Below are 57,671 nucleotides of genomic sequence, written 5' to 3'. Positions count from 1 at the left end.
GTTTTTTTCTAGCTGATTTGATAAAATAAATTGATATGTTATTAACTCACAAATTATGGTGATTAAATGAAACAAAATAAAACTCCCATTTATCAAGCTCTTATAGAATATGACAGGAAATCTCCTGTTTCCCTACACGTACCTGGACATAAAAACGGGGTAGTGTTCCCTAAAGAAAAACATCCTTATTTTGACGAAATTCTAAGGTTAGATGCTACAGAAATTACGGGTTTAGATGATTTACACGAACCGGAAAATATCATATTGGAAGCTGAGCAATTATTAGCTGATTTATATAAAGTTAAGGACAGTTTTCTTCTTATCAATGGGTCAACAGTAGGGAATCTAGCCATGATTTTAGCTACTATAAAAGAAGATGAAACTGTCCTTGTTCAGAGGAATTGTCATAAATCCATCTTGAATGGGATTCATTTAGCTAAAGCCAATCCTGTTTTCTTAGGACCCAATTTAGAAAGTGATTGGGGTGTTGCAGGAGGGATATCGTTAGAAACGGTTCAAAAAGCTTTAGAATTACATCCAAATAGTAAAGCAATCATACTCACTTATCCAAATTATTATGGAATGGTCTACGAATTAGAAGAGATTATAAAACATGCGCATAGCTACCAAATTCCCGTTTTGGTTGATGAAGCACACGGTGCTCACTTTATAGTGGGGACTCCATTCCCAAAATCAGCTGTACAGCTAGGGGCAGATGTTGTTGTGCAGTCTGCACATAAAACACTACCCGCCATGACTATGGGATCTTTTCTTCATGTTAATAGCGAAATAATATGTACTGATGCCATTAAGGAATACTTGAGTATTTTACAATCGAGTAGCCCTTCATATACAATTATGGCTTCATTAGATATCTCTAGAAGCTATCTAGGGACTTACACAAACAAAGACTTAAACTATCTCATGTATGAGGTTACGTCTTTTAGAGAGCAGTTAAAATCAATTTCAGAAATTAAAGTAATGAATTTTAAAAATGGACAAGGAGATCCATTAAAAATAACCATACAATCCACTATGGGATTATCAGGATATGAGTTACAACAAGTATTAGAAGAATACGGTATCTATACTGAACTAGCTGATCCCTATAATGTTTTATTTGTTCTTCCTTTATTAAAAGAAGGAATATCTTTTCCATTTAAAGAAATTGTTTATAAGGTTAAACAAGCTGTTAAGAAAACCAATTCAACAAAACAGAAATCAAGCTTGCAATTTTATTTTAATAAATCATTAATTTCAACTTTATCTTTGTCCCTAAGAGAGAGAGAAAAGTGTAATGTAGAAATTAAACTTTTAAAAGAATCGCTCGGATTTGTATGTGCTGAGAGCATTATTCCATATCCTCCTGGCATTCCAATTTTATTGCCTGGTGAGAGGATTTCTAATGATGAGATAGAAAGCTTATCCACATATATGGAACTAGGTGCAAAAATTCAGGGAGGAAAGTATTTAAATCAAGGTAAGATTAAAGTATATACTGACACATTTGTAAGTCCGCTGGAGGTTTAATGATGAATAAGGGAATGTTTATTACAATAGAGGGTCCTGAAGGGGCTGGAAAGTCAACCATACTTGATATGCTTACAGAAAAGTTGAAATCTGAGGGGTTTAAGGTTATTCAAACTAGGGAACCGGGTGGTATTGAGATTGCTGAACAGATAAGAAAGGTAATCTTAGATAAACAAAACACAGCTATGGACTCCCGTACAGAAGCTCTTTTATATGCTGCCGCAAGAAGACAGCACCTTGTAGAAAAAGTAAAACCAGCCCTTGATGAAGGTTATATCATACTGTGTGATAGGTTTGTAGATAGTTCTTTGGCCTATCAAGGGTATGCAAGGGGTTTAGGAATAGATGAAGTGTATAGTATTAATCAATTTGCCATTGAAGGAATGATGCCTAGTTTAACCTTATACTTTGATATAGAGCCTAAGGTTGGACTAGAGAGAATTAATAAAAACAAAAGCAGAGAAGTGAACCGACTTGATTTGGAAAACTTACATTTCCATGAAAAGGTTCGAGAAGGATATCATATCCTGTTAAATCAGTTTTCAAATCGAATATATAAAATTGATGCTAATCACCCAATCAATATTGTCTTTAATGAAGCAGAGAAAAAAATAAAAGAGATTCTAAAGAACAGATCAAATTAACCCTATATTGAAAATGTCTTAAGAAAGTATTTTTAAGACATTTTTATATTTATGGATTATAAAGTTAGTTTAATTTGAAAAGAATTGCTGAAAAGTGTCGCTTATTAGTGTTGTAATACAACAAACAATTATAAAATACCAAATCATTTATTGTTATAATATAGATAAGCTCTTTACTAAATCTTCATGTCTCTTAACATGTATAAATCTATCTATAAAAGCGGAAATAGGCTATAGATAGATAAATATATCCGATGTGATCTACAAAAATAATTTAATAGGGGTTGTTATAGAATGAAACTAATCATTGCTGTTGTGCAAGACCAAGATAGTAACCGTCTTTCTAAAGCTCTTGTAGAAAATAACTTTAGAGCAACTAAGCTTGCAACTACAGGAGGATTTCTTCGATCAGGAAATACAACCTTTATGATTGGAACAGAAGATATTCGTGTAGATAGAGCTATGCAAATTATAAAAGAAAACTGCCAATCTCGGGACCAAATGGTGGCACCTGTTTCACCAATGGGCGGGAATGCAGATTCGTATGTCCCTTACCCTGTTGAAGTAGCTGTTGGTGGTGCGACAGTCTTTGTATTACCAATTGAACAGTTTCACCAATTTTAATTTGTATATTTGTACTAATAAACTTTAAGTGAGTGATTCATTTTGGTTAAGACGTGGGAACAGCTAGATGAAGTTCAGCCAAATGTAATGAAATTATTAAAGAATAGTTTAATAAAAGAACGCTTAGCCCACGCTTACCTTTTTGAAGGAATGCGGGGTACTGGCAAAAGAGAAGTTAGCCTGATTTTAGCTAAAAGTTTATTCTGTGAAAGACCGGTGGAAGGCTATCGACCTTGTGAAGTTTGTAATAATTGTAAGAGGGTTAATAGTGGAAATCACCCAGATATCCATGTGCTTGAACCAGACGGTTTGTCCATTAAGAAACATCAGATCCAGGCTTTACAAGGTGAGTTTGCAAAAACAGGTGTAGAATCTAAGAAAAAACTTTATACGATTGTTCATGCTGATAGAATGACAGTGAATGCTGCTAACAGTCTATTAAAATTTCTAGAAGAGCCTAATTCTGAGACTACAGCTATTTTACTCACAGAACAATCACAGCAAATTCTTCCTACCATTTTATCTCGTTGCCAGATTGTTTCATTTAAACCTTTATCATCTGTTAATCTAATTAAAAAGTTAACCGAATTAGGTGTCGAACCATACAAGGCCCCTATTATTGCACAACTTACCAATAATTTGGATGAAGCTTTAAGCCTAAGTTCAGACGATTGGTTTGCACAAGCTCAAAAAATAGTGGTAAAATTATATGAAGTGCTAAAGAAAAATCCATTAGAAGCTTTAGTTTCTCTTCAAGAGGATTGGTTTTTACACTTTAAAGAAAAAGAACAGTTTGATCAAGGTTTAAACTTACTTCTTCTTATATTTAAGGATTTATTATATATACAGCTTGGAAAACCTGAACAAGTTGTTTATCTTAGCGAAAAAGTTCGCTTAGAGCAATTTGCATTACAAACATCCGGACGGCGGCTTACTGAACAAATGACAGCCATATTTGATGCGAAAAGAAAATTGCATTCAAATATGAATCCACAGCTGCTAATGGAGCAGCTTGTGTTAAAATTGCAGGAGGGATCTTCATTTGTATGATGTAGTAGGAGTACGCTTTAAAAAAGCGGGTAAAATATATTATTTTGATCCCGGAGATCTCTTTGTTCAAAAGGACGAGTTTGTTATAGTCGAGACAGTTCGTGGCGTTGAGTACGGAAAAGTTGTCATCGCACCGAAGAAGGTAGAAGAACAAGATGTTGTTTTGCCGTTAAAAAAGGTTTTGCGAATTGCAGATCAAAAGGATCGACTAATCGTTGAGGAAAATAGACAGGCTGCCAAAGAAGCTTATGAAGTTTGCTGTGAAAAAGTAAGTACTCATCAACTAGATATGAAATTAGTAGATGTAGAGTATACTTTTGACCGTAATAAAGTGATTTTTTACTTTACCGCTGATGGACGAGTGGACTTTAGAGAATTAGTAAAGGATTTAGCTGCTATTTTTCGAACGAGAATTGAATTACGTCAAATTGGCGTAAGAGATGAGGCTAAGATGCTAGGTGGGATTGGTCCTTGTGGGCGAATGCTCTGCTGTTCCAGTTTCTTAGGTGATTTTGAGCCAGTTTCAATTAAAATGGCTAAGGATCAAAATCTTTCTCTTAATCCAACAAAAATCTCCGGTTTATGCGGAAGACTTATGTGTTGCTTGAAATATGAGAATGACGAGTATGAAGAAGCTAAAGAAATGCTTCCTGACCTTGGCGAATGGGTTGAAACGCCTCAAGGAAAAGGGAAGGTTGTTGGCTTAAATATATTAGAACGCATTCTTCAAGTTGAGATAGCGGACCAAGAGCGTGTATTAGAATATACGCTAGAAGATTTAACTAAGGAAGGCGCTGTTTCGGTACAATCCACAGATTAATGAGGTGGAAAGCGTGAACAATAAAGAAATTTTTGACTCAGTAAGCAATATGGAAGCACAAATTGGCCAATTATATAAACAGCTTGGTGAGTTAAAAGAGCATTTAGCAGAGATACTTGAGGAAAATAACTCATTAAAATTAGAAAATAACCATTTAAGACGTCGTCTGGATCAAACAACCGGTAATGAGCCACAAAAAGTTAAGAAAGATAAAAAGGGTAGAAAGCAAAATGATCTTCCTGATGAGAAGGTAATGGATATTGGTGAAGGATATGATAACTTAGCTAGACTGTATCAGGAAGGTTTTCATATATGTAATCTTCACTTTGGAAGTCCGCGTAAAGAAGGAGATTGTTTATTCTGCTTATCCTTTCTTAATAAAAAATAATCATTTCAACGTTTATTGTATTCATATAAAATATTATATGAATACAAAGATTTTAGAAATAGAAGTTTTGGCCTTCCTTACGATAGGGAAGGCTATTTTTATATTTATATTACGGAGGATCCCTCATGATCAATCTAAAAGAAGACGAACGGTTAGATTATTTATTAGCTGAAGAAAATTTAAGAATTATTCAAAGTCCATCTGTTTTCTCTTTTTCACTTGATGCAGTCCTGCTTGCAAAATTTGTATATGTTCCTATACAAAAAGGAGAAATTATCGATCTTTGCAGTGGAAATGGAGTTATTCCTTTATTTTTGAGTACGCGTACAAGAGGAAAAATAACAGGAATAGAAATTCAAGAGCGCCTTTATGATATGGCCATTCGCAGTGTTGAATACAATCAGCTACATAATCAAATTAACATGATTCATGGAGATATCAAGGATGCACCTAATAAACTAGGCTTTGGAAAATACGATACGGTAACGTGTAATCCACCTTATTTTAAAACTCCTTCTAATGAGGAAATCAATGAGAATGAGCATTTGGCTATTGCTAGGCATGAGATACTATGTACGTTAGAAGATGCTATTAAAGCTTCTAGCCAACTAGTGAAGCAGGGAGGTAAGGTGGCTTTTGTCCATCGACCAGGAAGGTTATTAGACATAGTTACATTAATGAGACAATATCGTCTTGAGCCTAAGCGAATCCAATTTGTATATCCGAAGCTAGGGAGAGAAGCAAATACATTATTAATAGAAGCAATAAAAGATGGCAGTCCTGACTTAAAAATTCTCCCTCCACTAATAGTGTATAATGATGATAATGAGTATACACCGGAGCTAAAAGCGATTTTATATGGTCAAGGGGAGTAAAGAATTACGAGCTTTGTTATGTTATGAATGGGGTGGTATAGATGTGGCAGCAAAAAAGCTTTGAAAATGAAAATGATAAGGGAATTTTATATCTTGTACCGACTCCTATTGGTAACTTAGAAGATATGAGTTACCGTGCAATTAGAATGCTGAAGGAAGCAGCCTACATTGCAGCCGAGGACACAAGGAATACGAAAAAACTTTGTAACTATTTTGAAATTCAGACCCCTTTAATTAGTTATCATGAACATAATAAGGAAGTTAGTGGGGCTAAAATTATTGAGAAACTAAAAGAGGGAGAAAAAATTGCCCTTGTTAGTGATGCTGGAATGCCTACTATTTCCGATCCAGGTTATGAGTTAGTGCAAGCTGCTATTCAACAGAAAATAACAGTTGTTCCATTACCAGGTGCAAATGCTGCACTTACAGCCTTAATCGCTTCAGGTTTGCCAACTCAGCCATTTTACTTTTATGGGTTTCTTTCAAGAAATAAAAAGGATAAAAAGAAGGAATTAGAAGTGTTATCCAAGCTAACAAGCACTCTTATCTTTTATGAGTCCCCTCACAGGTTAAAAGAAACCTTAGAACTGTTATATGAGTATTTCGGTGATAGAGGAATCTCTTTGTGTAGAGAACTAACAAAAAAGTATGAGGAATTTATAAGAGGCACTTTGAAAGAAAGCATTGAATGGGCAAATGAAGATGAAATTAGAGGAGAATTTTGCTTAATAATAGAAGGAAACAGTAATCCTCAAGAAGAAGAAACAAACTGGTGGGAGTCTTTATCTATAGAAGAGCATGTAAACTATTATGTAAATTCTAAAGGCATTCATTCAAAAGAAGCCATTAAAATGACAGCTAAAGATCGAAACTTAAATAAAAGAGATGTCTATCAAGCTTATCATATAGAAGAATAGGTAAAATTAAAAAAGCTTCTCTTCATGAGAAGCTTTTAAGTTTATTATTTTGCCACTTCAAAGTTATCTTGAATTTCTTTTAATAATTGCTCAGCACCATCACGACTTAAGATTAATTTTCCACCAGCTAAAGAGATGTTACCATCAGAAACTTCTCCTGTTACTTGGCAAGTCATATTTGGTTTATATTTTTTTAAGATGATTCTTTCGTCATCAACATAAATTTCTAACGCATCTTTCTCTGCAATCCCTAATGTACGTCTTAATTCGATAGGAATAACCACACGTCCAAGCTCATCAACTTTACGAACAATACCTGTAGATTTCATAACAAAATCTCCTCCCACAATTCAAGAATATGTATTTTTAATTTTTATAGTTTCGTCATTATTCGACAATTTTCTTGTTGAATTAATAATACCAGCCATTCCCAAAAACGTCAATAACTTTATAATCAATAAAATTAGAAATTTTTGGGTTATATGAAAACCTATATGTATCAATGGTTTACATTAATTTTTCACAAATTGACTTAAAAAGTTATTTTTAAATTTAAAAGAATAATATTATTCGCGTATACTTCATTCGACAAATATCTACAAGCGTTTTTCGACATATCCATATGTTCTCGACATAAGAAGGTATTTACCCTGTATCTCATTTTGTTAAACCTTCTTGGGCACAATTAAAGGGGTTCTAAATCAGTGGGATTATAGATATGGTCTAATGCTTAATGAAACGTTGATAATCTTGCACATTTTCTATTTTTTAGGTATATTTTGATGATATAAGAGGTAAAGATGACGAGTGTAAACTATAAGCTATTTTTCTATAGGCTCATTTAAGCTATAGTGTTGATTTCCGCTTCTGGCACTTGCTTTCCACGGGGAAGAATCAACGAAGCACCATCCGCTCCAATCAACACTGAAATAGACTATTATTGAATATACGTTTTCTTTGCGATTTAACTGTTAGTCAATTTATGTAAGGAGGGAATATAGAATGGAAGAAAAATTGAAGACCTTTTATCTTACAACCCCTATTTATTACCCTAGTGGAAATTTACATATAGGTCATGCCTATACAACGGTGGCCGGGGATGCAATGGCTAGGTATAAGCGCTTGCGTGGCTTTGATGTTATGTACTTAACGGGAACCGATGAGCATGGACAAAAGATTCAGGAGAAAGCGGAAGAAAAGGGGATAACTCCTCAACAATACGTTGATGAAATTGTAGAAGGCATTCAAGAGCTTTGGAAGAAGCTTGATATTTCTTACAACGATTTTATTCGTACAACGGAGGACCGCCATAAGCAGGTTGTTGAAAAAATCTTTGCTCAATTATTAGAACAAGGTGATATCTACTTAGACGAGTATGAAGGAATGTATTGCACTCCTTGTGAATCATACTTTACCGAGAGACAATTAGTGGATGGAAATTGCCCTGATTGTGGTAGAGGTGTACAGAAAGTTAAAGAAGAATCCTATTTTTTTAAAGTAAGTAAATACGCGGATCGATTACTTCAGTATTATGAAGAGAATCCTGGATTTATCCAACCAGAATCTCGTAAAAATGAGATGATTAATAATTTTATTAAGCCTGGTCTTGAGGATTTAGCTGTTTCTAGAACGAGCTTTGATTGGGGAATAAAGGTTCCTGGAAATCCCAAGCATGTCATATACGTTTGGATTGACGCACTATCAAACTATATAACCGCTCTAGGCTACGGGACAGAAGATGACTCAAAATACTTAAACTACTGGCCAGCAGATGTGCACCTAGTAGGGAAAGAAATTGTTCGCTTCCATACTATTTACTGGCCAATTATGCTGATGGCACTTGATCTTCCATTGCCTAAAAAGGTATTTGCCCATGGATGGTTATTGATGAAAGATGGAAAGATGTCTAAATCTAAGGGGAATGTAGTTGATCCTGTTACATTAATAGACAGATATGGTCTGGACTCATTACGTTACTACTTATTAAGAGAAGTTCCTTTTGGATCTGATGGTGTATTTACTCCAGAAGGATTTGTTGAAAGAATCAATTTTGATTTAGCCAATGATTTAGGAAATCTTCTAAACAGAACGGTAGCGATGATAGATAAATACTTTGATGGTGTTATCCCAGCTTATAAAGGCTCTTTTAGTGAGTTTGATAAGCAGTTACTTGAAATGAATCAAGAAACCGTAAAAAAATATGAAGAGTCCATGGAAAATATGGAGTTCTCTGTAGCACTATCTTCTTTATGGCAACTAATTAGCCGCACAAATAAATACATCGATGAAACGCAACCATGGGCTTTAGCAAAAGCTGAAGAGAAGAAGGAAGAACTAGCTAATGTAATGGCACATCTAGCTGAGTCTTTACGAAGAACGGCCGTATTATTACAACCTTTCTTAACACGTACACCTAAAGAAATCTTTACACAGCTAAATGTTGAAGATGAATATCTAATGTCTTGGGACAGTTTAGAACCATTTGGGTCCATAAAAGAAGGTACAAAGGTTGTAAAAGGTAATCCAATTTTCCCTAGATTAGAAATTCAAGATGAAGTAGCTTATATTAAAGAAAAGATGCAAGGATCTGCTCCTGCTCCTACTGCTGAAGAAAAGCAAGAAGAGGTTCCTGAAACAGAAGAAATACTTATTGATGACTTTATGAAAATTGATTTAAGGGTAGCTCAGGTTATTGCAGCTGAGCCTGTGAAAAAAGCTGATAAACTGTTAAAGCTACAATTAGATCTTGGATATGAAAAACGCCAAGTGGTTTCTGGGATCGCTAAATTCTATTCACCAGAAGAAATGGTAGGAAGAAGAGTCATTTGTGTAACAAATTTAAAACCTGTAAAATTACGTGGAGAATTATCTCAAGGTATGATTTTAGCAGGGGAGAAAGATGGAGTTTTATCACTTGCAACCGTGGATGAAACATTACCAATAGGTGCTAAAGTTAAATAATTCTTGCATTATATTAAGAACATAAAAGAACATAAAAATGTGTCACGTGATTTATAAAGCGAACATTTTTATGTTCTTCTTTATATGTCTTAGTAAGTAGGTTTTATAATAGATACTCTGTATAGAGAGTCATAAATAAAGATAAGTATTTACCAAATATTTGGATTTAAATGATTTATTGAAATAATAATGGTGTTTTTCTTAGAAGTCTTTGTGAGTATAAATATGACCAGGCCAAAAGTAGATGAGTTTAGAAAAAGTGCCATTATAAAAAATATTGTTTGTAACAATAATGAAAAATAAGAAAATAAAAAATAATGTTTGTAAAAAAAGGAGATTTAAACATGTTATTCGACACACATGCCCACTTAAATGCAGAACAGTTTGAAGCAGATCTACAAGAAGTGATTAAGAGAGCACAAGGGGAAGGTGTCTCGAATATTGTAGTAGTTGGTTTTGATAGACCTACAATTAAAAGAGCAATGGAATTAGCAGAGAGCTATGAATTCATCTATGCATGTGTAGGTTGGCATCCTGTTGATGCCATTGATATGACAGATGAAGATTTAAACTGGATTGAAGAATTAGCAAGTCACCCTAAAGTAGTTGCCATAGGAGAGATGGGATTAGATTACTACTGGGACAAGTCTCCTAAAGAAATTCAAAAGGAAGTCTTTCGAAAACAAATCCAATTAGCTAAAAAGGTAAAGCTACCAATAGTGATACATAATCGAGAAGCAACGGCTGATATCGTTGAAATTTTAAAAGAGGAGAACGCTAGTGAGGTAGGGGGAATTATGCATTGTTTTAGTGGAAGTGTCGAAGTAGCAAAAGAATGTGTTGATATGAACTTTTACATTTCTTTAGGCGGGCCTGTTACATTCAAAAATGCTAAAAAGCCTAAAGAAGTAGCAAAAGAAATCCCACTGCATAAATTGCTAATAGAAACAGATTGTCCATATCTTGCTCCACATCCACATCGGGGAACACGTAATGAACCTAGTCTAGTAAAGCTAGTTGCAGAACAGATTGCTGAATTAAAAGAAATAACTTATGAGGAAGTAGCTAAGGCAACAACAGATAATGCGAAAAAGTTATTCGGCATAAATTGATAAAGAATGTTGTCGATTTATAAGTAGGGTTGTCCTAAAATATTCTGATTCTAAAAAGTTCTACATGTCTCCTTTTCTACATAGGATAACCATGTCGATAAGTCTCTCTTTCTTTTCTCTTATTCTTTATGCATAATAGGTTATACGTTCAAGGAAAGGAAAATTGTAAGGGTTGACAGCCGGCAAGATAGTCTATATAATCACTCCGAGAGAAAAGGAGGCGTTTTTCATCGTAATCCAAAACATGAAAAACCTGTTATCCAAGTCTTTGAGTAAGAAAAAGATGGCCATTATTTCTGCTAGTTTCGTAGTTTTTGCAACTGCTTTTGGGTTTCTAATTTATGAAACTACGAAAAATACCGTAGCTCTTAATTTAGACGGTAAAGAGAAGGTCGTCAAAACACATGCTGCAACAATAGAGGAACTATTCGACGAACTAAGCATTTCAACTCGCTCAGAAGACTATTTGTTTCCAGCAGGGAGCACGAAGGTAAAGAACAACCTAGAAGTTGTTTGGGAACCGGCTAAACAGGTTCAAATTGTACATGGCAACGAGGAGAAAAAAGTCTGGACAACAGCGGATACTGTTGAAGAGTTCTTAAAAGAACAACAGATTTCTTTGAACGAGCACGATAAAGTGCAGCCAAAATTAGAAGAAGCCATTAAGAACGACCTAAATATCCAAGTAGAAAAAGCTTTTGAAGTAAAGATTGTTAACGGTGGAAAAAAACAACGTGTTTGGTCCACTTCGACTACGGTCGCTGACTTTTTATCACAGCAAGGTATTACACTAAATGAATTAGACCGTGTTGAACCAAAATTGGAAGAGACAATCAACGAAAAAACCGTTGTAAGCGTCATTCGAGTTGAAAAAGTCACCGATGTAGTGGAAGAACCAATTAGATTTGCCGTAGTGACTAAGAAAGATAATACTCTCTCTAAAGGAACTGAGAAAACGGTAACAACTGGTAAAGAAGGACTTATTTCAAAAAAATACGAAGTAATCCTTGAAAATGGAAAAGAGAAGTCAAGAAAGTTACTTAAAGAAAAAGTAGTGAAAGAAAAACAGGATAAGGTTGTTGCTGTAGGAACAAAAGTAAGTACACAGACTGTTTCACGTGGAACACAAAATGTTAGCAACGAATTCATGGTTACAGCTACTGCATATACCCCTTATTGTAACGGCTGTTCAGGTCGTTCTGCAGCGGGCATAAACTTACGCTCTGACCCTAATCTTAAACTAATTGCTGTCGATCCAAGCGTAATTCCTTTAGGAACGAAGGTGTACGTCGAAGGCTATGGCTATGCAATCGCTGGAGATACCGGTGGTTCTATTAAAGGTAACAAAATTGATGTTCTTTTCCAGACAAAAGCAGAAGCTTATCGTTGGGGAAGAAAAACCGTTAAAATTAAAATTTTAAAATAGACTACCTTTGCAGAGGGTTTCTCCTCTGCTTTTTTTGTGTTTTTACCTATTTTTATTTACAATAGATAAACAAACATAGAGATAATTAATAAATCTCTTCACTATATATAGACGAACAACATTACAAAAATGTTTCAATTTCTTTTCAAATTTTTTGAACATTTTTAAAAAAAGTCTAAACTGAAATAATTAAGTTTATTCGGAGGAAACATGAAAATTAAAGAAATCATAGTAGTTGAAGGAAGAGATGATACTACAGCTATTAAAAGGGCTGTAAATGCGGATACAATTGAAACCAATGGTTCTGCTCTAAGTTCCGAGACAATAGAAAAAATTAAGCTTGCACAAAAGACTAGAGGGGTTATTGTCTTCACAGATCCAGACTTTCCAGGCCAAAAAATTAGGCAAGAAATAACGAATCATGTGCCAGAATGTAAACATGCTTTTATTCCTAAGGAAGATGCTTTACATAAGCGAGGGAAAGGTGTAGGGGTCGAACACGCCACCCCAGAAACCATTAGAAAAGCGTTAAGTCACGCTCTACCTATGTCCCAAGAGATTGTCGAGGAAATCACTCAAGAAGATCTAATATTAGCTGGCTTGATTGGTGGCCCGGGCTCAAAAGAAAGACGTGAAAAACTAGGGAGACTTTTAAAAATAGGCTACACTAATGGGAAGCAACTACATAAGAGACTTATGATGTTTAATATTAGCAAAGAAGATTTCTCAAATGCGATTAGAATCGTTCGTCAGGAGGAACAAGATGCATAAAGATATAGCTACACCGATAAGAACTAAGTCAATTTTAGAGAAGTACGGATTTTCATTTAAAAAGAGTTTAGGTCAAAACTTCCTTATTGATACGAATATACTTAATCGAATTGTTGACCATGCAGAGTTAACAGAAGATTCCGGTGCCATAGAGATAGGGCCAGGGATAGGTGCTCTTACGGAACAGCTTGCTCGTAGAAGTAAAAAGGTTGTAGCCTTTGAGATTGACCAAAGATTATTACCGATTCTAGAAGAAACATTAAGCCCTTACCCGAATTCAAAGGTCATACACCAAGATGTCTTAAAGGCGGATGTTGGCCAAGTCATTGAAACAGAATTTGCTGGGATAGACGATGTTATGGTAGTAGCAAATTTACCTTACTATGTAACAACACCGATTATCATGAACCTTCTAGAAAAGAAATTACCTATTAGAGGTTTTGTCGTTATGCTTCAAAAGGAAGTTGCGGATCGAATTTCTGCTAAACCAGGGACGAAAGATTACGGCTCCCTTTCCATTGCTGTTCAATACTATACGGAAGCGGAGACCGTCATGATTGTCCCTAAAACGGTTTTTGTCCCTCAGCCTAATGTAGAATCAGCTGTTATTCGATTAACCGTCAGAAAAGAGCCTCCGGTAGCCTTAAAAGATGAGGGGTTCTTCTTTCAGATAACTAGAGCAAGTTTTGCTCAAAGACGAAAAACCATTTTAAATAACCTTACGAGCCAATTACCAGATGGTAAAGCTAAAAAGGAGCAAATTCTTGAAGCTCTTCAAAAAGCAGAAATTGAACCAACTAGAAGAGGAGAGACGTTGACCATTGAAGAGTTTGCAAAATTAAGTGACGAGTTATATAAAGACTTTAAATAAAGGCCCTGTGGTACTGCACCCCAAAAATTAGAGTGAAATCTAACTTTTGGGGTGTTTTTTGTATTAGGAAGTATTTAAGCTAGCCTTTCACAAGTATTTAGGTGATTGCATACTTTATGAAAGATACATCTATAGGCTAGAGTAGCTTAAGAAAAGGCTAGGGTGGAGTGACGCCAGTGAATATAAATAAAATGGATGTCGTCGGAAGAGTGTCTTATAACTGTGATATCATGTTCCGTGTAATAGATATAAGAGAAGAAAACGGAAAGAAACTAGCCATTTTATATGGAGAAGATTTTAGACTGGTTGCGGATGCGCCTTACGAAGACTTAATTATTATGGATCAAACAGAAAGAATGAGAGTGTCCAAGGAATTCAGGTCTCTAGAAGAACAGTCCTATCAATTATTTCGGCAAGACATTGACTTGTTAAATCAGAAGCAAGAGTATAATGCCACAGGTGGATACAAAATCCCTTTTAATTACTTTCAAATCCCAGGTAGGGTCCTTCATTTAGATGGTGATCCAAACTATTTGAAAAAATGTATTAGTCTCTATGAAAAAATAGGAGTACCTGTAACAGGCATTCATTGTAATGAAAAAGAAATGCCCCAAAGAATTGGCCCTCTCATTGATTATTATCGACCTGATATCATTGTAGTCACAGGTCATGACGCTTATTCTAAGTCAAAAGGAAAAATGACCGATATAAATGCTTATAGACATTCCAAGCATTTTGTTCAAACAGTTCTAGAAGCAAGAAAGAAGATTCCTCACTTAGATCAATTAGTGATTTTTGCAGGAGCTTGTCAATCACACTTTGAATCCCTTATTCACGCGGGGGCTAATTTTGCTAGCTCTCCTTCTAGAGTAAATATTCATGCCCTAGATCCAGTATATATAGTAGCTAAAATCAGTTTTACCCCGTTTATGGAGAGAATTAATGTATGGGATGTATTACGAAATACATTAACGGGTGAAAAGGGGCTAGGTGGGATCGAAACGAAGGGAGTACTTCGAACAGGAATGCCCTTCAATTCGAATCAACAAGAATAAACTATGTATCAAAGCCGTTTTTATAAACGGTTTATTTTTTTACTTATAAAAAAGCAAGTTTCAAGGTGTACTTGAACAGTTCTTTATTTTTAAATCAGTTGACTTGTTATTCATCAACAGAGCTGCAAATGACGAATGAATCAAATAAACATTAACCTTTTTATTCGTAAAATAGCTTTTTAAAAATAAATTACATAATCCTTGACATTTAAGGTAAACATAAAATTGTTGAAAAATAGAAAAACTTGTGGACCGAAATGTATTGACAACCATTTTTAAACACTGTTATAATTTATATTTTTTTGACTTTTGTTTCTAAATGTGTTATACTTTTTTTAGTGAGGTGGACCGAATGGGAAAAACGTTAAATGATATTAAAAAAGCTCTTGATACGAACTTAGGTAAGAGGTTACTGCTTAAGGCTAACGGTGGTCGAAGAAAGACTATTGAACGCTCTGGTGTTCTTGCAGAAACATATCCGTCAGTGTTTGTGATTGAGTTAGATCAGGATGAAAACTCGTTTGAACGTGTATCGTACAGTTATGCAGATGTTTTAACAGAAACGGTTCAGATTACCTTCTACGAAGAGACAACAGGACAAATAGCTTTAAGCTAATTGCTGCATATATGCTTTAAGCCGTAAAGTAGTAAACATTGTTTACTGCTTTTTTATTTTTCTTATTTTGTTTTCTGTGAATAAAATTATTCATCTTTTTTATTTAGTTTTTTTCGTTATTAATACTTAATTTAGGGAGAATTTTTTATCTAGATTCATCGTTGCTAGTAGGTACCCTTTATTATCTACATAATAGACTCACATGAAAAATGAGGCCTCTTTCCATACTATAAATACCATGGTGAGAAAGGGGATGTTTGTTTTGGGTAGACGTAGAGGATTTATGTCAGAGAGTTTTAAAGAGGAACTGGCTAAAGAGCTTGGTTTCTATGATGTTGTTCAAAAAGAAGGTTGGGGCGGCATAAGAGCAAAGGATGCAGGGAATATGGTTAAAAGAGCGATTGAAATTGCTCAGCAACAACTGAAGAACCAGTAAAACTTCTGAATCATATTTATTCGAGGTCAGTCATAAACAACATAAGTTCATCGTGGTAAGGTCCGGGGCAAACTGCTTCGGACCTTTTATTTTTATTTATATAGTGATAAACATGAAATTTTCAATAAACTTTCGGCTAAACTGATTATATTTATCTTTATAACTAAAGTGTACTGTTGACCTGTTACATGAATAAGATTCTTTTTAAAACCACAATCATTGCAAAATCGCCTTGAAAAAAGTGTTTATATATAGATGTAATTTGATTTATTTTAATAAATTGTGAACTTTGTCAAATCGTGACGTCTTACTTTCTTTATTTTGTGGTAAAATAGGACAAAAAATGGAGAACGAGTGAAATCGTTAAAGTAGGTGGAATTTTTGAAACTTTTAATCAAGGCACCGGCGAAAATCAATTTATCGTTAGATGTTTTATATAAACGAGAAGATGGTTACCATGAAGTTGAAATGGTTATGACAACCATTGATTTAGCGGATCGAATTGAACTGACGTTGTTGTCAGAGGATGTAATAAAAATTAGTTCTCAAAATCGTTTTGTACCAGATGACCAAAGAAATTTAGCTTTTCAGGCTGCTAAATTACTAAAAGATCGTTATCAAGTGAAAATGGGTGTACAAATAGGGATTGAAAAGACCATTCCTGTAGCGGCAGGTTTAGCAGGAGGAAGTAGTGACGCAGCTGCTACTTTGCGCGGGTTAAATAAATTATGGAACTTGCAATTATCTCTAGACGAGTTGGCGGAAATTGGTTCTGAGATTGGTTCAGATGTGTCCTTTTGTGTGTACGGTGGAACTGCTCTTGCCAAAGGAAGAGGAGAGAAGATTACTGAGCTGCCTCCACCTCCAACCTGTTGGATCATTTTGGCTAAACCGTTTATTGGTGTATCTACGGCTGATGTTTATCGTCGGTTAGATTTAAGTAATGTTAGCCATCCAAATACGGCGGAAATGATTCAATCCATTAACAAGGGCGACTTTAAGGGCGTATGTGAAAATATAGGGAATGTTCTTGAAGATGTAACATTAAATCTTCACCCAGAAGTTGCTCAAATTAAGGATCAAATGATTCGTTTTGGAGCAGACGCTGTTTTGATGAGTGGTAGTGGTCCTACGGTCTTTGCACTTGTTCAACATGATTCAAGGATGAATCGAATCTATAATGGCTTAAGAGGTTTCTGTGACCAAGTTTTTGCGGTTAGAATGTTAGGAGAAAGACATTCCCTTGATTAAATCCGTATGATGGTGGTATATTAACTTTAAAATATTCGGATTTTTGGAGGGGTTCATTATGAAGTTTCGTCGTAGTGAGAGATTGATTGATATGACGAATTATTTACTAGAGCACCCGAGACAACTAGTATCTTTATCTTTTTTCGCCGATAGGTATGGATCCGCTAAGTCTTCTATTAGTGAGGACTTAGCCATCATAAAAGAGACATTTGAGCAAAGAGGAATAGGGACTTTACAAACCGTTCCTGGTGCAGCTGGTGGAGTGAAATTTTTCGTAAGGGTTTCAAAGGAAGAAGCAACACCGATTGTTGAAGACTTATGTGCCCTTATGGCAAACCCAGAAAGGCTACTTCCAGGCGGTTATTTGTACATGACAGATATCCTTGGTGACCCTTCCGTTGTTCAAAAGGCAGGGCGCTTATTAGCTTCTGCTTATGCAGATACAAAAATAGATGTCGTTATGACAGTGGCTACAAAAGGTATTCCTTTAGCTTATGCGGTAGCTAGTCAATTAAATGTTCCTGTTGTAATTGTTAGAAGAGATACCAAGGTCACAGAAGGATCGACGGTAAGTATAAATTATGTATCAGGTTCTACGAAGCGGATTCAAACAATGGTCCTTTCAAAGAGAAGTTTAGAAGAAGGATCAAACGTTCTTATAGTGGATGATTTCATGAAAGCCGGAGGAACGGTAAACGGCATGATCAGTATGTTAGAGGAATTTAGAGCCACTGTAGCAGGGATAGCTGTACTAGTAGAAGCGCAGCAACAAGAAGACCGTTTGATAGATGATTATTTATCATTAGTTCAATTATCAGATGTCGACTTAAAAGAAAAGACGATTAAAGTTACAGCGGGTAATTATTTTGATAGGCTCTATAATTAAAGTATTATAACAAAGTTTTAATTATGATTAGGGGGAGAAATAATGAAAGTTATTACAACAACCGAAGCACCAGCGGCTATTGGTCCATATTCACAGGGGATTGTAGTGAACAATATGTTCTATAGCTCTGGGCAAATTTCTTTAACACCAGCAGGAGAAATGTTAAATGGTGATGTAAAAGAGCAGACCCACCAAGTATTTAGTAACCTTAAAGCAGTTCTAAAGGAAGCAGGTGCTTCTCTAGATACAGTGGTAAAAGCTACAGTCTTTATTAAAGACATGAATGATTTTGCTGTTATTAACGAAGTGTATGGGGAGTATTTCTCTACTCATAAGCCAGCTCGTTCTTGTGTAGAGGTTGCTAGATTACCGAAAGACGCATTAGTGGAAATAGAAGTGATTGCACTCGTTAAGTAATTAACGAGTTTTTTTATGCCTAAAAAATAATTTTTAGTGTAATTTGAATATGAAAAAAATGACGTTTTTACCTAGATTTTAGGTAAATTTATCCTAATTTGGATATTTGTTCACCACTTTGACCTAATTTTTAGAAAAAATTTTCTTTTCAAAGAAGGAGTTCTGAAAATTTTGTTGAATTTAATAACTAGATTTTTATTGATAAGGTAAAGGTGGTGAACAAAATGGAAGTAACTGACGTTAGACTACGCCGCGTAAATACTGATGGACGTATGAGAGCTATTGCATCAATCACTTTAGACAACGAGTTTGTTGTTCACGATATTCGTGTAATTGATGGCAATAATGGTTTATTTGTAGCTATGCCAAGCAAACGTACTCCTGATGGTGAGTTCCGTGATATCGCTCATCCAATCAATTCAGGTACACGCGGTAAGATCCAAGAAGCTGTTTTGGCTGAGTACCACCGTTTAGGTGAATTAGAAGTTGAATTTGAAGAAGCCGGAGCTTCCTAGGATATAGAACAACAAGGGCCTACTTCATAGTAAGGCTCTTTTTTATGTACATAATCACAATTGGTGTAGTTTCATTACATGTCTACTGGTTACAATTACTTCCACTTTTTCTTACCCCTATTTATAAATGGCTAAACCTCAAAGTAAAAAATTCTTTTCCAATAAAACTTTTATGATGCGAGAAGAGTAGGTGAAAAGTTTATATTTTAATAGTTTAGCGCCAGTGACAATATATTGTACTTTATTATCATTCCTTGAAATAAATATGGTTTTAAGATATATTCTATATGGATTAGTCAATTTCATAGAGGCTGTTTTTTATTGAAAAACGAATAATACTACATAAGAGAAGGATCTTTATACGTAAAATACAGGGACTTTCCTGAGTATATATTATTCTTTTTCGTTTTAATTGAAAGCTTATGAAATTTTTCTCATAAAAAGGGTGAATTGGAGGCCTGTCAATGTCTAATCGTTATGCGGTCATTTTAGCCGCAGGTCAAGGGACTAGGATGAAATCAAAGCTTTATAAAGTTCTCCACCCTGTTTGTGGTAAACCTATGGTTGAACATGTCGTAGACCAAGTTTCTCAACTTAACATAGATCACATTGTAACTGTAATTGGACATGGAGCAGAGTTAGTGAAAGCACAATTGGGTGAAAAAAGTAGCTATGTCCTGCAAAGTGAACAATTGGGTACAGCACATGCTGTTATGCAAGCAAAAGAGTCGTTAGAAAACAGAGAAGGCGTAACCATTGTTGTTTGTGGAGATACACCTCTAATTAGAGTTGAAACAATGGAGGCGCTTTTTAAACACCATGAAGAAAAGTCAGCCAAAGCTACAATCTTAACTGCATATTCAGATGATCCAACAGGCTATGGAAGAGTAATTAGAAATAGTAATGGGTTTGTGGAGAAGATTGTGGAACATAAAGATGCTTCGGATGAAGAGAGGACAATTAAAGAAATCAATACGGGTACTTACTGTTTTGATAATAAGGCTCTTTTTGAAGCATTAAGTAAAGTTTCAAATGAGAACGTTCAAGGGGAGTATTACCTTCCTGATGTAATTGAAATTTTAAAAGCTGCAGGGGAAACCGTTACTGCATTCCAAACCAATCATTTCGATGAAACCCTCGGGGTTAATGACCGAGTAGCTCTATCGGAAGCCGAAAGAATAATGAAGAAGAGAATTAATGAATATCATATGCGTAATGGAGTTACTATTATTGATCCAATGAATACATACATCGGAGTAGATGTTAAAATTGGTCAAGATACGATTATTTATCCTGGGACTTCTATTTCCGGTAGTACAGCTATAGGTGAAAACTGTGAAATCGGACCAAATACTGAAGTGAAGGATTGTTCGATTGGAGATCATACCATCATCCGTCAGTCAGTAGCACATAATAGTAGTATTGGTAACGAAGTAAATATTGGGCCATTTGCCCATATTCGACCACAGTCCGAAATACATGACCAGGTAAAGATAGGGAACTTCGTTGAAATAAAGAAATCTATTTTTGGTCAGGGGAGTAAGGCTTCACATTTAAGCTATATTGGGGACGCTGAAGTAGGATCCGATGTAAACTTAGGTTGTGGTTCTATTACCGTTAACTATGATGGAAAAAATAAATATTTAACAAAGATTGAAGATGGTGTATTTGTCGGCTGTAATTCAAATCTAGTCGCTCCAGTTCATATTGGAAAGGGAGCATATATTGCGGCTGGATCAACGATTACAGATGATGTTCCTGGGGAAGCATTATCGATAGCACGTGCTCGCCAAGTGAATAAAGAAAATTACGTAGCAAAAATTAATAATAAGAACTAAAGCAACCGGAGGTCCATAATGTCGAACCAGTATTTAGATCCAAATTTAAAAGTCTTCACGTTAAATTCTAATCCAGAGCTTGCTAGTGAAATTGCTAAAGTAATAGGTGTAGAGCTAGGTAAATGTTCGGTTACACGTTTCAGTGATGGTGAGATTCAAATCAATATCGAAGAAAGTATCCGTGGTTGTGATGTATTCGTCATCCAATCAACTAGCTCACCGGTAAATGAACATTTAATGGAATTATTAATTATGATTGATGCTCTAAAACGTGCTTCTGCTAAAACCATTAATATTGTTATGCCTTATTATGGTTATGCTCGTCAGGATCGTAAAGCTAGAGCGCGTGAACCAATTACAGCTAAATTAGCAGCTAACCTATTAGAAACGGCTGGAGCAACACGTGTAATCACTCTTGATTTACATGCTCCGCAAATCCAAGGATTCTTTGATATTCCAATTGATCACTTAATGGGTGTGCCTATTCTAGCTCAGCATTTTGGTGAAAAAGGATTAAACGGTGATATCGTTATTGTATCTCCAGACCATGGTGGAGTAACACGTGCTCGTAAAATGGCAGAGCGTCTAAAAGCTCCGATTGCTATTATTGATAAACGTAGACCAAAACCAAATGTTGCTGAGGTAATGAACATCGTTGGTAACATTGAAGGGAAAATTGCTATTTTAATCGACGACATTATTGATACAGCAGGTACAATCACTCTAGCTGCTAATGCATTAGTTGAAAACGGTGCAGCAGAGGTTTACGCTTGTTGTACACATCCGGTACTTTCAGGACCAGCTATTGAGAGAATTGAAAACTCAAAAATTAAAGAGCTAGTTGTAACAAACTCTATTCGTTTACCAGAAGAAAAGAAATCAAAGAAAATACTTGAGCTATCCGTTGCTCCTTTAATCGGTGAAGCTATCATCCGTGTCCACGAAGAGCAATCTGTAAGTACTTTATTTGATTAATAAAATCAATAATAAATAATTAGGCTTGCTCCAGTAGCAAGCCTTATGCTCATTTCAGCTACCTTAGAGCGGAAAATCAACGGGCAATACTCAGATCACCAAAAAACTTGTCCAAGTAATAAATACTTTTATGTTTAGACCTTCTTGTTTTGGGGCATTTTTTTATTAGACAGACTTTGACCTAAAATCAGGAAGGGGACAACAAACATTGAGTACTGTATTACAAGCAAAACAAAGAACAGAATTTAAAAATTCAAATTTAACTAGTTTACGCCGACAAGGTAATATACCTGCTGTTGTATATGGGACAAAACTTGAAAGTAAATCCGTATACATTAGTAACGCAGATTTTACAAAAACCATGCGTGAAGTTGGAAGAAACGGAGTTATTTCTTTAGATTTAGATGGTCAAAAGCATAATGTTATCTTAAGTGACTTTCAAGTGGATCCTATTAAACATGAAGTTCTTCATGTAGATTTATTGGCAGTTGATATGTCACAAGAAATCAATGCTAATGTTCGAGTGGTTTTAGTAGGAGAGTCTGCAGGGGTTAAAGATGGTGGAGTGGCTCAGCAGCCTTTACATGAGCTTTCTATTACGGCAAAACCAGGAGATATCCCTCCAGCAATTGAAGTCGACATAACGAATTTACAAGTGGGAGAGACCATCTCAATAGGAGATATTAAAGGACAATATGGTGTTCATATCAATCATGATGAAGAAGAAACCATTGTTTCTATTTTACCTCCTAAGCAAGAGGAAGAAATTAATTCAGGTGAAGAGCAAGAGCCTGGTACTCCAGACAATGAAGAAGGAAGAGAAACAGAACCTTCTGAAGGATAAGCTAAACTTAGTTCAGTAGTGAATCATAAATGAAACTTAGGGACTGGCCAAGAATATGATTGGCCAGCCCCTTTTGTAGTTTGTATATAAAATGTATAGTAAAGGCACCTAACTTTAGAACAAGATAAGTGCTAGTGCTTTTTTAAAGGGATGGGAATATGAAATTAATTGTAGGCTTAGGTAATCCGGGAAAACAATATGACCAAACTAGACATAATATTGGCTTTGAGGTTATTGATAAATTGTCAGATAGGCTTAATATTCCACTTGATCAATCAAAGTTTAAAGGAGTCTATGGAGTGGGATATGTAAATGGAGAGAGGGTCTTTTTACTAAAGCCGCTTACCTATATGAACTTATCTGGAGAATCAATAAGAGCGGTTATGGACTACTTTGATATTGATGTTGAGGATTTAGTCGTTATTTATGATGATTTGGATTTGCCTGTAGGTAAAATACGCTTACGTCAAAAAGGAAGTGCTGGAGGCCATAATGGGATTAAATCTACTATCGCACATGTTGGAACCCAGAACTTTAACAGGATAAGAATTGGTATCGATCGCCCGACAAACGGGATGAAGGTTAGTGATTACGTTCTAGGTAGGTTTACTAAAGAAGAACAAGATGTACTTGAAGGAGTTATTACAACATGTGCTAAAGCATGTGAAGATTGGTTTAAGGACTCTTTTTTAAAAGTAATGAATGAATACAATCAATGATTCTTCATGAATGGAAATCTGAAGCATATCAATTAGTTATACATATTTGAAGCTTTAATATTTTTATCCTTATCAATACGGTTGTGTAAATATGAATAAAGTACCTCCACATCGGTTATTACTAACAATATAATATTGTTATGGAGGGACTGGCATGGCCATAAATTACCAATGCCGCCATTGTGGGGTAAACATGGGGACAATCGATCATTTATCGGTTCACTCTCATCAGTTAGGAATTAATATGTTGACCGACGAAGAACGGTTAGATATGGTTGATTATGATCAATCAGGAAATATAAAAGTTAAATCTATATGTGAAGATTGTCAGGAATCATATCAGAGAAATCCAGATTTACATCAATACGATTACCTTATTCATTAGTTAATAAAAGCTTTGGACTAGTACTCCAAAGCGTTTTTCCGTTATCAGATAAAATGATTGAAATATAAAACTTGTTAATTAGCAAGAGAGGAGGGACTACATTGTTAGCCTTAAAAAAGTCTTTTGGTCAAATGGAAGATATTCGCTCGGTACTATCGGGAATTGAAATGGGAATTAAGGAACAGCTTATAGCGGGTCTGTCAGGGTCAGCAAGAACAGTCTTCCTAGCTACCATGTATGAAGAAACGAAAAAGCCGATGTTAATTGTCACACATAATCTACTTCAGGCACAAAAATTATACGATGATATTTCTCAATTGGTTGGAGAAGAGGAAGTGTATCTTTATCCGGCAAATGAATTAATCGCTGCAGAAATGAGTATAGCCAGCCCAGAGTTAAAGGCTCAACGAATTGAAGTGCTAAACCATTGGAGTTCAAAAACAAATGGGATGGTGATTGTTCCTATTTCAGGACTAAGAAAAATCCTACCGCCCGTGGATTTTTGGAGAAGTCAACAGCTCACCATTAAAATGGGTGATGACATTAATGTGGAAGAACAACTATTAAAATTTGTTGAGATGGGATATACACGAACAGGAATGGTAGCTTCACCAGGTGAATTTAGTGTTCGAGGTGGGATCATTGATATTTACCCACTTACAGAATCGGATCCTTTAAGGATTGAATTATTTGATACAGAAGTAGATTCCATCCGTTCGTTCTCGTTAGAAGACCAACGATCGAAAGAAAAACGATCAGAAGTGTTAATTGGTCCTGCTACAGAGGCACCCTTTCATGAAGAGCACTATGATAAGGTAAAAGACAAACTTGAACTAGCCTTAGCAAAAAGCTTGAAAAAAATGAAGGATGAGAAGGCAAAGACTCAGTTAACACAAAATATTGGTTACGAGCTTGAACAACTAAAAAATCATCAAAAACCAGAACAACTATTTAAATATCTTTCATTCGCATACGAAAACTCTAATAGTCTAGTAGACTATCTTCCAAAACAAGGATTCATTTTTATAGATGAAATTAGTAGGGTTCAGGAAATGAATGATTCCTTAGATAAAGAGGAAGCAGAATGGTACACAAGCCTTCTCGGTGAAGGAAAAATGGTACATGATGTAGTGGTCTCACATCAGTTGCAGGGAATGGTACAAAAAGCTGGGCGCCCAACCATCTATATGTCTTTATTTTTAAGACATGTACCGAATACAAACCCACAAAATATTATTAATATTTCGTGTAAACAAATGCAGAATTTCCATGGACAAATGCATGTGTTAAAAAGTGAAGTGGATCGATGGAAAAAAGGGAAATTTTCTGTTTTATTTTTAGGTGCAGATGATGAACGTGTCCAAAAGCTCATTAATGTTCTAGAGGACTACGGAATTGATTCGGTACAAGTCCAGGAGAAACAAGATATCCTCCAAGGAAAAGTACAAGTGATGAAAGGGAGTCTTCATACAGGCTTTGAGCTACCAATACAAAAGATAGCTATAATCACTGAGGAAGAGCTCTTTAATAAGAGAGTAAAGAAGAGTCCTAGAAGGCAAAAGTTATCTAATGCTGAACGGATAAAAAGTTATTCAGAACTAAAAGTTGGAGATTATGTGGTTCATGTTAATCACGGAATCGGAAAATACTTAGGGATTGAAACACTATTAATTAATGGTGTTCATAAAGACTATCTTCATATTAGATATTCAGGTGATGACAAGCTTTATGTTCCAGTTGAACAAATAGACCTTGTTCAAAAGTATGTTGGTTCTGAGGGAAAAGAGCCAAAAATATATAAACTTGGTGGAAGTGACTGGAAGAAAGTTAAGAAGAAAGTACAGTCTTCTGTTCAAGATATTGCAGATGACTTAATCAAGCTATATGCTGAAAGGGAAGCTGCAAAAGGGTATGCCTTCAATCCTGATGGGGATATGCAAAGAGAGTTTGAAACCGCATTCCCTTATCAAGAAACGGAAGACCAACTAAGGTCCATTCATGAGATTAAGAAAGATATGGAACGTGAACGCCCAATGGATAGACTTCTTTGTGGTGATGTTGGTTATGGTAAGACGGAGGTAGCTATACGTGCAGTCTTTAAAGCAGTTGCAGATGGTAAACAAGTTGCCTTTCTTGTTCCAACAACTATACTTGCCCAACAACATTTTGAAACGATGAGAGAAAGATTTCAAGACTATCCAATCAATATAGGCTTATTAAGTCGCTTTAGAAATAGGAAGCAACAGACAGAGACGATTGCAGGCTTGAAAAATGGTACTGTAGACGTTGTAGTAGGTACACATCGTTTATTATCAAAAGATATTACCTACCGAGATCTAGGTTTGTTAATCATCGATGAGGAACAGCGCTTTGGTGTTACACATAAAGAAAAGATTAAGCACTTGAAAACAAACATTGACGTCTTAACGTTGACAGCGACTCCAATTCCGAGAACTTTACATATGTCCATGTTAGGAGTAAGAGACCTTTCTGTAATCGAAACTCCTCCAGAAAACCGCTTCCCAGTACAAACCTACGTGATGGAATATAACGGTGGGTTAGTAAGAGAGGCAATAGAGAGAGAGTTAGCTAGAGATGGTCAAGTTTACTTTTTATATAACAGGGTTGAAGATATTGAACGGAAAGCAGAAGAAATTTCAATGCTTGTCCCAGATGCTCGTGTAACTTATGCTCATGGTCAAATGACTGAAAATGAACTTGAATCTGTCATGCTTGCTTTTTTAGAAGGTGAATTCGATGTCCTTGTTAGTACGACTATTATTGAAACAGGTGTGGATATCCCTAACGTGAATACACTTATCGTCTTTGATGCGGATAAAATGGGTCTTTCTCAACTTTATCAGCTAAGAGGTCGAGTGGGTCGTTCCAATAGAGTAGCCTACGCTTATTTTACTTACCGTAAAGATAAAGTACTAACAGAGGTAGCTGAAAAGAGATTACAGGCTATCAAAGAATTTACAGAGTTAGGTTCAGGATTCAAAATTGCTATGAGGGACTTGTCCATAAGAGGTGCTGGTAATATCCTTGGAGCTCAGCAGCATGGATTTATTGATTCTGTTGGTTTTGATCTCTACTCACAAATGCTCAAAGAAGCGATTGAAGAAAGAAAAGGTAATATGGATCAAATCAAGAAGTCTATGATCGAAATTGATTTAGAAGTAGATGCATATCTTCCAGATTCCTATATTTCCGACGGGCATCAAAAGATAGAGATGTACAAAAGGTTCAGAGGATTATCTACGATTGAGGAGTTAGAGGAACTGCAAGATGAAATCATTGATCGATTCGGAGAATATCCAGATGAAGTTTCATATCTTTTCCAGATTTCTGAAATGAAGGTTCTTGGCTCTTTAGTGGGTGTAGGAATGATTAAACAAAGAAAAGATGAAGTGAGTATCTTATTATCTGAAGAAATAAGCAAGCATATAGATGGACAGAAAATTTTTGAAGTTAGCAATCAATTCGGGAGAATGGTTGGCTTAGGTATGGAAGGGAATAGTTTAAAAATTGTACTCCATATTAAAGGTGTAGAAGTAAAGAAATGGCTACAAGTTGCCGCTAAAATGATTTCAGGTCTACAAAAGGCAGTGAAACCTGAAGGTAAGACCGTTTCTAAATAAAAGACCAGCTGTTTAGGTGTTAATACTTGACCAAACAGTGATCGTGTCAAGTGAGTCATTAGAAAATTTTACAACTTATGGTTTTAAAATGTAAAGACAAGGGTATTGGATTACATACAGATGAGTGGATTAATTCATAATTGAGGTTTAATTTCCTGGTCAGTCTTATGAAAAGGTTTAACTGGTATGAGTATCCTCCTTTGGAATCCTTAACATTTAGAGAAAAAATATTTGTAAGTGTATAGAACTTTCCATATGAAAGATACTAAGTTCAAACATGACAATGATTTCACATTAAAAGAAATGATTGTCAATGAATAAATCATCAGATGAAAGTGAGGCAACGTTGGATGAAAGCAACTGGTATTGTTCGTCGAATCGATGATTTGGGTCGTGTGGTTATTCCGAAAGAAATTCGGAGAACTCTTCGTATTCGTGAAGGTGACCCTCTAGAAATTTTCGTAGATCGTGATGGAGAGGTGATTTTAAAGAAATATTCTCCTATCAGTGAATTAAGTGATTTTGCAAAAGAATATGCTGAAGCATTATTTGACAGCTTAGGAAATCCTGTTCTTATATGTGATCGCGATACTTACATTGCAATAGCTGGGGGTTCTAAAAAGGACTACCTAAATAAAAATATTAGTGATTTAGTTGAGAGAACGATGGAAGATCGAACTTCCGTATTAATTAATCAACAAGGTGAAATTGCATTAGTGGATGGCAATGAAGAGTCCATTTCAGCCTACACAGTTGGGCCAATTATTGCTAACGGTGATCCAATTGGGGCAGTTATAATTTTCTCAAAGGAAGACTCCTTAGGGGAAGTAGAGAAAAAGGCAGTAGAAACAGCTGCAGGATTTTTAGCAAGACAAATGGAATCATAATAAATACAGGTCAGAGGGGGTTCATATATACCCCTCTGATTTTTTTTTGCTCACTACTATAATCTGCTTTCACTTTTAAAGGCCATTACTCCTTTAAAGCCTATAAAAATGGATTGTGCTATAATATCAACAACCAGATTTGGAAGGAGATGGGCGTTTGAAGCCCGGAAATCAACATAAAGACATTTTTAAAGGAGCTCTAATACTAACCATTGCAGCTCTTATTACCAAAATTTTAAGTGCAATCTATCGAGTTCCATTTCAGAATATTGTAGGGGACGTAGGATTTTATATATATCAACAAGTATATCCTTTTTACGGAATAGCCTTAGTGCTCTCAACATACGGGTTTCCGGTGGTCATATCAAAGCTCTATGCAGAACGTGAGAGCGCAGGGGATACAAATGGAAAGCAGCAAGTCATAATAGTAGGAACTCTCTTTTTATTAGTTGTTGGTATCCTTTCATTCTTCACGTTGTATATTGGAGCCGAATGGTTAGCAAATCAAATGAATGATAAGGGACTAGCCATTTTATTAAAAGTAATCTCTATTTGTTTTTTAATCTTTCCTCTTCTCTCCGTATTGAGGGGATATTTTCAGGGGAAAGGTGATATGGCCCCTACTGCCTTTTCTCAGATTGGTGAACAGTTTGTACGAGTAGGGACTATTTTAATTGCAGCCACATTTATGATGTATAAAGGAAAGGACTTATATTCAATTGGAGCCGGTGCCGTTTTTGGTTCAGTTATGGGTGGCCTTTGTGCATTTATCATATTAATTCTTATATTTTCAAGAAGAAAGAAAAGCAGGTTGAATGTTCATCGGTTAATAAAAAGTTTAAAGATAACCAAAAGTGCAAAAATAGTTAAGGTTTTATTAGTCCAGGGCTTTGCTATATGTATTAGCAGTATGTTGTTAATTTTCATGCAGCTTGCTGATTCTTTAAATTTGTATTCCTTACTCATATTAACAGGGATTAATGGAGAAGATGCTAAAGAATTAAAAGGGGTTTATGACCGGGGTCAACCTTTAATTCAGATTGGGATGGTTGTTGCTACTTCTATGTCGTTAGCGCTAGTTCCATTGATTGCGAGTGAAAAGGTGAAAAAGCAAACTGGACCGTTAATTGAAAAAGTTCGTATAGCCATACTCATTAGCGTAGTGATTGGTGTGGGTGCGACAGTAGGGTTAGCAGCCATTATTGAACCTACGAATATAATGTTGTTTCAAGACAAAAGTGGTTCAGAGGTATTAGCACTTTTAAGTGTGTTAATTTTATTAAGTTCAGTGATTATTACGATTACTGCCATACTCCAAGGCTTAGGCCACTCGCTTTTCCCAGCCATTATGATACTAATTGGGTTCTTACTAAAATTTTGGTTAAACATACAACTTGTACCTAGTTTCGGAACAACAGGCGCAGCTTTAGCCTCTATCTTGGCATTAGTTATGATTTTACTCGTGCTTAGCATGAAACTAAAACAAAAGGTAAGGGAGAAGTTCATACTTCTCAAAAATATATGGATCATTCTTTTAGCAGTTACAAGTATGATTTTATTTTTACAAGGTTATAAACATGTAACGAATGTATTCTATTACTTTGGACACGAGCGAATGGTAGCTAGTCTTCAGGCAATAAGTGCCGTATTAATGGGTGGATTTATTTATTTGTTTATTATCATTAGAGGAAATCTCTTTAGCCAAGAAGAACTCTCCATGCTTCCGTTTGGAAGTAAGTTAATTGTGTTAAAAGGGAGAAGAAAATAATACATAAAGAGTTTTTAAAAGGAGTTGGAAGACAATTTGAACAGTATCCATGTTTTGGGACTAGGAGCGGGAGATATTAATCAGCTTCCATTTGGAATATATAAATTATTGAAAAATACGAGTGAAATATATTTAAGAACAGAATCTCATCCAGTTGTAAAAGATTTAAAGGGCGAAGGGATTCATTTTCGCTCATTTGATTCCGTGTATGAAAAATATGATTCCTTTGAAGAGGTATATGAGGAGATAACGGAAACTTTGCTAAAATTAGCTGAGAAAGCAACAGTAATCTATGCAGTTCCTGGACATCCTCTAGTAGCTGAACGGACAGTCCAACTACTACTTGAGAGAGGACCTCAAAGAAAAGTTGAGATCAAAATAGGTGGAGGACAAAGCTTTTTAGATGCTATGTTCCAAGCTTTAAAAATTGACCCCATTGAAGGTTTTCAATTATTAGATGCAACAGCTTTAAAAAGAGATGAAATACATTTAAAGCAGCATATGATTATCGGACAAGTCTATGATACATACACCGCATCGGATGTAAAACTTACTTTAATGGAGAAGCTTCCATATGACTATGAAGTTTATATCGTTACAGCAGCGGGAAGTAGTGAGGAAGAGGTTAGAAAGGTAGAATTATATGAATTAGATAGAGAAGTGAATTTGAATAATTTAACCTCTGTTTATGTTCCACCAGTTAAGGATGATACGATCTTATACAAGGAGTTTTCTAAGTTTCGTGAAATCATTGCTGAGCTTAGGGGGCCGAATGGGTGTCCTTGGGATAAAGAGCAAACTCATAAATCTTTAAAGAAATATCTAATTGAAGAGGCTTACGAGTTAATAGAAGCCATTGATAAAGAAGATATTGATCACATGATTGAAGAGCTAGGGGATGTTCTTCTTCAAATTGTACTACATGCACAAATCGGTGAGGATGAAGGTTATTTTACAATCGATGAAGTGATTCAGAATGTATCTGAAAAAATGGTTAGAAGACATCCTCATGTCTTTGGACAAGTACACGCTGAGACGGCAGAAGATGTAACGAGGAACTGGGAAGAGATTAAGAAGGAAGAAAAAGGCGAGAAGGTTGAAACTATCTTGGATGGTATAGGAACGCATCTTCCAAACTTAATGAGGGCTTACGAGATACAAAAAAGAGCAAAAAAAGTAGGTTTTGATTGGGAGCATGTTGACCATGCATGGGAAAAGGTGACAGAGGAAATTAATGAGTTTAAATCAGAGCTAGAGGATGAAGGTAAATCGGAATCTATTACAAAGGAGTTTGGAGATATTCTATTTGCCATCGTAAATATTGCTCGCTTTTATAACATTAATCCAGAAGAAGCCTTGTTTGGTACTAATCAAAAGTTTATAAATCGTTTTTCATATATTGAGGAAAAGGTAAAGGAAAGTGGAAAGAACTTCGAGAACTTTAACTTAGAGGAATTAGATCGATTTTGGGAAGAGGCAAAGGAAAAGGGATTATAGAAGTTCGTTTTCTCATGATGATGATGGCTAAATAGTTAATGAAAGAGAAGGGGAGAAAAGGTATGCGTCTAGATAAATTTTTAAAAGTTTCAAGATTAATTAAGAGAAGAACATTAGCGAAAGAAGTAAGTGACCAAGGAAGAATCACAATTAATGGACAACAAGCAAAGGCTAGCTCAACGGTAAAGGTAGGCGATGAGCTTAAAATCAGATTTGGACAAAAATTAGTAACCGTTCAAATTGATCGACTACAAGAAACTAGTAGAAAAGAAGAAGCGGCGGAAATGTACTCTATTATTAAAGAAGAGAAAGTGGAACTTGTAGAGGAAGCGGAATAAAACCTATTGTATTTTTTAATAAGGCTTGTTCTATTCTATTTCTCCTTTTCATAAACATGTACAAAAGGTTGTACTATGTGATTGTGAGGGATGAAAAAATGAGCCAATACTATGATACGAATACCACAAAGGGAACTGTTCCCGAACATGATGTGATTATGCGTGGAAGAAAGCTGTTAGACATCACTGGTGTTAAACAAGTAGAGAGTTTTGATAATGAGGAATTTCTTCTTGAGACTGTAATGGGGTTCCTAGCTATTAAAGGTCAAAATCTTCAAATGAAAAACTTGGATGTAGATAAGGGTATTGTTTCTATTAAGGGGAAAGTATTTGAACTGATTTATTTAGATGAGCAACACGGGGAGAAGGCTAAAGGATTCTTTAGCAAGTTGTTCCGATGACACTCTCTACACAATTTATGACCATGCTAGCAATGATAGGCATGGGAAGTTATTTCGGGGCTTCTCTAGATACGTATAATCGTTTCTTAAAACGTTCAAAAAGAAAAAGTTGGATTGTATTTTTTAACGACATTTTATTCTGGTTACTACAAGGAATGACAATCTTTTATGTTCTCTTTATTGTAAACCAGGGTGAGTTAAGGTTTTATATCTTTATTGCTCTTTTATGTGGATTTGCAGCTTATCAGAGCTTGTTAAAGCAAGGATACTTACGACTTTTAGAGATTGTCATTTCGGTGATAATCTCTATTTATAAGTTTTTAGTAAAAATGTTCCAGATGATGATATTTAAACCGATTCAATCCATTATTATTGGATTGATATCATTGCTAGTTATGATAGGTAAGGGTCTTTTGGCACTTGTGAATTTACTATTAAAGGTCATATTATTTATTTTAAGAGTGATATTTGCACCAGTTAAATGGATTTTTACATTAATTTGGAAACTAGTGCCGAAAAGTATTAAAAAATTAGTCGAAAAGTTATATGATAAAGTTGAAGGATATTATTATAAAATAAAGAATACCATTAGTAAGTGGATTTCAAAATTGAAAAACAGAAAACAATAAGGAGGGGAGTGCGAGAATGAGTGCCATCAAGAAACACATACCGGAAATCCATACGAGCTATGCTAAACAACGCGAAGGCTTAGAAACACTCACAGCTAGAAAAAGAGTACTTCTTTTTCGAAGACTAACGATTTTCTTTGTATTTGCTGTATTAGTGTCTTATTTAATGATTTCAACCCTCATATCGCAATCCGCTTCACTTGAAGAAATGAAGGCGGAGAAGGCGTTACTAGATCAAGAGTTGGCAAGCTTAGAGAAACAAGAAGCCATTCTTGGAGAAGAAATTGTCAAGCTTAACGACGACGAGTACATAGCAAAATTAGCTAGGGATGAATATTTTCTTTCAGAAAAGGGAGATATCATTTTTAAACTACCTAAGTCAAAGAAGGAAAATAAATCCGACGAGTCGGCTTATTGACACCCTTTTTTTCATTTCTGTATAATATATAATTAAGTGAATCAATTTCATCTAACTTTTTCCCATCTGAGATGAACTTTTTAAAATTTGAAGTTATATTGTTTTGGACGTTAGGGAATAATATTGCATCGACTTAAAAATGTTTTGTTCATTGTCAGTGACCACGAAACGTTATGAAATTTATTCAAGTATGACTTTTTATATTCTTAAGGAGGAAAATCTTTTTTATGTCAATCGAAGTAGGCAGCAAGTTACAAGGTAAAGTTACAGGGATTACTAATTTTGGAGCGTTTGTAGAGCTACCTGAAGGCTCAACAGGTCTCGTTCACATCAGTGAAGTTGCAGACAACTATGTAAAAGACATCAATGACCATCTTAAAGTAGGTGACCAAGTAGAAGTTAAGGTCATCAACGTTGAAAAGGATGGAAAAATTGGTTTATCTATTAAGAAGGCTGTTGATAGACCAGAAAGACCGGAAAGACCAGAAAGACCAGAAAGAAGCCATAGACCTGGTGGTGGAGACTTTAGAGGCCAACGCCCTGGTGGAGACTCTAGAGGTCAACGTCCACGTCAAGGTAGAACAAATGACAACCGCGCTCCAAAAGAAAATTTTGAATCCAAAATGGCACGCTTCTTAAAAGATAGTGAAGATCGTCTGTCTTCATTAAAGCGCCATACTGAATCAAAACGTGGCGGAAGAGGCGCTAGAAGAGGCTAACTTGTTGCTGTTGATATATATAAATATTTATAGACAAGTCTAATTGACTTGTCTTTTTTGTGTTTTTATAAAATTTTGCCCCTATTACTAGGATGCATCCTAAAATTCTATTATGACACTCCTTGAATTATTCCAAATAAAAAACACTTAATAATAATTTAATTAGAAAAATGTCGTTTGTAGCGAAACTTGTTTAGAGCGACGAGCCCTTAATTAGTAAGTTATCTGACATTCATATAGGCATTTTCCAGTTGGAAAAGTCTCTGTAATTTGTTTTCTTTTCGTGTATTAAGGTGAAATGAGTCGAACGAAAAATGGTAGCTTGTCCTTAATTTTGACAAACTTTTAATCTTTCTCTTTTTATAATAAGCAGCAACGATATAAAAGTGGGGAGTGTAGTTTTAATGGAAAAGGTAGAAAGGAATTTAATCGAACCGATCGGGGAAGTTAACTTAAATCAGTCTAAGTTAGAGATTGCAAATGGTTTAAACAAATTCCAATTAAAAATGGAATCCCTCTTTCTAAAAAAAGGCTATATTCTTTTAATTATCGGCTTTTTGCTCGGGCGGGCTTTAATTTTAGCAAAATTGACTCCTTTTACCCTTCCGTTTTTTGCAGCGGTTTACTTAATAAGAAGAGATAAAGCTCCATTGGTTTTATTTGGCTTAATAGCAGGTGCAGCTACTTTGTCGATGATTAATGCGGCCTATACCTTTGGTGTAGCCATTGTGTTTCTCCTATTATTCCGCTTAACAAAGAGCTGGGTAGGAAATGAGATAAGGTCATTACCATTCTATGTATTCTTTACTCTTTTAGTAGGAAAGTTGGGTAAGAGTTTTATACTAACAAGTAAAGTGACTCTATATGATGGGATGATGTCTGGAGTAGAAGCTAGTTTAGGTTTTATCCTAACGTTAATCTTTTTACAAAGTATTCCCTTAATTACGGCTAGTAAACGTAAACAATCACTAAAAACAGAAGAAATCGTTTGTCTGATTATCATGCTTGCATCCATTATGACAGGGACTATAGGTTGGTCTATTTATGACCTTTCTGTAGAGCATATCATGTCACGCTACTTAGTATTATTATTTGCATTTGTTGCAGGTGCTACCGTTGGTTCAACAGTGGGTGTAGTGACCGGTTTAATCTTTAGTCTAGCAAGTGTTGCTAGTTTCTATCATATGAGTCTTCTAGCTTTTTCAGGATTATTAGGTGGACTTCTTAAAGAAGGAAAGAAAATTGGTGTAGCTATCGGGTTATTTATCGCCACTTTATTAATTGGTATGTATGGTGAAGGGGGAGGTACCCTTTATAAAACTCTATTAGAAACTTGTGCAGCAGTTGTCCTATTTCTTTTAACACCGCAGGTTTTAACTTCAAAATTAGCAAAATACATTCCTGGAACACCAGAATATACGGCTGAACAACAGCAGTATATGAGAAAAATGAGAGATGTTACTGCCCAGCGTGTAGAGCAGTTTTCATCTGTATTCCAAGCATTGTCTAATAGTTTTTCAACTTATGATGAGCCAATGGATTGGGATGACAAAGACCGAGAGTTAGACTTCTTCTTAAGCAATGTAACAGAAAAAACCTGTCAAACATGCTTTAAAAAGGAGAATTGCTGGACAAGAAACTTTGATACAACTTATGACTACATGAGAGAAATTATGATTGAAATGGACCAAAATCAAGGAGCGCTTACACAAAAACTTTCGAGGGATTGGGACAAGCATTGTACGAAGTCTAAAAAGGTCATCGATGCCATTCACTCTGAGTTAAACTTCTTCCAAGCTAATCAAAAGTTAAAGCAGCAAGTAAAAGAAAGTAGAAGACTAGTAGCAGAGCAGTTATTAGGAGTATCAACAGTAATGGAGGACTTTGCTAAGGAGATTCAAAGAGAACGCGATAATCATGATAAACAAGAAGAATTAATACTGGATGCCCTTCAAAGCTTTGGCATCCACATAGAGCATGTTGAGATTTATAGTTTAGAACAAGGAAATGTAGATATCGATATGACCGTTCCTTTTACAAATGGTTTAGGAGAGAGTGAAAAGTTAATTGCCCCGATGCTATCTGATATTTTAGGAGAAACGATCATTGTTAATTCGGAGGAAAGTTCAGTCTATCCAAATGGTTTCTCTCATGTTACTTTCCGTTCTGCGAAAGCGTTTACGATTGATACAGGAATTGCGCATGCCGCTAAAGATGGTGGACTAGTCTCTGGAGATAGTTTCTCTACCATTGAACTAGGGTGTGGGAAATATGCTGTTGCGATTAGTGACGGGATGGGCAATGGTGAACGAGCACATGTTGAGAGCAAGGAGACTCTTCAATTACTACAAAAGATTCTACAGTCTGGAATAGAAGAGAAAGTAGCAATTAAATCAGTCAATTCCGTATTATCGTTAAGAACAACAGATGAAATCTTTTCAACACTTGATTTGGCCATGATTGACTTGCAAAATGCTTCTGTCCGTTTTCTGAAAATTGGTTCAACTCCTAGTTTTATTAAACGGGGAGATAAAGTGATTAAAGTTCAAGCAAGTAATTTACCTATGGGAATCATTCAAGAATTTGATGTGGATGTAGTTAGTGAACAATTAAAAGCAGGAGATCTTCTCATCATGATGAGTGATGGTGTATTTGAAGGTCCAAAACATGTAGAAAATTATGATTTATGGATGAAGAGAAAAATTGGAGAGCTAAAAACAAATGACCCTCAGGCAGTGGCTGATTTAATTATGGAAGAGGTTATCCGCTCAAGAGGCTCTATAGAGGATGATATGACAGTTGTTGTTACACATATTAAGCATAACACACCGAAATGGTCAGCCATTCCTATTCAAAGTTATCGTAAAAAAGCAAACTAATTAATTTCATATTTTGTTCCTTATTCTATTAAATTATGTATAAAATTTGTCCCCTCCGTCGAAAATGGTAACACCAAGAGCATGGAGGGGAGCTTATGAAAACAGGTACATTAAAGCAAATTTTATTAATTACTGATGGTTGTTCAAATTCTGGGGAAGATCCTATTGCAATGGCTGCACTCGCAAAGGAACAAGGAATAACAGTAAACGTAATTGGCGTAATGGAACAAGACATTATTGATGATCAAGGATTAAATGAGATAGAAAATATAGCTATGTCTGGTGGTGGGGTTAGTCAGGTTGTATATGCCCAACAACTTTCCCAAACAGTTCAAATGGTAACAAGAAAAGCAATGACACAAACACTACAAGGTGTCGTTAATAAAGAGCTTCAACAAATTCTAGGTGGTTCAAAAACAGTCGAAGATCTACCTCCAGAAAAAAGAGGAGAAGTAATGGAAGTGGTTGATGAGCTTGGAGAGACAGTAGAGTTAGAAGTGTTGATTCTTGTCGATACAAGTGCGAGTATGAAACATAAGCTTCCAACTGTAAAAGAAGCCTTACTAGACCTGTCTCTAAGCTTAAATGCAAGGTCAGGGGATAATCGTTTCTCTGTTTTTGTATTTCCCGGGAAAAAGAAAGATGTCGAAAAATTGTTAGACTGGACTCCTAGATTGGAATCTTTAACAACCATCTTCTCAAAATTAACGACTGGAGGAATTACTCCTACAGGTCCAGCTATTCGCGAAGCATTACATTATTTCAAGAAAAAACGCTCATTAAGGAGTCTGCTTTCTCGTGATGATGAACAATACTTTGAAGAATCTGTGTAAAGTAGCCCCAGGAACGATTATCGAAGGGAAATGGCACCATAAAAGGTATACTGTTATTAAAGAATTAGGTTATGGAGCCAATGGAATCGTCTATCTAGCCCAACATAATAATCGGCACTATGCTCTTAAAATGAGTGACAATGGGATATCCATTACTTCTGAGGTCAATGTCCTCAAATCCTTTGCGAAGGTCCAAGGTTCAACCCTCGGACCTTCTTTGATTGATGTGGATGATTGGGTCAGAAGAGGAGGAAATGTATCTTTTTATGTAATGGAATATATTCAAGGCCCTGATTTGCTTTCATTTGTTCAGCAAAAAGGAGAATCCTGGATTGATGTACTAATTTTACAGCTCCTCAAAGATTTAGAACAACTTCATATGAATGGATGGGTATTTGGTGACTTAAAACCTGAAAATTTAATCGTTAACGGTCCACCACCAAGGATTCGCTGCATTGATGTAGGCGGAACAACCATTCAAGGAAGAGCAATCAAAGAGTTCACTGAGTTTTATGACCGAGGATATTGGGGACTAGGAACTAGAAAAGCTGAGCCAACTTACGATCTTTTTGCAGTAGCGATGATATTGATTAACATGGCTTACCCTAAACGTTTTAATAAAACAACCGGGGGCTTTGAACAGTTAAAATCAATGGTCAAACAAAAGAAACAACTTCACAAATACGAAGAGGTTATTTTTCAGGCACTACAAGGAAAATATCAAACGGCTAAGGAAATGAGAGTTCATTTTCTTAGAATAATGAATAACCATGGAAATAGTGATGTTAATGTTAGACAAGTGAAGCAAAGAACAAACACTCCTCAGCCTAAAAGTCAAAAAGTTAACCCAATAGTAACTAGACAAGTTTATGTAAAAAAGAAAAAGAAGAGTAGTATGTTAGAGACCATTCTAATTGTGATGATTATTTCATTTCTATATTTTATTTATATATATGGCCAATTAGTTTAACCCACTAGAATTATTTTATTAAGTTCTGAAACCTTCTGGGTGTTTTGTTCGTAAGTATAGAAATCCAGTCTTAATGGACCTACTTCCTGAAGTTTATTAGATGAGGTAGGTTCATCCTTTCAGCCTGAAAATGGATATAAATCACACATTATGAGAAAATAACGAAAAAGGGATTTATGGGTATGATGAAAGGGTATAAGAAGGAAAGGAAGTACTTCTAAAGGGAAGAGATATATGTTAGAGAAAAAAACGGAGCTTTTTTTTCAACGTAAAAGATTTAGCATCAATCACGCTCGTGTGTTAGTTGGAGTCTCAGGTGGCCCAGATTCTTTAGCACTTTTAAATTATTTATGGTCAAATAAGCTAAGGTGGAATATACAAATCTTTGCAGCACACGTGGATCACATGTTTAGAGGTCAAGAATCAGAACTTGAAGCTCAGTTTGTAAAACAATTTTGTGAAGCAAGGAACATTCCTTTTGAAATGAAACAAATTAATGTTCCAACTTATATACAAGAAACTGGGTTAAATCCCCAGGTGGCTGCAAGGGAATGCAGGTATGATTTTTTTCGGGAAGTAATGAATGAGCATCAATTAGACTATTTAGCACTAGGTCATCACGGTGATGATCAGATTGAGACCATTTTAATGAGATTAACAAGAGGAAGTACAGGGAAAGCTAGAGCTGGAATCCCTTTTATTCGTCGTTTTTACGAATCCCAAATAATCCGTCCTTTCTTAGGTGTTACTAAAGAAGATATCGAGGAATATTGTATAAGGTTTCATTTAGACCCTCGTAGAGATCCTAGTAATGAAAAAGAGTACTACAGTCGTAATCGCTTTCGTAAAATACTATTACCATTTATAAAAAGGGAAAACCCTAAGGTAAATGACCATTTCCAGCGTTTTAGTGAGGATTTAGAAGAGGACGAATCGTTACTACAGGAATTAACGAAGGAAAAATTGAATACAGTAATGAAGAAGAAAACCCTAAATGGTGTAACAATTGATATAGAGGGTTTTCGGTTAATGCCAATGCCTTTACAAAGAAGAGGGATTCAACTAATATTAAACTATCTTTACAAGGAAAAACCTGCATCTTTATCCGCTATACATATTGATCAAATTTTTAATATAGTTGACAATCCTCATCCATCTGGAACATTAGATTTCCCAAACGGTCTGAAAATCGTTCGTTCATATAAAGAATGTCACTTTCAATTTGAATTAAACGACATAAAAGAATATTATTATGAATTGAATAACCCAGGGAAACTAGTTTTACCTAATGGTGATGTGATAACAATGGAATATATTCAAGAAGAAATTGAATATACTAGCAAAAACCAGTTGAAACTTCCTATGAATGCGAACTTACTTCCAATTATCGTCCGTACTAGAAGAAACGGTGATCGATTGAATGTTAAGGGAATGAGTGGAAGTAAAAAACTAAAGACTCTTTTTATTGATGAAAAGATACCGTTAATGAAAAGAGAAAGCTGGCCCGTTGTTACAGATCAAAAAGATAAAATATTATGGGTTCCAGGCATTAAAAAAGCGGATACTAACGGGTTGAATCATGCTAATCAGCAATACATACTTCTAAATTATAAAAGCAATGATCTTCTAGGGGGCACAGTTACAATGAAACAAGATATTGAAAAGGTATTGGTTACAGAAGAAGAAATTCAAGAAAAGATTAAGCAGTTAGCAGCGCAGTTAACAGAAGAATATGACGGAAAATTCCCACTTGCCATTGGGGTGTTAAAAGGTGCTATGCCTTTTATGGGAGACTTATTAAAGCGCATTGATACATATCTTGAAATGGATTTCATGGATGTTTCTAGCTACGGCAATGCATTAGTATCTAGTGGTGAAGTAAAAATTCTTAAAGACCTTGATACATCTGTTGAGGGAAGAGACATTTTGATCATTGAAGATATCATCGATAGTGGGTTAACACTAAGTTATCTAGTGGAGTTATTCCGTTACCGCAAAGCAAAATCAATTAAAATTGTTACTCTTCTAGATAAACCAACAGGTCGTAAAGCAGATATTCAAGCGGATTACGTTGGGTTTATCGTACCTGATGAATTTGTAGTTGGTTACGGACTCGACTATATAGAAAAGTACCGAAATCTTCCTTATATTGGCGTCTTAAAGCCAGAAGTTTATACAAACAATGATAATTAATTTTAGTAAGTAAAGCGGATTTTTTATAATCTTTACCACGGTTTCGGAAGGACAAGAATCTATTCATTCTACTTATTCAAAAATGGATAGTTTTCTCTGGGCAAGAGAAACTAGGCTAAAGTGTAAATCCTTGTAAGTGCATAATTTTGTATGATACTATTTAATATAGTTTGTTTATCGTGGGAGGAGGTAAGGGATGAATAGAATTTTTCGTAATACCATCTTTTATTTATTAATTTTTCTAGTCATTATTGGTGTTGTTAGTTTCTTTAACGGCAACAATGAACCAACAGAAAATATATCGTATGATAAGTTCATTGCCCACTTAGAGGCAGGAGAAGTTGCATCCTTATCCATTCAACCTGAACGAGGTGTTTTTGAGGTTCGAGGTCAGTTAAAAGGATACTCTGAGGACAAATATTTCATCACTTACGTATGGAATAGTGAAAAGTTACTAGATCAAGTTGATCAAGCAGCTGCAGCTTCAAAGGTAGAAGTAATGCCGGCTAAAGAAACAAGCGGCTGGGTAACATTCTTCACATCTATTATACCGTTTGTTATTATCTTTATCTTGTTCTTCTTCCTATTAAATCAAGCTCAAGGCGGCGGTAGCCGTGTAATGAACTTTGGTAAAAGTAAGGCTAAGCTTTACAATGATGAAAAGAAGAAAGTTCGTTTTAAAGATGTAGCTGGTGCAGATGAGGAAAAACAAGAACTTGTAGAGGTTGTTGAGTTCTTAAAGGATCCGCGTAAATTTGCTGAGCTTGGTGCACGTATTCCAAAGGGTGTCTTACTAGTAGGACCTCCAGGAACAGGTAAAACATTACTTGCTCGTGCAGTAGCTGGTGAAGCTGGAGTACCTTTCTTCTCTATCAGTGGATCAGACTTTGTTGAGATGTTTGTTGGGGTCGGTGCTTCACGTGTTCGTGATTTATTCGAGAATGCGAAAAAGAACGCTCCATGTATTATATTTATTGATGAAATTGATGCAGTTGGTCGCCAACGTGGTGCTGGTCTTGGTGGAGGTCACGACGAGCGTGAGCAAACACTTAACCAACTACTTGTTGAAATGGATGGATTCGGTGCAAACGAAGGTATTATCATCGTTGCAGCAACGAACCGCCCAGACATTTTAGACCCAGCATTGTTACGTCCAGGACGTTTTGACCGTCAAATTACAGTCGATCGCCCAGATGTTAAGGGTCGTGAAGCAGTACTAAAAGTACATGCCCGTAATAAGCCTCTAGATGAGTCAGTAAACTTAAAGGCAATTGCAGCACGTACTCCAGGATTCTCTGGTGCAGACCTTGAAAACTTATTAAATGAAGCAGCTCTAGTAGCAGCTCGTCAGGATAAGAAGAAAGTAGATATGACAGATATTGATGAAGCAACAGACCGTGTTATTGCGGGACCTGCTAAGAAAAGTCGTGTCATTTCACAAAAAGAAAGAAATATTGTTGCTTTCCACGAAGCGGGTCATACCGTAATTGGGGTTGTCCTTGATGAAGCAGAAATGGTTCATAAGGTTACAATTGTCCCACGTGGTCAAGCTGGTGGTTATGCGGTCATGCTTCCTAAAGAAGATCGTTATTTCATGACTAAACCTGAACTATTAGATAAAATAGTAGGATTACTAGGTGGACGTGTCGCTGAGGAAATCGTATTTGGTGAAGTAAGTACCGGAGCTCATAATGACTTCCAACGCGCAACTGGTATTGCTCGTAGAATGGTAACAGAATTCGGTATGAGCGATAAGTTAGGTCCAATGCAGTTTGGTCAATCTTCAGGAGGTCAAGTATTCTTAGGTCGTGACCTTCATAATGAGCAGAATTACTCTGATAAGATAGCATATGAAATCGACTCAGAAATCCAACGTATTATTAAAGAAAGTTATGAAAGAGCGAAAACGCTTTTAACAGAAAATCGCGATAAGCTCGATCTAATTGCTAACACATTACTAGAAGTAGAAACTCTTGATGCAGAACAAATCAAACACTTAGTGGATCATGGTAAGTTACCAGATCGTACAGTAGCTGTTGATACAGATAAAAGAGAATCTACTCAAGTAGAAGATGTTAAAGTAACAATTGGTAAAAAAGATGAAACGAATCAGAAGGAAGATGCTAATGCAAATCAAGCAACTCCAACTGAGACGGATTCAAAACCAGAAGATAATAAAGATTCTCGTGAATAGAAAAAAAGGTGCTCTTGATAGAGCGCCTTTTTTGTTGGTTAAGGAAAGCGTTTGTCGAAAAAACGATATATGAAAAAATTCGATGATATATCCCTCGGATTCGATGATATTTTTAAAAAGTCGATGATATCCGGCACAAAATCGATGATATCTGTTGCAGAATCGATGATATAGAACTTTATAATATTTAAAAGTTCAAATACATTGGGAGTAACAGTATCTTAGCTAAAACACTAGCCTTTTTCATGCAAAAACCCAACTTAAATGGCCACTAAGTCCTTTTTAGTCTTCTTTATTACGCAATTCATCACTAGTTATGTTATGATGTTGGCAGTATAAATAACGAGTTGAAACTAATATAAAGTGGTGAGATCCTTGATTTTTGTTTTTGACGTAGGTAATACAAATATCGTACTAGGTGTTTATGATCAGGCAGAGTTAAAACATCATTGGAGAATTGAAACAAATCGTTATAAAACAGAAGATGAATATGGGATGGTTATTAGAAGCTTATTTGACCATGCCAAGTTAGAGATATCTTCAATTGATGGGATTATTATATCTTCCGTTGTTCCGCCAATCATGTTTTCTCTTGAAAGAATGTGTCAGAAGTACTTTAATATTAAACCATTAGTTGTTGGCCCAGGCATTAAAACGGGTCTAAACATAAAATATGAAAATCCTCGTGAAGTAGGAGCAGATAGAATTGTAAATGCAGTTGCAGCCATTCATGAGTATGGAAGCCCATTAATCATTGTTGATTTTGGGACAGCGACTACTTATTGCTATGTTAATGAGGATAAGCAATACATGGGTGGAGCCATTGCGCCGGGAATAAATATATCTACTGAGGCATTATACTCCAAAGCTGCCAAGCTACCACGTATTGAAATTGCAAGACCAGAAGGAATTGTAGGTAAAAACACAGTAGCTGCTATGCAAGCAGGTATTTTATACGGATATGTAGGACAAGTTGAAGGAATCGTAAAAAGAATGAAGGAGCAAAGCAATGAGAATCCAACGGTTATCGCAACAGGTGGGCTTTCTAATTTAATTGCTCAAGAATCCGATATGATTGATATTGTCGATCCTTTTTTAACATTGAAAGGACTTCAGCTTATTTATAAGCGAAATATGGAGACTCTAAAAAAATAGGAGTCAAGAGTGGTAATTTGAAAGGGGTAAAAAAAGAAATGAGTGATTATATCGTTAAAGCCCTTGCTTTTAATGGTCAAGTCCGTGCTTATGCAATTCGAAGTACAGATACTGTTGCAGAGGCTCAGCGTCGTCATTATACATGGCCAACCGCATCTGCTGCTTTAGGTAGATCATTAACTGCTGGAGCAATGATGGGAGCGATGATGAAGGGTGAAGAAAAGCTCACTATCAAAATAGATGGTGGAGGACCAATTGGGGGTATCGTTGTTGATGCTAACTCAAAAGGTGAAGTAAGAGGCTATGTGAATAACCCACAAACTCACTTTGAATTAAATGAACACGGGAAGTTAGATGTTCGTCGAGCAGTAGGAACGAATGGATTCATATCAGTCGTTAAGGATATCGGAATGCGTGAGCATTTTACAGGACAGGCACCCATCGTATCTGGTGAATTAGGTGATGACTTTACTTACTATTTCGTCACTTCAGAACAAGTACCTTCATCAGTTGGTGTTGGTGTATTAGTCAATCCAGATAATAGTATCTTAGCTGCAGGTGGTTTTATCATTCAGTTAATGCCAGGAACAGAAGATTCAACCATTACGCATATCGAAAATCGTTTAAAAGAAATTCCGCCTATTTCAAAGCTTATTGAAAGAGGGTTAACTCCAGAACAAATACTAGAAGAGCTTTTAGGAGAAGGAAACGTTCGATTCCTCGAAACGTTACCTGCTTCTTTTATATGTACATGTTCAAAAGAAAGATTTGCTAATGCCCTTGTGACATTAGGAAAAGACGAACTTCAAGAAATTATTGATGATGAAGGCGAAGCAGAAACGCAATGTCATTTCTGTAATGAAAAGTATCATTTCAATAAAGAAGATTTAGTAGCACTAAGAGATGAAGCTGTAAGATAAAGCTTTCTGGGGGAGGATGTTTTGGAGAAGAAACAGCTATGGTTAATAATAGCTGGTCTAATTTTCATTAATTGCCTTACAATTACGTTTTTTTTAGCCAAACCTGACTTTTTTAGTGGAAATGAAGAAGTGGTTGCTACAGTCGGGAAAAACAAAATTACGAGGCAAGACTGGCTAAGTAAAATGGAAGAGCAGTATGGGGAAGATGTATTAAAGGAATTAGTCGACCAAAAAGTCATTCAATCAGTAGCAAAAAAATACAAGATTAAAGTGCCAGAACAAGCAGTAGAGCAAGAATATTTAATGATTAAGAATTTATATGGTGCTACTAGTTCCATTGATGAAGAGAAATGGAAAGAGCAAATTAAATATCGCTTATTGCTCGAGGAACTATTAACTAAAGATGTAGTAGTAACTGAGGCAGAGTTGAAAAAATATTACGAAGAAAACAAAGCTTCTTATCAGATACCAACATCTTTTCATCTTTCTCAGATTGTTGTGAAGACAGAGAAAGAAGCCAGTCAAGCTTTAAAAGAACTGGAGCAAGGTTCGAAATTTGAAACTCTTGCGATGGAAATCTCAATTGATGATTTCAGTGCACACAAGGGTGGAGATATCGGCTTTGTTAGCGTAGATGACCAACGATTAACAGAAGAATATTTAAATCATTTACAAACTTTAAAAGAAGGACAATGGAGTAAGGCCATCCAAGTAGAGGAGGGCTTTGCAATTGTGTTACTTCATGAACGAATCAAGGGCAAAGACTTTTCGTTCAAAGAGGTTAAGGATCAAGTTCGTAGACAAATCGCATTAGAACAAATGGATGTAGCTGCATCTGCTAATGCCTTTTGGGATGAAGCGAATGTAGACTGGTTCTATGGGAAAAAAGAAGCTTACTAAAACACGGGTATTATTGCTCGTGTTTTTTTGTTGGTTTTAAATAGAGAAATGCCTAAGATGCATAACTTTTAATCCACTGATACTATTTTTTCCATTTTTTAAAAGTTAGCTGTAGTGGTTTATCCTTTTCGTTCGTCTATTACTGTGAGAGTGAAGAGGGGAGAGCGAAAGATGATTCAAATTATAAATGTAAGTCATGACTTTGAGATAGGAAAGAAAGGTAAACAGGCTACTATTTCAGTGTTAAAGAATATCTCTTTTTCAGTACAAAAAGGGGAAATAGTTACTCTTGTTGGTAGGAGTGGTTCGGGTAAATCTACTCTACTAAACTTAATAAGTGGTTTTATTCGTCCTAAAGAGGGCGAGATTTGGATGAATGGAACGAAGGTAACTGATTTAAATGAGATGAAATTTGCGGATTTTCGCTTGAATCATTTAGGGTTTATTTTTCAGAGCTTTCAGCTAATACCTAGTATGACTGCTTTTCAAAATGTAGAACTACCGTTAATTTTAAAAGGGTTAAGTGAAAAAGAGAGAATACAAAGTACAAAGGATATGCTAGATAAAGTTGGGTTACTAGAATATAAAGACCACTATCCTAGCGAACTATCGGGGGGACAACAGCAGAGAGTGAGTATAGCTAGAGCATTAATCGTTAATCCACCTATTATATTAGCTGATGAACCTACAGGCAGTTTAGATAGTGAAACAGAAGAAGATTTACTGAGATTTATAAAAGAACTAAATGCTGATTTAGGCATTACATTTTTAATCATAACACATGATGATAAGGTGGCGGATATTGGTCATCGAACCATCCAATTAGTAGATGGCCGAATGTCAGAGGAGGTACTTTATGAAGCTCAATGATCAGTTCCGTTTCGTTCAACAAAATATGAAGAAAAATAAAACTAGGGTAACGATGACGATTTTAGCAACAGCCATGGGGTGTGCATTTTTAATTGTACTAGCTTCTGTTGGTTTTGGATTACATAAATCAATTGTAGAAGAAGTAACTAGAGATAGGTTAGTAACAGAAATTGAGGTTCATGGCAGATTAGATGAAAAAGAATCTTATCAAGCATTAACAGATAAAGATGTACAATATTTAGAAGGGATTAAACATGTAAAGACTGTAACGAGAAAACAATCTTTACAGCAAGATGGAGTATATAAAATAGGTGAGTATGAAGCTTTTGCACAGACTATTATTACACATATCCCGTCAGAAATAAAAGCTGGTTTTGAACTATCAGAAGGTCGTCTACCTAAAGGTTCAAATGAAATTATGGTTGGTTATGATTTTATTAAATCTTTAAGACCAGCTAATGTTTCCAGTGAAGATTTATATGAGGAAGAGGGACAACTGAAAGAACAATATACTTTTAAGAACTCTATAGTAAATCAAGAAATCGAGATGACAGTTAAGCAGTATGTTGAGGGGAAAGAAAAGACAAAAACAATTCCTCTGACAATCGTAGGTATTGGTAAGAAACCAACGAGAGAATGGATGGAGGACCGCACCGTTTTTATCTCTCAAGAGGTACTGAAGGAAATAGAAAAATTTACGGGTACCCCCCGAGGAATGGTCCTTGATCCAAATATAGAAGAGCAACATAGGATAGAATTTGATGAAAATTCATATGATCAAGTAAAAGTGTATGCAAGTAATTTAGAGTCAGTTAAAGGCATTTCAGAAGAGTTAAAGAAAAATCATTATCCGAGTTATTCGGTAGTAAATGAATTAGATAATATTAATAAAATGTTTCTTATTGTGAAGTCAGGGTTAGTCTTTGTTGGAACGATTGCGATTATTATTGCATCAATAGGAATCTATAACACGATGACAATGGCTGTCACTGAAAGGGCTCCTGATATTGGCATTATGAAGGCAATAGGGGCTAGTCCAAAGACGATAAAGAAAATCTTCTTGTTAGAGAGTAGTTATATTGGCTTAATAGGGGCAATCATTGGAACGGCTGTTTCTTATGGGATTAGTAAGCTTGTTAATGTTACACTTCCTTTCATTATTAATCGTGCTTTTGGAGAACAAACCCCTGAAGATTTAGTGTTTAGTTATATTCCTATCAACTTACCAATTATATGTATTATTATCTGTTATTTCGTTACCGTTGCTTCAGGCTATAGACCAGCGCAAAGGGCAACGAAAGTGGATGTGTTAAAAGCGATGAGAAGGGAAGTATAACAAAGGAGAGGCATGAAGCAGCACTATTTTTCATATTATGATAGAAGTTAAATGACAGGGAATTCTACATTTGTGTGAATGGTGAAATAACTCGAATCAAAGTAATTGACATAATGACTTTTGACTGATAAGTTTTTATTAAACCAATAAAAATACTCGGATTAAGAGGTGGATTATGATGGTACGTGTAGCAAATTCTATTGCTGAGTTAGTAGGCCAGACACCAATTGTTAAATTGAATCGACTTGTAGATGAAACAAGTGCTGATGTGTATTTAAAACTAGAATATATGAATCCAGGGAGCAGTGTAAAAGACCGAATTGCCCTTGCTATGATTGAAGCTGCTGAAGAATCAGGTGATTTAAAACAGGGCGATACGATTATTGAACCGACTAGTGGTAACACTGGAATTGGTCTTGCTATGATTGCTGCTGCGAAAGGTTACAAAAGTATACTTGTTATGCCGGAAACTATGAGTATGGAACGACGTAACCTTTTACGTGCTTACGGTGCTGAACTTGTCTTAACTCCTGGCCCAGAAGGAATGGGTGGAGCTATTCGTAAAGCAGAAGAGCTCGCAAAGGAACACGGCTACTTTATGCCTCAACAATTTAAAAATGTATCTAATCCAGAAGTTCACCGTCGAACGACAGGAAAAGAAATCGTTGAACAAATGGGTGATCAATTAGATGCCTTTATTTCCGGAATTGGAACAGGTGGAACGATTACAGGTGCTGGTCAAGTTCTTAAAGATCACTTCAAAGATATCAAAATCATTGCAGTTGAACCAGTAGACTCTCCCGTTCTTTCAGGCGGAAAACCAGGTCCACATAAGATTCAAGGAATTGGAGCAGGGTTCGTGCCGGATATTTTAGATACAAAGGTTTATGATGAAATTATTCAGGTGGCAACAGATGATGCATTTGAATATGCTCGTCGTGCAGCGAAAGAAGAGGGAATCTTAGGTGGAATTTCTTCTGGAGCGGCAATATACGCTGCTTTAAAAGTGGCAAAACAACTTGGTAAAGGGAAGAAAGTGTTAGCGATTATCCCAAGCAACGGAGAACGCTACTTAAGTACTCCTTTATATCAATTTGAAACGGAATAATAAGTACTCGCGGAGCAATAGTCATATGACTATTGCTTTTTTGATAATTTTTAAATTAAAAAATGAAAGCAAGCGGAACTTCATGTATGATGTATTTGTAAAGTGTAAAAGATTCATTAGGTTCTAACACAGTCTTTTTAAATTCTATAGCATTTTTTTAGGAGTGACTTTCATTGACTGACCTACATATATACAGCAAGAAAATACCTTATACAATCGATAAATTTTTTTCTAAATATCACAATATAGCTGAGGACAAGCTTTATCATGCTCTACTTGAGAGTGGAAGAGGTGGAAGATATAGTATCGCAGCTTTCACACCAGAAGTCACCCTTAAAGGTAGAAATCATGAGTTAAAGGTTATAAAGAACGGCACGGAACAAACATTCGAAGGTAACCCTTTACATCTATTAGAAGAGTATTTGAAACAATATAAAACAGAAAAGCTTGCTGATTTGCCAGATTTTCAAGGAGGAGCGATTGGTTATATTAGTTATGACTATGCTCGTTATGTAGAAAACCTCCCTGAGAATGCTGAGGATGACTTAAATATTCCGGAGATTTACTTCCTTTTGTTCAAAGAATGGTTTGTATTTGATCATAAAACAGAAGAATTAAGTCTCCTGTTTCTCTATAGTAGCCATGAAAATATTGAGGAAAAAGTTGATTATTGGGAGAAGCAATGGTTAGCAGAACCGAAAGCTCCGATTTATAAAGATGTAACTCAAAATAATGTCTCAGATCTAGAAGTTTCAATGGATGAAGACGAGTTTATGAACGCAGTTAAATCCATACAACAATACATTTCTCAAGGTGATGTATTTCAAGTTAATTTATCCGTAAGACAAACAAGGCCCATTCATGTAGAGGCCATGGAAGTCTATGAACAGTTAAGGGTCTTAAACCCATCGCCATATATGGGTTATTTCCATACGCCTGATTTCCAGCTTGTTAGTGGGTCACCTGAGCTCTTAGTTAAGAAGGATGGAAAAGAAGTAAGCACCCGACCGATCGCAGGAACGCGTTCTAGAGGGAAAGATCATGAGGAAGACCTTGAGCTGGCAAATGAGCTTATAGGCAATGAGAAGGAAAGAGCAGAACATGTGATGCTTGTTGACCTAGAAAGAAATGATTTAGGTAGAGTTTGTGAATATGGGACAGTAGAAGTCAATGAATTTATGGTGATAGAAAAATATTCACATGTCATGCATATTGTTTCAAACGTGAGAGGTCAGCTCGCTGAAGGTAAAAGTGGGTTTGATCTCATTGATGCATCCTTCCCTGGTGGTACGATTACGGGTGCTCCAAAGGTAAGAACGATGGAGATTATCGAGGAACTTGAGCCCGTTCGCAGAGGACCATACACCGGTTCAATGGGCTGGATTGGCTTTAATGGAGACTTAGAACTCAATATTATTATTCGAACGATGCTCGTAAAAGACGGCAAAGCCCATGTACAAGCTGGTGCCGGAATTGTCATTGATTCTAACCCTAAACATGAATATAAAGAATCTCTCAAAAAAGCCATCGCCTTATGGAAAGCAAAAGAAATGGCAGAAAGTAAAAAAGGTGAATAAAGATGATTTTTATGATAGATAATTATGATTCCTTTACCTTTAACTTAGTTCAGTATCTAGGTGAGCTAGGTGAGGAGCTTATTGTAAAACGTAATGATCAAACTTCTATTAAGGAAATTAAGGAGCTGGGTCCTAGATATTTAATGGTCTCACCAGGACCTTGTAGTCCGAATGAAGCGGGAATTAGTTTAGAAGCCATTCAATCTTTTGCTGGTCAAATACCTATTTTTGGAGTCTGTCTAGGTCACCAATCTATTGCCCAAGCTTTCAATGGTGACGTGGTGCAGGCTGAGAGACTAATGCATGGAAAGACCTCACAGATATTCCATGACGGAAAAACGATTTTTGAAAATTTGCCTAATCCTTTTCCGGCGACTAGATATCATTCGTTAATTGTTAAAAAAGAGACATTACCAGATTGCTTGGAAATTTCAGCATGGACAGAGGAAGGAGAGATTATGGCGATTCGTCATAAGGAACTTCCTATTGAAGGTGTCCAATTCCATCCGGAGTCTATTATGACTACAGCAGGTAAGGATCTTTTGAAAAACTTCATCTCTCATTATAACTTTAGCAAGATTGAAAAGCGGAGCTAATCGAATATGTACATTTGTATAAATGGACAACTAGTGAAAAAAGAAGAGGCAGTCATTTCTCCTTTTGACCATGGATTCTTATATGGCATCGGTCTTTTTGAGACATTTAGAGTATATGAAGGCCACCCGTTTTTATTAGATGATCATATCAGGCGCTTAAATGAAAGTTTGCAAACCTTGGGGATAGCAAAAACTTTTATACGTGATGAGGTAAATGACTGGCTACAAAGGTTATTAATAAAGAACAACATATCGAATGCTAATGTGCGTTTAAATGTATCTGCCGGAATTGGTGAAGTAGGGGATTTAACGAGTCCATATCTTGAGCCGAATGTCATCATGTTTATGAAGCCTCTTCCTAAAGCGGGAGTTATGGTTGAAAAAAGGGCAGTATTACTGGAGCTCAATAGAAATACACCTGAAGGAGAATGGCGTTTAAAATCTCATCATTATATGAATAACATTTTGGCAAAAAAGGAAATTGGAAGCGACCCGAATGTGGAGGGGATTTTTCTAACAAAAGACGGATTCCTTGCTGAAGGAGTCGTATCAAACCTTTTTTGGATAAAAGAGAATACCCTTTATACTCCGAGTTTACAAACAGGTATATTAAATGGAATTACACGACAATTTATTATCAAACTAGCTGAGCGAAACAGTATTACTGTTGAGGAAGGCTTTTTTAAACCGAATGTTCTAGAGGAAGCGGAAGAGGTGTTTGTTACGAATTCTATTCAAGAGATTGTCCCTATTTCTACTTTTGAAGATGTTGATTTTCCGGGCAATAAAGGAAAGTGGGTTCAAGAGTTCCATAAACAGTACCGTTATTACACACAACAGATTTGGACTAGAACTGAGGTCTAATGGGAGGTTGCAAAAATGTCTGATGTAAGTGGTTTAATCCAATGTGGTCTTTATACATTAGATTTCAATAAAAAAACACTAATCATGGGGATTTTAAACACAACCCCAGACTCTTTTTCTGATGGTGGCAAATATAGTCATATTGATAAAGCAGTTGAACATGCGAAACAAATGGTTCAAGATGGTGCGGACATAATCGACATTGGCGGTGAATCAACTCGTCCCGGCTCAGAGAGGGTTTCGCTTGAAGAGGAACTTAATAGAGTCATTCCAGTCATTGAAGCTGTTTCAAAAGAGGTGGCTGTCCCTATTTCCATTGACACTTATAAGGCTGAAGTAGCTAAACAAGCCATAATGGCAGGGGCCCATATTATTAACGATGTATGGGGGGCTAAGGCTGATTCAGAAATGGCCAATGTGGCGGCCCATTTTAATGTTCCTATCATTCTTATGCATAATCGTGATAACCGTAATTATAAAAACTTCTTCCAAGATGTAGTGGATGATCTATACGAAAGTATTCAATTGGCTAAAAATGCTGGTGTAAGGACGGAAAAGATTATTTTAGACCCTGGAATTGGTTTTGCGAAAGACCTGGAGTTAAACCTTGAAATGATGAGGTATCTTGGGGAGCTTGTGGCAATTGGATATCCAGTATTGTTAGGAACATCTCGTAAAACAATAATTGGAACAATACTAGATTTACCTGTTGAAGAACGGGCAGAAGGTACGGTTGCTACCGTTTGCTACGGAATTCAAAAGGGTTGTCAAATCGTAAGGGTTCATGATGTAAAAGAAGTTTCTAGAGCGGCAAAAATGATGGATGCCTTAATGGGAAAGGGTGACTTTGGTGGATAAGATATATGTGAATAAGATGGAGTTTTATGGTTACCACGGAGTCTTTCCTGAAGAGACTAAACTGGGGCAAAGGTTTATCGTTGATTTAGTGGTTAATACAGACCTTAAGGCAGCGGGAGAAAGTGATGACCTAAATGAATCAATTAACTATGGTGAACTTTACCGTGTATGTAAGGAAATTGTTGAAGGAAAACCATATAAACTAGTAGAATCCGTTGCAGAAAAAATTGCTTCTACATGTCTTAGAGAATTTCCTAAGGCAGAAAGCGTAACAGTAAAAGTAATTAAACCAGATCCACCGATTCCTGGGCATTATGATTCTGTTGCTGTGGAGATAACAAGGGGTAGATAAAGTGAATAATACAGCATACATATCACTCGGTACCAATATGGGAGAAAAATCGTTAAATTTACATGATGCGATTGAATATATAGAGGAAAACGGTAAGATTGGTTTAGTAAATTTTTCATCCATTTACGCAACTGATCCGGTTGGATATACGGAACAGGATGAGTTTCTTAATATGGTATTGCACATAGAAACAGAACTTAATCCTTTAGAATTATTAGATTTTTGTCTAGATGTGGAAAATACTCTTGGGAGAAAAAGGGAAAAAAGATGGGGGCCAAGAATAATAGACCTTGACATTCTTCTCTATAATCAAGAAAATATTAATTCGGAGAAACTTATTGTTCCTCATCCTCGGATGAAAGATAGAGCTTTTGTTATCGTCCCTCTTATAGAGATTAGTCCAAACATCACTTTTCCGGAGATGAATCAACCTATAAAGTCTTTTTTGGAAGATATACCTGATAAAGAAGGAGTACGAATATGGAAGCTGAAAAATGGGGAAGACGTATTCGCGCTTTTCGCAAACTAAAAGGTTATACACAAGAAACCTTTGCAAAAGAGCTTAATGTATCAGTCTCTATTTTAGGAGAGGTCGAACGAGGAAACCGAATGCCTACGAATGATTTTATTGAAAAAGTGGCTCGGATGCTTAATGTTAGTGTAAGTGATTTAACACCACCAGAAGATAATTAAGATTAATATAGTTGCTTGGATCATTTTTTGAAGGAATAAAGGTCTACAAAATACAACTAGATTAAAGGGAGGTCAAATATGTTTAAAATCGGTAATGTGGACATAAAAAATAGAGTTGTCTTAGCTCCAATGGCTGGAGTTTGTAACTCAGCCTTCCGTTTAACGGTAAAAGAGTTTGGTGCAGGCTTAGTGTGTGCGGAAATGGTTAGTGACAAAGGGATTCTGATCAAGAACGAGAAAACTATGAATATGCTTTACATTGATGAGCGTGAAAAACCACTAAGCTTACAAATTTTTGGCGGCGAAAAAGACACACTTGTGGAAGCTGCTAAATTTGTAGACAAGAATACAAATGCAGATATTATTGACATTAATATGGGTTGCCCCGTTCCTAAAATTACAAAGTGTGATGCCGGTGCAAAATGGCTATTAGACCCTAATAAAATCTATGAGATGGTTTCAGCAGTTGTAGCTGAGGTGGAAAAGCCTGTTACGGTTAAAATGCGTATGGGTTGGGATGAAGATCATATCTATGCGATCCAAAATGCACAAGCAGTTGAACGTGCAGGAGGTAGTGCAGTTGCTCTTCATGGTCGAACTCGTGTTCAGATGTATGAAGGTACGGCTAACTGGGATATTATTCGTGAAGTGAAACAATCTATTAACATCCCATTAATCGGTAACGGTGATGTTCAAACTCCTCAAGATGCTAAACGAATGATAGAAGAAACAGGTGTTGACGGAGTCATGATTGGACGTGCAGCATTAGGTAACCCATGGATGATTTATCGTACAGTTAAGTATCTAGAGACGGGTGATTTAATGGATGAACCATCTGTCCGTGAAAAAATGGATGTATGTATCCTACATTTAGACCGATTAGTTGATTTGAAAACTGAGTATGTAGCTGTACGTGAAATGCGTAAACATGCTGCATGGTATTTAAAAGGTATCCGAGGAAATGCCAAAGTCCGTAATGCAGTCAATGAGTGTACGACAAGAGACGAACTTGTCGCATTATTAAACGTAGCAGTGGCCGAGGCAGAGGAAAAAGAAAAAATGGAATCTCAAGTAGGGTAAGGTTTGACTTCAATCGTTACTTTCAATATAATACCATTGTTATAACTGCCAGTTTATACTGGCAGTTTTTATTCTATTTACGGCTTCAATCTCTGTTTTAGTATAATTTATGTTAGAAATACACATATCTAAAAACTTTTTAGGTGTCTGTTTTATAGACTTTGTGTAAAATAATATAATGTAGTTTAATTGTGTTAATAAAAAAGTTTACATATAAAAAGATTTAACTTATTGGAGATGATTGAAATGAGTCATGAAGAATTAAATGACCAGTTAAGAGTTAGACGTGAGAAAATGAGCGCTATGAGAGAGAAAGGTTTAGACCCGTTTGGTAAACGTTTTGATCGATCTCATCAGTCTCAAGAATTAATTAGTCAATATGGAGAATTAGAAAAAGAAGAAGTAGATAGCAAAGAAGTTTCTGTTACTCTTGCAGGCCGTATTATGACTAAACGCGGTAAAGGAAAAGCGGGATTTGCTCATATTCAAGATCTATCTGGTCAAATTCAAATTTATGTTCGTAAAGATGCTGTTGGCGAAGATCAGTACGAGCTTTTTGATAGTGCAGACTTAGGTGACATTGTAGGAATTACTGGTACTCTGTTCAAAACCCAAGTTGGTGAGCTTTCTGTTAAAGTAAAAAACTTTGACCTATTAACTAAGTCATTAAGACCACTTCCAGAAAAATTCCATGGATTAAAAGATGTTGAACAACGCTACCGTCAACGTTACTTAGATTTAATCATGAGCCAGGAGAGTAAAGAGACTTTTATTACTCGAAGCCTTATTATTCAATCAATGAGACGTTATTTAGACAATAACGGATATTTAGAAGTTGAGACACCGATGATGCATGCTATTGCAGGTGGAGCTTCTGCACGTCCGTTCATTACACATCATAATGCACTAGATATGCAACTTTATATGCGTATTGCAATAGAACTGCACTTGAAACGCCTAATTGTTGGTGGATTAGAAAAAGTATATGAAATAGGCCGTGTATTCCGAAATGAAGGTGTTTCTACTCGTCACAATCCGGAGTTTACTATGATTGAGCTATATGAGGCTTATGCTGACTACCGTGATATCATGAATCTAACAGAAAATCTAATTGCCCACATTGCCCAAGAAGTTCTAGGTACAACTACAGTACAGTATGGTGAATATGAAGTTGACTTAAAACCTGAGTGGAAGAGACTGCACATGGTAGATGCAATTAAAGAATACACTGGAGTAGACTTCTGGAAGGAAATGAGTACAGAAGAAGCTAAAGCACTCGCTAAGGAACATGGTGTAGAAATTAAAGATACTATGCTGTATGGACACATCGTTAATGAATTCTTTGAGCAAAAGGTAGAAGAAAAACTAATTCAACCAACGTTCATTTTTGGACATCCAGTTGAAATTTCACCACTTGCTAAGAAAAATGATGAAGATCCTCGTTTTACTGATCGTTTTGAATTATTTATTGTTGCACGTGAGCATGCTAATGCATTCACAGAACTAAATGATCCAATCGATCAACGTGAGCGCTTTGAAGCGCAATTACAAGAGCGTGAGCAAGGAAATGATGAAGCTCATATGATGGATGATGACTTTATTGAGGCTTTAGAATATGGAATGCCTCCTACAGGTGGACTAGGTATTGGGATTGACCGTATAGTAATGCTATTAACAAACTCACCATCAATTAGAGATGTTTTATTATTCCCATTAATGCGTCATCGTTAATTGTGGTAGAAGACAAGGTTCAGAGCCTTGTCTTTTTTATTTGATATAAGAAATACTTTTTTTAAAAAAAGTATTGCATAAAAAAAGTTATGGTGATATAGTATTAAAAGTCGCTGCTAGACAACGACATCAGTAAAAAAAGATTTAAAAAAACTTATTGACGGTTGAATAGAAAGCTGTTAATATTAAAAAGTCGCCTTGAGCGATAAACTTGTTCTTTGAAAACTGAACAAATCATACGTCAACGTTTAATTTTATTTTTTAAGAGCTAAATCTTACTCTTTATTGGAGAGTTTGATCCTGGCTCAGGACGAACGCTGGCGGCGTGCCTAATACAT

At 35.9% G+C, this 57,671-nt stretch carries 55 protein-coding genes and 1 pseudogene; 55 read left to right on the top strand and 1 reads right to left on the bottom strand.

Going from position 1 to position 57,671, the window contains the following annotated elements:
• Positions 1–66 precede the first annotated feature (66 nt).
• The 8 genes from SM124_RS21850 (at position 67) to rsmI (ending at position 6,848) form a co-directional block, all read left to right on the top strand.
• Positions 67–1,530: an aminotransferase class I/II-fold pyridoxal phosphate-dependent enzyme gene (locus tag SM124_RS21850; protein WP_322448633.1), complete on the top strand. Its 1,464-nt coding sequence runs from the start codon at positions 67–69 to the stop codon at positions 1,528–1,530.
• A 2-nt stretch (positions 1,531–1,532) separates the two neighbouring features.
• Positions 1,533–2,174: a dTMP kinase gene (tmk, locus tag SM124_RS21845; RefSeq protein WP_322448639.1), complete on the top strand. Its 642-nt coding sequence runs from the start codon at positions 1,533–1,535 to the stop codon at positions 2,172–2,174.
• Positions 2,175–2,468: 294 nt separating this feature from the next.
• Positions 2,469–2,798 (top strand): cyclic di-AMP receptor DarA, encoded by a 330-nt coding sequence (gene darA, locus SM124_RS21840; RefSeq protein WP_322448632.1) that lies wholly within the window; start codon positions 2,469–2,471, stop codon positions 2,796–2,798.
• Between the two features lie 42 nt (positions 2,799–2,840).
• Positions 2,841–3,848 (top strand): DNA polymerase III subunit delta', encoded by a 1,008-nt coding sequence (holB, locus tag SM124_RS21835; protein WP_322448631.1) that lies wholly within the window; start codon positions 2,841–2,843, stop codon positions 3,846–3,848.
• The gene (locus SM124_RS21830) at positions 3,841–4,668 is read left to right on the top strand and encodes a PSP1 domain-containing protein (protein ID WP_322448630.1); all 828 of its coding nucleotides are present in this window, start codon (positions 3,841–3,843) and stop codon (positions 4,666–4,668) included. Before holB ends, SM124_RS21830 begins: the two co-directional genes overlap by 8 nt.
• A gap of 13 nt (positions 4,669–4,681) precedes the next feature.
• Positions 4,682–5,056: a DNA replication initiation control protein YabA gene (yabA, locus tag SM124_RS21825; protein ID WP_322448629.1), complete on the top strand. Its 375-nt coding sequence runs from the start codon at positions 4,682–4,684 to the stop codon at positions 5,054–5,056.
• A 125-nt stretch (positions 5,057–5,181) separates the two neighbouring features.
• On the top strand, positions 5,182–5,931 hold the full coding sequence (locus tag SM124_RS21820; RefSeq protein ID WP_322448628.1) for a tRNA1(Val) (adenine(37)-N6)-methyltransferase: 750 nt from the start codon (positions 5,182–5,184) through the stop codon (positions 5,929–5,931).
• Positions 5,932–5,972: 41 nt separating this feature from the next.
• Positions 5,973–6,848 carry a 16S rRNA (cytidine(1402)-2'-O)-methyltransferase gene (gene rsmI, locus SM124_RS21815; protein WP_322448627.1) on the top strand — a complete coding sequence of 292 codons (876 nt, stop codon included), beginning with the start codon at positions 5,973–5,975 and terminating at the stop codon, positions 6,846–6,848.
• A gap of 44 nt (positions 6,849–6,892) precedes the next feature.
• Here the strand turns inward: rsmI and abrB are convergent, their stop codons facing one another.
• The gene (abrB, locus tag SM124_RS21810; protein ID WP_322448626.1) at positions 6,893–7,177 is read right to left on the bottom strand and encodes a transition state genes transcriptional regulator AbrB; all 285 of its coding nucleotides are present in this window, start codon (positions 7,175–7,177) and stop codon (positions 6,893–6,895) included.
• A gap of 673 nt (positions 7,178–7,850) precedes the next feature.
• Between abrB and metG the strand changes: the two genes are divergently transcribed.
• The 47 genes and pseudogenes from metG (at position 7,851) to lysS (ending at position 57,333) form a co-directional block, all read left to right on the top strand.
• On the top strand, positions 7,851–9,809 hold the full coding sequence (metG, locus tag SM124_RS21805) for a methionine--tRNA ligase (RefSeq protein WP_322448625.1): 1,959 nt from the start codon (positions 7,851–7,853) through the stop codon (positions 9,807–9,809).
• A gap of 344 nt (positions 9,810–10,153) precedes the next feature.
• Positions 10,154–10,921, top strand: coding sequence for a TatD family hydrolase (locus SM124_RS21800; protein ID WP_322448624.1), 768 nt, complete (start codon positions 10,154–10,156; stop codon positions 10,919–10,921).
• A 283-nt stretch (positions 10,922–11,204) separates the two neighbouring features.
• Positions 11,205–12,347, top strand: a complete 1,143-nt coding sequence (locus SM124_RS21795; protein WP_322448623.1) for a ubiquitin-like domain-containing protein — start codon at positions 11,205–11,207, stop codon at positions 12,345–12,347.
• 210 nt (positions 12,348–12,557) lie between these two features.
• Positions 12,558–13,118, top strand: a complete 561-nt coding sequence (gene rnmV / locus SM124_RS21790; RefSeq protein WP_322448622.1) for a ribonuclease M5 — start codon at positions 12,558–12,560, stop codon at positions 13,116–13,118.
• Positions 13,111–13,989, top strand: coding sequence for a 16S rRNA (adenine(1518)-N(6)/adenine(1519)-N(6))-dimethyltransferase RsmA (gene rsmA, locus SM124_RS21785; protein WP_322448621.1), 879 nt, complete (start codon positions 13,111–13,113; stop codon positions 13,987–13,989). Before rnmV ends, rsmA begins: the two co-directional genes overlap by 8 nt.
• Before the next feature lie 176 nt (positions 13,990–14,165).
• Positions 14,166–15,044, top strand: a complete 879-nt coding sequence (yabG, locus tag SM124_RS21780) for a sporulation peptidase YabG (protein WP_444875451.1) — start codon at positions 14,166–14,168, stop codon at positions 15,042–15,044.
• 352 nt (positions 15,045–15,396) lie between these two features.
• Positions 15,397–15,660 carry a biofilm formation stimulator Veg gene (gene veg, locus SM124_RS21775; protein ID WP_322448620.1) on the top strand — a complete coding sequence of 88 codons (264 nt, stop codon included), beginning with the start codon at positions 15,397–15,399 and terminating at the stop codon, positions 15,658–15,660.
• A gap of 262 nt (positions 15,661–15,922) precedes the next feature.
• On the top strand, positions 15,923–16,096 hold the full coding sequence (locus SM124_RS21770; RefSeq protein WP_322448619.1) for a small, acid-soluble spore protein, alpha/beta type: 174 nt from the start codon (positions 15,923–15,925) through the stop codon (positions 16,094–16,096).
• A 381-nt stretch (positions 16,097–16,477) separates the two neighbouring features.
• A complete protein-coding gene (ispE, locus tag SM124_RS21765) occupies positions 16,478–17,347 on the top strand; it encodes a 4-(cytidine 5'-diphospho)-2-C-methyl-D-erythritol kinase (protein ID WP_322448618.1) in 870 nt (289 codons plus the stop codon).
• A gap of 58 nt (positions 17,348–17,405) precedes the next feature.
• A complete protein-coding gene (gene purR / locus SM124_RS21760; protein ID WP_322448617.1) occupies positions 17,406–18,233 on the top strand; it encodes a pur operon repressor in 828 nt (275 codons plus the stop codon).
• A 42-nt stretch (positions 18,234–18,275) separates the two neighbouring features.
• Positions 18,276–18,650 carry a 2-iminobutanoate/2-iminopropanoate deaminase gene (gene ridA / locus SM124_RS21755; RefSeq protein WP_322448616.1) on the top strand — a complete coding sequence of 125 codons (375 nt, stop codon included), beginning with the start codon at positions 18,276–18,278 and terminating at the stop codon, positions 18,648–18,650.
• 224 nt (positions 18,651–18,874) lie between these two features.
• Positions 18,875–19,165: a septation regulator SpoVG gene (gene spoVG, locus SM124_RS21750; protein WP_003347151.1), complete on the top strand. Its 291-nt coding sequence runs from the start codon at positions 18,875–18,877 to the stop codon at positions 19,163–19,165.
• A gap of 464 nt (positions 19,166–19,629) precedes the next feature.
• The gene (gene glmU, locus SM124_RS21745; protein ID WP_322448615.1) at positions 19,630–21,003 is read left to right on the top strand and encodes a bifunctional UDP-N-acetylglucosamine diphosphorylase/glucosamine-1-phosphate N-acetyltransferase GlmU; all 1,374 of its coding nucleotides are present in this window, start codon (positions 19,630–19,632) and stop codon (positions 21,001–21,003) included.
• Positions 21,004–21,021: 18 nt separating this feature from the next.
• Positions 21,022–21,978, top strand: coding sequence for a ribose-phosphate diphosphokinase (locus SM124_RS21740; RefSeq protein WP_322448614.1), 957 nt, complete (start codon positions 21,022–21,024; stop codon positions 21,976–21,978).
• Between the two features lie 208 nt (positions 21,979–22,186).
• Entirely contained in the window at positions 22,187–22,822 is a 636-nt protein-coding gene (locus SM124_RS21735) for a 50S ribosomal protein L25/general stress protein Ctc (protein WP_322448613.1), read from the top strand.
• Between the two features lie 158 nt (positions 22,823–22,980).
• Positions 22,981–23,541: an aminoacyl-tRNA hydrolase gene (pth, locus tag SM124_RS21730; RefSeq protein ID WP_322448612.1), complete on the top strand. Its 561-nt coding sequence runs from the start codon at positions 22,981–22,983 to the stop codon at positions 23,539–23,541.
• A 154-nt stretch (positions 23,542–23,695) separates the two neighbouring features.
• A complete protein-coding gene (gene fin / locus SM124_RS21725; protein WP_322448611.1) occupies positions 23,696–23,926 on the top strand; it encodes an anti-sigma-F factor Fin in 231 nt (76 codons plus the stop codon).
• Positions 23,927–24,057: 131 nt separating this feature from the next.
• A complete protein-coding gene (mfd, locus tag SM124_RS21720; protein WP_407691439.1) occupies positions 24,058–27,567 on the top strand; it encodes a transcription-repair coupling factor in 3,510 nt (1,169 codons plus the stop codon).
• A gap of 350 nt (positions 27,568–27,917) precedes the next feature.
• Positions 27,918–28,454: a stage V sporulation protein T gene (spoVT, locus tag SM124_RS21715; protein ID WP_322448609.1), complete on the top strand. Its 537-nt coding sequence runs from the start codon at positions 27,918–27,920 to the stop codon at positions 28,452–28,454.
• Positions 28,455–28,611: 157 nt separating this feature from the next.
• Positions 28,612–30,222, top strand: a complete 1,611-nt coding sequence (locus SM124_RS21710) for a putative polysaccharide biosynthesis protein (RefSeq protein ID WP_322448608.1) — start codon at positions 28,612–28,614, stop codon at positions 30,220–30,222.
• Between the two features lie 36 nt (positions 30,223–30,258).
• Positions 30,259–31,719 (top strand): bifunctional methyltransferase/pyrophosphohydrolase YabN, encoded by a 1,461-nt coding sequence (gene yabN, locus SM124_RS21705; RefSeq protein ID WP_322448607.1) that lies wholly within the window; start codon positions 30,259–30,261, stop codon positions 31,717–31,719.
• Between the two features lie 62 nt (positions 31,720–31,781).
• Positions 31,782–32,057, top strand: coding sequence for an RNA-binding S4 domain-containing protein (locus SM124_RS21700; protein WP_322448606.1), 276 nt, complete (start codon positions 31,782–31,784; stop codon positions 32,055–32,057).
• 98 nt (positions 32,058–32,155) lie between these two features.
• Entirely contained in the window at positions 32,156–32,458 is a 303-nt protein-coding gene (yabP, locus tag SM124_RS21695) for a sporulation protein YabP (RefSeq protein WP_322448605.1), read from the top strand.
• Complete coding sequence (yabQ, locus tag SM124_RS21690) at positions 32,455–33,087, top strand: spore cortex biosynthesis protein YabQ (protein ID WP_322448604.1); 633 nt, start codon at positions 32,455–32,457, stop codon at positions 33,085–33,087. Before yabP ends, yabQ begins: the two co-directional genes overlap by 4 nt.
• A 16-nt stretch (positions 33,088–33,103) precedes the next feature.
• Positions 33,104–33,505, top strand: a complete 402-nt coding sequence (locus SM124_RS21685; RefSeq protein WP_322448603.1) for an FtsB family cell division protein — start codon at positions 33,104–33,106, stop codon at positions 33,503–33,505.
• Positions 33,506–33,732: 227 nt separating this feature from the next.
• Positions 33,733–34,224 carry a S1 domain-containing RNA-binding protein gene (locus SM124_RS21680; RefSeq protein WP_322448602.1) on the top strand — a complete coding sequence of 164 codons (492 nt, stop codon included), beginning with the start codon at positions 33,733–33,735 and terminating at the stop codon, positions 34,222–34,224.
• 404 nt (positions 34,225–34,628) lie between these two features.
• Positions 34,629–37,103: a stage II sporulation protein E gene (gene spoIIE, locus SM124_RS21675; protein WP_322448601.1), complete on the top strand. Its 2,475-nt coding sequence runs from the start codon at positions 34,629–34,631 to the stop codon at positions 37,101–37,103.
• Between the two features lie 95 nt (positions 37,104–37,198).
• Positions 37,199–37,936, top strand: a complete 738-nt coding sequence (locus SM124_RS21670) for a vWA domain-containing protein (RefSeq protein ID WP_322448600.1) — start codon at positions 37,199–37,201, stop codon at positions 37,934–37,936.
• The gene (gene prkT, locus SM124_RS21665; protein ID WP_322448637.1) at positions 37,905–38,906 is read left to right on the top strand and encodes a serine/threonine protein kinase PrkT; all 1,002 of its coding nucleotides are present in this window, start codon (positions 37,905–37,907) and stop codon (positions 38,904–38,906) included. The genes SM124_RS21670 and prkT overlap by 32 nt, the downstream gene beginning before the upstream one ends.
• A 234-nt stretch (positions 38,907–39,140) precedes the next feature.
• Positions 39,141–40,460 (top strand): annotated as a pseudogene (gene tilS, locus SM124_RS21660) (tRNA lysidine(34) synthetase TilS); the annotation flags it as partial.
• A gap of 90 nt (positions 40,461–40,550) precedes the next feature.
• Positions 40,551–41,099, top strand: coding sequence for a hypoxanthine phosphoribosyltransferase (gene hpt, locus SM124_RS21655; RefSeq protein WP_322448636.1), 549 nt, complete (start codon positions 40,551–40,553; stop codon positions 41,097–41,099).
• 196 nt (positions 41,100–41,295) lie between these two features.
• The gene (ftsH, locus tag SM124_RS21650; RefSeq protein ID WP_322448599.1) at positions 41,296–43,293 is read left to right on the top strand and encodes an ATP-dependent zinc metalloprotease FtsH; all 1,998 of its coding nucleotides are present in this window, start codon (positions 41,296–41,298) and stop codon (positions 43,291–43,293) included.
• A 375-nt stretch (positions 43,294–43,668) separates the two neighbouring features.
• Positions 43,669–44,448, top strand: a complete 780-nt coding sequence (locus SM124_RS21645) for a type III pantothenate kinase (protein ID WP_322448598.1) — start codon at positions 43,669–43,671, stop codon at positions 44,446–44,448.
• Positions 44,449–44,486: 38 nt separating this feature from the next.
• Complete coding sequence (hslO, locus tag SM124_RS21640) at positions 44,487–45,368, top strand: Hsp33 family molecular chaperone HslO (protein ID WP_322448597.1); 882 nt, start codon at positions 44,487–44,489, stop codon at positions 45,366–45,368.
• A 21-nt stretch (positions 45,369–45,389) separates the two neighbouring features.
• Positions 45,390–46,268 (top strand): peptidyl-prolyl cis-trans isomerase, encoded by an 879-nt coding sequence (locus SM124_RS21635; protein WP_322448596.1) that lies wholly within the window; start codon positions 45,390–45,392, stop codon positions 46,266–46,268.
• Positions 46,269–46,439: 171 nt separating this feature from the next.
• A complete protein-coding gene (locus SM124_RS21630; protein WP_322448595.1) occupies positions 46,440–47,138 on the top strand; it encodes an ABC transporter ATP-binding protein in 699 nt (232 codons plus the stop codon).
• A complete protein-coding gene (locus SM124_RS21625; RefSeq protein WP_322448594.1) occupies positions 47,125–48,474 on the top strand; it encodes an ABC transporter permease in 1,350 nt (449 codons plus the stop codon). Before SM124_RS21630 ends, SM124_RS21625 begins: the two co-directional genes overlap by 14 nt.
• A gap of 178 nt (positions 48,475–48,652) precedes the next feature.
• Entirely contained in the window at positions 48,653–49,582 is a 930-nt protein-coding gene (gene cysK / locus SM124_RS21620) for a cysteine synthase A (RefSeq protein ID WP_322448635.1), read from the top strand.
• A gap of 173 nt (positions 49,583–49,755) precedes the next feature.
• The gene (gene pabB, locus SM124_RS21615) at positions 49,756–51,159 is read left to right on the top strand and encodes an aminodeoxychorismate synthase, component I (protein WP_322448593.1); all 1,404 of its coding nucleotides are present in this window, start codon (positions 49,756–49,758) and stop codon (positions 51,157–51,159) included.
• Between the two features lie 2 nt (positions 51,160–51,161).
• Positions 51,162–51,755 (top strand): aminodeoxychorismate/anthranilate synthase component II, encoded by a 594-nt coding sequence (gene pabA, locus SM124_RS21610; RefSeq protein WP_322448592.1) that lies wholly within the window; start codon positions 51,162–51,164, stop codon positions 51,753–51,755.
• A 6-nt stretch (positions 51,756–51,761) separates the two neighbouring features.
• Positions 51,762–52,619 (top strand): aminodeoxychorismate lyase, encoded by an 858-nt coding sequence (pabC, locus tag SM124_RS21605; protein WP_322448591.1) that lies wholly within the window; start codon positions 51,762–51,764, stop codon positions 52,617–52,619.
• 15 nt (positions 52,620–52,634) lie between these two features.
• Positions 52,635–53,477 (top strand): dihydropteroate synthase, encoded by an 843-nt coding sequence (folP, locus tag SM124_RS21600; protein WP_322448590.1) that lies wholly within the window; start codon positions 52,635–52,637, stop codon positions 53,475–53,477.
• A complete protein-coding gene (gene folB, locus SM124_RS21595; RefSeq protein ID WP_322448589.1) occupies positions 53,470–53,829 on the top strand; it encodes a dihydroneopterin aldolase in 360 nt (119 codons plus the stop codon). The genes folP and folB overlap by 8 nt, the downstream gene beginning before the upstream one ends.
• A gap of 1 nt (position 53,830) precedes the next feature.
• On the top strand, positions 53,831–54,358 hold the full coding sequence (folK, locus tag SM124_RS21590) for a 2-amino-4-hydroxy-6-hydroxymethyldihydropteridine diphosphokinase (protein WP_322448588.1): 528 nt from the start codon (positions 53,831–53,833) through the stop codon (positions 54,356–54,358).
• On the top strand, positions 54,310–54,522 hold the full coding sequence (locus tag SM124_RS21585; RefSeq protein WP_322448587.1) for a helix-turn-helix domain-containing protein: 213 nt from the start codon (positions 54,310–54,312) through the stop codon (positions 54,520–54,522). Before folK ends, SM124_RS21585 begins: the two co-directional genes overlap by 49 nt.
• 78 nt (positions 54,523–54,600) lie before the next feature.
• The gene (gene dusB / locus SM124_RS21580; RefSeq protein WP_322448586.1) at positions 54,601–55,602 is read left to right on the top strand and encodes a tRNA dihydrouridine synthase DusB; all 1,002 of its coding nucleotides are present in this window, start codon (positions 54,601–54,603) and stop codon (positions 55,600–55,602) included.
• A 246-nt stretch (positions 55,603–55,848) separates the two neighbouring features.
• Positions 55,849–57,333: a lysine--tRNA ligase gene (gene lysS / locus SM124_RS21575; RefSeq protein ID WP_407691437.1), complete on the top strand. Its 1,485-nt coding sequence runs from the start codon at positions 55,849–55,851 to the stop codon at positions 57,331–57,333.
• Positions 57,334–57,671: the final 338 nt, after the last annotated feature.

It is taken from the genome of Robertmurraya mangrovi (assembly GCF_034427655.1).
GTDB classification, from domain to species: domain Bacteria; phylum Bacillota; class Bacilli; order Bacillales; family Cytobacillaceae; genus Robertmurraya_A; species Robertmurraya_A mangrovi.
Note: the sequence above shows the minus strand (reverse complement) of the source record. Positions and strands in the feature narration are given on the sequence as shown.

Coding starts and splice junctions, on each gene's coding strand:
- SM124_RS21850 (WP_322448633.1), top strand. CDS start 67: ATGAAACAAAATAAAACTCCCATTTATCAAGCTCTTATAGAATATGAC.
- tmk (WP_322448639.1), top strand. CDS start 1,533: ATGAATAAGGGAATGTTTATTACAATAGAGGGTCCTGAAGGGGCTGGA.
- darA (WP_322448632.1), top strand. CDS start 2,469: ATGAAACTAATCATTGCTGTTGTGCAAGACCAAGATAGTAACCGTCTT.
- SM124_RS21820 (WP_322448628.1), top strand. CDS start 5,182: ATGATCAATCTAAAAGAAGACGAACGGTTAGATTATTTATTAGCTGAA.
- rsmI (WP_322448627.1), top strand. CDS start 5,973: ATGTGGCAGCAAAAAAGCTTTGAAAATGAAAATGATAAGGGAATTTTA.
- abrB (WP_322448626.1), bottom strand. CDS start 7,177: ATGAAATCTACAGGTATTGTTCGTAAAGTTGATGAGCTTGGACGTGTG.
- metG (WP_322448625.1), top strand. CDS start 7,851: ATGGAAGAAAAATTGAAGACCTTTTATCTTACAACCCCTATTTATTAC.
- SM124_RS21800 (WP_322448624.1), top strand. CDS start 10,154: ATGTTATTCGACACACATGCCCACTTAAATGCAGAACAGTTTGAAGCA.
- SM124_RS21795 (WP_322448623.1), top strand. CDS start 11,205: ATGGCCATTATTTCTGCTAGTTTCGTAGTTTTTGCAACTGCTTTTGGG.
- rnmV (WP_322448622.1), top strand. CDS start 12,558: ATGAAAATTAAAGAAATCATAGTAGTTGAAGGAAGAGATGATACTACA.
- rsmA (WP_322448621.1), top strand. CDS start 13,111: ATGCATAAAGATATAGCTACACCGATAAGAACTAAGTCAATTTTAGAG.
- veg (WP_322448620.1), top strand. CDS start 15,397: ATGGGAAAAACGTTAAATGATATTAAAAAAGCTCTTGATACGAACTTA.
- purR (WP_322448617.1), top strand. CDS start 17,406: ATGAAGTTTCGTCGTAGTGAGAGATTGATTGATATGACGAATTATTTA.
- ridA (WP_322448616.1), top strand. CDS start 18,276: ATGAAAGTTATTACAACAACCGAAGCACCAGCGGCTATTGGTCCATAT.
- spoVG (WP_003347151.1), top strand. CDS start 18,875: ATGGAAGTAACTGACGTTAGACTACGCCGCGTAAATACTGATGGACGT.
- glmU (WP_322448615.1), top strand. CDS start 19,630: ATGTCTAATCGTTATGCGGTCATTTTAGCCGCAGGTCAAGGGACTAGG.
- SM124_RS21740 (WP_322448614.1), top strand. CDS start 21,022: ATGTCGAACCAGTATTTAGATCCAAATTTAAAAGTCTTCACGTTAAAT.
- pth (WP_322448612.1), top strand. CDS start 22,981: ATGAAATTAATTGTAGGCTTAGGTAATCCGGGAAAACAATATGACCAA.
- fin (WP_322448611.1), top strand. CDS start 23,696: ATGGCCATAAATTACCAATGCCGCCATTGTGGGGTAAACATGGGGACA.
- mfd (WP_407691439.1), top strand. CDS start 24,058: ATGGAAGATATTCGCTCGGTACTATCGGGAATTGAAATGGGAATTAAG.
- spoVT (WP_322448609.1), top strand. CDS start 27,918: ATGAAAGCAACTGGTATTGTTCGTCGAATCGATGATTTGGGTCGTGTG.
- SM124_RS21700 (WP_322448606.1), top strand. CDS start 31,782: ATGCGTCTAGATAAATTTTTAAAAGTTTCAAGATTAATTAAGAGAAGA.
- yabP (WP_322448605.1), top strand. CDS start 32,156: ATGAGCCAATACTATGATACGAATACCACAAAGGGAACTGTTCCCGAA.
- yabQ (WP_322448604.1), top strand. CDS start 32,455: ATGACACTCTCTACACAATTTATGACCATGCTAGCAATGATAGGCATG.
- SM124_RS21685 (WP_322448603.1), top strand. CDS start 33,104: ATGAGTGCCATCAAGAAACACATACCGGAAATCCATACGAGCTATGCT.
- SM124_RS21680 (WP_322448602.1), top strand. CDS start 33,733: ATGTCAATCGAAGTAGGCAGCAAGTTACAAGGTAAAGTTACAGGGATT.
- spoIIE (WP_322448601.1), top strand. CDS start 34,629: ATGGAAAAGGTAGAAAGGAATTTAATCGAACCGATCGGGGAAGTTAAC.
- SM124_RS21670 (WP_322448600.1), top strand. CDS start 37,199: ATGAAAACAGGTACATTAAAGCAAATTTTATTAATTACTGATGGTTGT.
- prkT (WP_322448637.1), top strand. CDS start 37,905: ATGATGAACAATACTTTGAAGAATCTGTGTAAAGTAGCCCCAGGAACG.
- hpt (WP_322448636.1), top strand. CDS start 40,551: ATGAAACAAGATATTGAAAAGGTATTGGTTACAGAAGAAGAAATTCAA.
- ftsH (WP_322448599.1), top strand. CDS start 41,296: ATGAATAGAATTTTTCGTAATACCATCTTTTATTTATTAATTTTTCTA.
- hslO (WP_322448597.1), top strand. CDS start 44,487: ATGAGTGATTATATCGTTAAAGCCCTTGCTTTTAATGGTCAAGTCCGT.
- SM124_RS21630 (WP_322448595.1), top strand. CDS start 46,440: ATGATTCAAATTATAAATGTAAGTCATGACTTTGAGATAGGAAAGAAA.
- SM124_RS21625 (WP_322448594.1), top strand. CDS start 47,125: ATGAAGCTCAATGATCAGTTCCGTTTCGTTCAACAAAATATGAAGAAA.
- cysK (WP_322448635.1), top strand. CDS start 48,653: ATGGTACGTGTAGCAAATTCTATTGCTGAGTTAGTAGGCCAGACACCA.
- pabA (WP_322448592.1), top strand. CDS start 51,162: ATGATTTTTATGATAGATAATTATGATTCCTTTACCTTTAACTTAGTT.
- pabC (WP_322448591.1), top strand. CDS start 51,762: ATGTACATTTGTATAAATGGACAACTAGTGAAAAAAGAAGAGGCAGTC.
- folP (WP_322448590.1), top strand. CDS start 52,635: ATGTCTGATGTAAGTGGTTTAATCCAATGTGGTCTTTATACATTAGAT.
- SM124_RS21585 (WP_322448587.1), top strand. CDS start 54,310: ATGGAAGCTGAAAAATGGGGAAGACGTATTCGCGCTTTTCGCAAACTA.
- dusB (WP_322448586.1), top strand. CDS start 54,601: ATGTTTAAAATCGGTAATGTGGACATAAAAAATAGAGTTGTCTTAGCT.
- lysS (WP_407691437.1), top strand. CDS start 55,849: ATGAGTCATGAAGAATTAAATGACCAGTTAAGAGTTAGACGTGAGAAA.